At 41.0% G+C, this 57,671-nt stretch carries 52 protein-coding genes and 3 pseudogenes (1 of these 55 running past the window's edge); 27 read left to right on the top strand and 28 right to left on the bottom strand.

Going from position 1 to position 57,671, the window contains the following annotated elements:
* Positions 1-33, bottom strand: partial view of a hypothetical protein gene (locus tag V7K49_RS34085; protein ID WP_335209641.1) — the 5' portion only. Its footprint begins 633 nt before the window's first position; 33 of the gene's 666 nt are visible here — the first part of the coding sequence; its start codon is at positions 31-33; its stop codon lies off the left edge, out of view.
* 7 nt (positions 34-40) lie between these two features.
* Positions 41-1,429, bottom strand: coding sequence for an MBOAT family O-acyltransferase (locus tag V7K49_RS34080; protein ID WP_335209640.1), 1,389 nt, complete (start codon positions 1,427-1,429; stop codon positions 41-43).
* A 449-nt stretch (positions 1,430-1,878) separates the two neighbouring features.
* Here V7K49_RS34080 and V7K49_RS34075 point away from each other — a divergent pair.
* Positions 1,879-2,118 (top strand): annotated as a pseudogene (locus V7K49_RS34075) (winged helix-turn-helix domain-containing protein); the annotation flags it as partial.
* A gap of 215 nt (positions 2,119-2,333) precedes the next feature.
* On the opposite strand, the gene V7K49_RS34070 reads toward V7K49_RS34075, so the two are convergent.
* Positions 2,334-3,815 (bottom strand): glycosyltransferase family 87 protein, encoded by a 1,482-nt coding sequence (locus V7K49_RS34070; protein WP_335209638.1) that lies wholly within the window; start codon positions 3,813-3,815, stop codon positions 2,334-2,336.
* Between the two features lie 276 nt (positions 3,816-4,091).
* Positions 4,092-5,135, bottom strand: coding sequence for a polysaccharide pyruvyl transferase CsaB (csaB, locus tag V7K49_RS34065; RefSeq protein ID WP_335209637.1), 1,044 nt, complete (start codon positions 5,133-5,135; stop codon positions 4,092-4,094).
* Positions 5,136-5,372: 237 nt separating this feature from the next.
* On the opposite strand from csaB, the gene V7K49_RS34060 reads away from it, so the two are divergent.
* The 4 genes from V7K49_RS34060 to V7K49_RS34045 all read left to right on the top strand — a co-directional run bounded on the left by V7K49_RS34060 (position 5,373) and on the right by V7K49_RS34045 (position 7,340).
* A complete protein-coding gene (locus V7K49_RS34060; protein ID WP_334864206.1) occupies positions 5,373-5,708 on the top strand; it encodes a DUF2499 domain-containing protein in 336 nt (111 codons plus the stop codon).
* The gene (locus V7K49_RS34055; RefSeq protein ID WP_273768584.1) at positions 5,705-6,004 is read left to right on the top strand and encodes a DUF3593 domain-containing protein; all 300 of its coding nucleotides are present in this window, start codon (positions 5,705-5,707) and stop codon (positions 6,002-6,004) included. The genes V7K49_RS34060 and V7K49_RS34055 overlap by 4 nt, the downstream gene beginning before the upstream one ends.
* 54 nt (positions 6,005-6,058) lie before the next feature.
* Entirely contained in the window at positions 6,059-6,832 is a 774-nt protein-coding gene (gene hisA, locus V7K49_RS34050; RefSeq protein ID WP_335209636.1) for a 1-(5-phosphoribosyl)-5-[(5-phosphoribosylamino)methylideneamino]imidazole-4-carboxamide isomerase, read from the top strand.
* A 373-nt stretch (positions 6,833-7,205) separates the two neighbouring features.
* On the top strand, positions 7,206-7,340 hold the full coding sequence (locus V7K49_RS34045; protein ID WP_335209634.1) for a hypothetical protein: 135 nt from the start codon (positions 7,206-7,208) through the stop codon (positions 7,338-7,340).
* Positions 7,341-7,793: 453 nt separating this feature from the next.
* Here the strand turns inward: V7K49_RS34045 and V7K49_RS34040 are convergent, their stop codons facing one another.
* A complete protein-coding gene (locus tag V7K49_RS34040; protein ID WP_334864202.1) occupies positions 7,794-8,873 on the bottom strand; it encodes a hypothetical protein in 1,080 nt (359 codons plus the stop codon).
* A gap of 58 nt (positions 8,874-8,931) precedes the next feature.
* Positions 8,932-9,915, bottom strand: a complete 984-nt coding sequence (locus V7K49_RS34035; protein ID WP_335209632.1) for a hypothetical protein — start codon at positions 9,913-9,915, stop codon at positions 8,932-8,934.
* Between the two features lie 1,121 nt (positions 9,916-11,036).
* Between V7K49_RS34035 and V7K49_RS34030 the strand changes: the two genes are divergently transcribed.
* The 5 genes and pseudogenes from V7K49_RS34030 to V7K49_RS34010 all read left to right on the top strand — a co-directional run bounded on the left by V7K49_RS34030 (position 11,037) and on the right by V7K49_RS34010 (position 16,199).
* Positions 11,037-11,789 (top strand): winged helix-turn-helix domain-containing protein, encoded by a 753-nt coding sequence (locus V7K49_RS34030; RefSeq protein ID WP_273768578.1) that lies wholly within the window; start codon positions 11,037-11,039, stop codon positions 11,787-11,789.
* Positions 11,790-11,842: 53 nt separating this feature from the next.
* Positions 11,843-13,168: a sensor histidine kinase gene (locus V7K49_RS34025; RefSeq protein WP_335209631.1), complete on the top strand. Its 1,326-nt coding sequence runs from the start codon at positions 11,843-11,845 to the stop codon at positions 13,166-13,168.
* Between the two features lie 28 nt (positions 13,169-13,196).
* Positions 13,197-13,865, top strand: coding sequence for a phosphate signaling complex protein PhoU (gene phoU, locus V7K49_RS34020; protein WP_334865635.1), 669 nt, complete (start codon positions 13,197-13,199; stop codon positions 13,863-13,865).
* A 392-nt stretch (positions 13,866-14,257) separates the two neighbouring features.
* Positions 14,258-14,431 (top strand): annotated as a pseudogene (locus tag V7K49_RS34015) (helix-turn-helix domain-containing protein); the annotation flags it as partial.
* 127 nt (positions 14,432-14,558) lie between these two features.
* Positions 14,559-16,199, top strand: coding sequence for an iron uptake porin (locus V7K49_RS34010; RefSeq protein WP_335209627.1), 1,641 nt, complete (start codon positions 14,559-14,561; stop codon positions 16,197-16,199).
* Between the two features lie 157 nt (positions 16,200-16,356).
* Here V7K49_RS34010 and V7K49_RS34005 read toward each other — a convergent pair whose 3' ends face one another.
* Positions 16,357-16,617 (bottom strand): hypothetical protein, encoded by a 261-nt coding sequence (locus V7K49_RS34005; RefSeq protein WP_334794421.1) that lies wholly within the window; start codon positions 16,615-16,617, stop codon positions 16,357-16,359.
* A gap of 271 nt (positions 16,618-16,888) precedes the next feature.
* Between V7K49_RS34005 and V7K49_RS34000 the strand changes: the two genes are divergently transcribed.
* From V7K49_RS34000 to V7K49_RS33990, 3 genes are all read left to right on the top strand, one after another.
* Positions 16,889-17,491 carry a DUF3318 domain-containing protein gene (locus tag V7K49_RS34000; protein ID WP_335209625.1) on the top strand — a complete coding sequence of 201 codons (603 nt, stop codon included), beginning with the start codon at positions 16,889-16,891 and terminating at the stop codon, positions 17,489-17,491.
* Positions 17,492-17,820: 329 nt separating this feature from the next.
* A complete protein-coding gene (locus V7K49_RS33995; RefSeq protein WP_335209623.1) occupies positions 17,821-19,365 on the top strand; it encodes a hypothetical protein in 1,545 nt (514 codons plus the stop codon).
* 402 nt (positions 19,366-19,767) lie between these two features.
* Positions 19,768-19,965: a hypothetical protein gene (locus V7K49_RS33990; RefSeq protein WP_442939725.1), complete on the top strand. Its 198-nt coding sequence runs from the start codon at positions 19,768-19,770 to the stop codon at positions 19,963-19,965.
* A gap of 188 nt (positions 19,966-20,153) precedes the next feature.
* Here V7K49_RS33990 and V7K49_RS33985 read toward each other — a convergent pair whose 3' ends face one another.
* The 8 genes and pseudogenes from V7K49_RS33985 to acpP form a co-directional block, all read right to left on the bottom strand.
* Positions 20,154-20,564: a hypothetical protein gene (locus tag V7K49_RS33985; RefSeq protein ID WP_334794416.1), complete on the bottom strand. Its 411-nt coding sequence runs from the start codon at positions 20,562-20,564 to the stop codon at positions 20,154-20,156.
* Positions 20,565-20,924: 360 nt separating this feature from the next.
* On the bottom strand, positions 20,925-21,056 hold the full coding sequence (locus tag V7K49_RS33980; protein WP_442948718.1) for a hypothetical protein: 132 nt from the start codon (positions 21,054-21,056) through the stop codon (positions 20,925-20,927).
* Positions 21,057-21,097: 41 nt separating this feature from the next.
* Positions 21,098-23,260: pseudogene (locus V7K49_RS33975) on the bottom strand (S8 family peptidase).
* Between the two features lie 485 nt (positions 23,261-23,745).
* Positions 23,746-24,747: an ATP-binding protein gene (locus V7K49_RS33970; RefSeq protein WP_335209621.1), complete on the bottom strand. Its 1,002-nt coding sequence runs from the start codon at positions 24,745-24,747 to the stop codon at positions 23,746-23,748.
* Between the two features lie 158 nt (positions 24,748-24,905).
* Entirely contained in the window at positions 24,906-25,181 is a 276-nt protein-coding gene (locus V7K49_RS33965; RefSeq protein WP_335209619.1) for a hypothetical protein, read from the bottom strand.
* A 122-nt stretch (positions 25,182-25,303) separates the two neighbouring features.
* On the bottom strand, positions 25,304-27,331 hold the full coding sequence (tkt, locus tag V7K49_RS33960) for a transketolase (protein ID WP_335209617.1): 2,028 nt from the start codon (positions 27,329-27,331) through the stop codon (positions 25,304-25,306).
* 252 nt (positions 27,332-27,583) lie between these two features.
* Positions 27,584-28,834 (bottom strand): beta-ketoacyl-ACP synthase II, encoded by a 1,251-nt coding sequence (gene fabF, locus V7K49_RS33955; RefSeq protein WP_334865614.1) that lies wholly within the window; start codon positions 28,832-28,834, stop codon positions 27,584-27,586.
* 387 nt (positions 28,835-29,221) lie between these two features.
* Complete coding sequence (acpP, locus tag V7K49_RS33950; protein WP_273768562.1) at positions 29,222-29,476, bottom strand: acyl carrier protein; 255 nt, start codon at positions 29,474-29,476, stop codon at positions 29,222-29,224.
* Between the two features lie 823 nt (positions 29,477-30,299).
* Between acpP and V7K49_RS33945 the strand changes: the two genes are divergently transcribed.
* From V7K49_RS33945 to V7K49_RS33935, 3 genes are all read left to right on the top strand, one after another.
* The gene (locus tag V7K49_RS33945; protein WP_335209615.1) at positions 30,300-31,205 is read left to right on the top strand and encodes a CoB--CoM heterodisulfide reductase iron-sulfur subunit B family protein; all 906 of its coding nucleotides are present in this window, start codon (positions 30,300-30,302) and stop codon (positions 31,203-31,205) included.
* Positions 31,206-31,947: 742 nt separating this feature from the next.
* On the top strand, positions 31,948-32,700 hold the full coding sequence (locus tag V7K49_RS33940) for a serine/threonine protein kinase (RefSeq protein ID WP_335209614.1): 753 nt from the start codon (positions 31,948-31,950) through the stop codon (positions 32,698-32,700).
* Positions 32,701-32,708: 8 nt separating this feature from the next.
* On the top strand, positions 32,709-37,352 hold the full coding sequence (locus V7K49_RS33935; RefSeq protein WP_335209613.1) for a trifunctional serine/threonine-protein kinase/ATP-binding protein/sensor histidine kinase: 4,644 nt from the start codon (positions 32,709-32,711) through the stop codon (positions 37,350-37,352).
* Between the two features lie 437 nt (positions 37,353-37,789).
* On the opposite strand, the gene lpxD is transcribed toward V7K49_RS33935, so the two are convergent.
* From lpxD to V7K49_RS33915, 4 genes are all read right to left on the bottom strand, one after another.
* Positions 37,790-38,842, bottom strand: coding sequence for a UDP-3-O-(3-hydroxymyristoyl)glucosamine N-acyltransferase (gene lpxD / locus V7K49_RS33930; protein ID WP_335209612.1), 1,053 nt, complete (start codon positions 38,840-38,842; stop codon positions 37,790-37,792).
* A 60-nt stretch (positions 38,843-38,902) separates the two neighbouring features.
* A complete protein-coding gene (locus V7K49_RS33925) occupies positions 38,903-40,135 on the bottom strand; it encodes an NAD(P)/FAD-dependent oxidoreductase (RefSeq protein ID WP_335209611.1) in 1,233 nt (410 codons plus the stop codon).
* Between the two features lie 49 nt (positions 40,136-40,184).
* Positions 40,185-40,349, bottom strand: a complete 165-nt coding sequence (gene rd / locus V7K49_RS33920) for a rubredoxin (protein ID WP_335209609.1) — start codon at positions 40,347-40,349, stop codon at positions 40,185-40,187.
* Positions 40,350-40,726: 377 nt separating this feature from the next.
* The gene (locus V7K49_RS33915; RefSeq protein ID WP_334865603.1) at positions 40,727-40,921 is read right to left on the bottom strand and encodes a hypothetical protein; all 195 of its coding nucleotides are present in this window, start codon (positions 40,919-40,921) and stop codon (positions 40,727-40,729) included.
* Between the two features lie 420 nt (positions 40,922-41,341).
* On the opposite strand from V7K49_RS33915, the gene V7K49_RS33910 reads away from it, so the two are divergent.
* Positions 41,342-41,902, top strand: coding sequence for an SRPBCC family protein (locus tag V7K49_RS33910; protein ID WP_273768555.1), 561 nt, complete (start codon positions 41,342-41,344; stop codon positions 41,900-41,902).
* Between the two features lie 75 nt (positions 41,903-41,977).
* Here the strand turns inward: V7K49_RS33910 and clpB are convergent, their stop codons facing one another.
* The 7 genes from clpB to V7K49_RS33875 all read right to left on the bottom strand — a co-directional run bounded on the left by clpB (position 41,978) and on the right by V7K49_RS33875 (position 48,171).
* Positions 41,978-44,596 carry an ATP-dependent chaperone ClpB gene (gene clpB / locus V7K49_RS33905; protein ID WP_335209607.1) on the bottom strand — a complete coding sequence of 873 codons (2,619 nt, stop codon included), beginning with the start codon at positions 44,594-44,596 and terminating at the stop codon, positions 41,978-41,980.
* Between the two features lie 255 nt (positions 44,597-44,851).
* Positions 44,852-45,784 (bottom strand): AAA family ATPase, encoded by a 933-nt coding sequence (locus tag V7K49_RS33900; RefSeq protein ID WP_335209605.1) that lies wholly within the window; start codon positions 45,782-45,784, stop codon positions 44,852-44,854.
* A 2-nt stretch (positions 45,785-45,786) separates the two neighbouring features.
* Positions 45,787-46,752: a DUF262 domain-containing protein gene (locus V7K49_RS33895; RefSeq protein ID WP_335209603.1), complete on the bottom strand. Its 966-nt coding sequence runs from the start codon at positions 46,750-46,752 to the stop codon at positions 45,787-45,789.
* A gap of 3 nt (positions 46,753-46,755) precedes the next feature.
* Entirely contained in the window at positions 46,756-46,902 is a 147-nt protein-coding gene (locus V7K49_RS33890) for a hypothetical protein (protein WP_335209601.1), read from the bottom strand.
* 137 nt (positions 46,903-47,039) lie between these two features.
* Complete coding sequence (locus V7K49_RS33885) at positions 47,040-47,207, bottom strand: hypothetical protein (RefSeq protein ID WP_334865592.1); 168 nt, start codon at positions 47,205-47,207, stop codon at positions 47,040-47,042.
* A gap of 209 nt (positions 47,208-47,416) precedes the next feature.
* The gene (locus tag V7K49_RS33880) at positions 47,417-47,779 is read right to left on the bottom strand and encodes a hypothetical protein (protein WP_335209599.1); all 363 of its coding nucleotides are present in this window, start codon (positions 47,777-47,779) and stop codon (positions 47,417-47,419) included.
* A gap of 185 nt (positions 47,780-47,964) precedes the next feature.
* Positions 47,965-48,171 carry a hypothetical protein gene (locus V7K49_RS33875; protein WP_335209597.1) on the bottom strand — a complete coding sequence of 69 codons (207 nt, stop codon included), beginning with the start codon at positions 48,169-48,171 and terminating at the stop codon, positions 47,965-47,967.
* A gap of 42 nt (positions 48,172-48,213) precedes the next feature.
* Between V7K49_RS33875 and V7K49_RS33870 the strand changes: the two genes are divergently transcribed.
* The 6 genes from V7K49_RS33870 to V7K49_RS33845 all read left to right on the top strand — a co-directional run bounded on the left by V7K49_RS33870 (position 48,214) and on the right by V7K49_RS33845 (position 53,093).
* Positions 48,214-48,588: a hypothetical protein gene (locus V7K49_RS33870; protein WP_335209595.1), complete on the top strand. Its 375-nt coding sequence runs from the start codon at positions 48,214-48,216 to the stop codon at positions 48,586-48,588.
* Between the two features lie 76 nt (positions 48,589-48,664).
* Positions 48,665-48,919, top strand: a complete 255-nt coding sequence (locus V7K49_RS33865) for a TIGR02450 family Trp-rich protein (RefSeq protein ID WP_273769533.1) — start codon at positions 48,665-48,667, stop codon at positions 48,917-48,919.
* 679 nt (positions 48,920-49,598) lie between these two features.
* Positions 49,599-50,465, top strand: a complete 867-nt coding sequence (bchL, locus tag V7K49_RS33860; protein ID WP_223278117.1) for a ferredoxin:protochlorophyllide reductase (ATP-dependent) iron-sulfur ATP-binding protein — start codon at positions 49,599-49,601, stop codon at positions 50,463-50,465.
* 32 nt (positions 50,466-50,497) lie between these two features.
* A complete protein-coding gene (locus V7K49_RS33855) occupies positions 50,498-51,286 on the top strand; it encodes a DUF5331 domain-containing protein (RefSeq protein WP_334865583.1) in 789 nt (262 codons plus the stop codon).
* Between the two features lie 224 nt (positions 51,287-51,510).
* Complete coding sequence (locus tag V7K49_RS33850) at positions 51,511-52,914, top strand: ferredoxin:protochlorophyllide reductase (ATP-dependent) subunit N (protein ID WP_334865581.1); 1,404 nt, start codon at positions 51,511-51,513, stop codon at positions 52,912-52,914.
* A 35-nt stretch (positions 52,915-52,949) separates the two neighbouring features.
* Positions 52,950-53,093: a hypothetical protein gene (locus tag V7K49_RS33845; RefSeq protein WP_335209593.1), complete on the top strand. Its 144-nt coding sequence runs from the start codon at positions 52,950-52,952 to the stop codon at positions 53,091-53,093.
* On the opposite strand, the gene V7K49_RS33840 is transcribed toward V7K49_RS33845, so the two are convergent.
* Positions 53,076-54,362 carry a hypothetical protein gene (locus V7K49_RS33840; protein ID WP_335209591.1) on the bottom strand — a complete coding sequence of 429 codons (1,287 nt, stop codon included), beginning with the start codon at positions 54,360-54,362 and terminating at the stop codon, positions 53,076-53,078. The genes V7K49_RS33845 and V7K49_RS33840 overlap by 18 nt on opposite strands.
* A gap of 239 nt (positions 54,363-54,601) precedes the next feature.
* Between V7K49_RS33840 and V7K49_RS33835 the strand changes: the two genes are divergently transcribed.
* The gene (locus V7K49_RS33835) at positions 54,602-55,228 is read left to right on the top strand and encodes a retropepsin-like domain-containing protein (protein WP_335209589.1); all 627 of its coding nucleotides are present in this window, start codon (positions 54,602-54,604) and stop codon (positions 55,226-55,228) included.
* A 4-nt stretch (positions 55,229-55,232) separates the two neighbouring features.
* On the opposite strand, the gene V7K49_RS33830 is transcribed toward V7K49_RS33835, so the two are convergent.
* Positions 55,233-56,117, bottom strand: coding sequence for a LysR family transcriptional regulator (locus tag V7K49_RS33830; RefSeq protein WP_335209588.1), 885 nt, complete (start codon positions 56,115-56,117; stop codon positions 55,233-55,235).
* A 103-nt stretch (positions 56,118-56,220) separates the two neighbouring features.
* On the opposite strand from V7K49_RS33830, the gene V7K49_RS33825 reads away from it, so the two are divergent.
* From V7K49_RS33825 to V7K49_RS33815, 3 genes are read left to right on the top strand one after another with little or no spacing between them, the layout of a single operon-like run.
* On the top strand, positions 56,221-57,039 hold the full coding sequence (locus tag V7K49_RS33825) for a methyltransferase domain-containing protein (RefSeq protein ID WP_335209587.1): 819 nt from the start codon (positions 56,221-56,223) through the stop codon (positions 57,037-57,039).
* A gap of 15 nt (positions 57,040-57,054) precedes the next feature.
* A complete protein-coding gene (locus V7K49_RS33820) occupies positions 57,055-57,372 on the top strand; it encodes a hypothetical protein (RefSeq protein WP_335209585.1) in 318 nt (105 codons plus the stop codon).
* The gene (locus V7K49_RS33815; RefSeq protein WP_335209583.1) at positions 57,373-57,555 is read left to right on the top strand and encodes a hypothetical protein; all 183 of its coding nucleotides are present in this window, start codon (positions 57,373-57,375) and stop codon (positions 57,553-57,555) included.
* The last annotated feature ends 116 nt before the right edge of the window (positions 57,556-57,671 follow it).

The raw sequence follows: 57,671 nt of genomic DNA, 5'->3' as shown, positions 1-57,671 counted from the left end.
CGAGTTGAATCGCTTATAAGCTTTGATAGTCATACCTGATCTAAAATTGGAAGTAAAGGAACTCAGAGACTTGATTGAGTGATAGTAGACAGTAAAATGCGATCGCAGCCACACCTACCGCCCACCACCACTTAGGTTGAAACCACTGCATAACTTGCTGTGTATTTGGTAGCAAAATAACCCATAGCATTAGTCCCACAAGGATAATCAGCTTGTCTTTACTTGGTATATAAGGGTAACTATGCTGAAACTTCACCCCGAAAGCCGTCAGCCATTGCAGGCTAGTCTGGTATCCTTGTGTTAATGCCAGTCCCTTCATTCCCGCCATTGTCCCTAGCAATTCCACAGCATCATGAATACTTTGAGAGCGAAATAACACCCAGCTAATCATCACAGCAATAAATGTAATTGCCCAAGCCAGGAATTTTGGCAATGGCTTACCGAGTTTGCGCCACCCATGATTGATACAGAGATACAGTCCATGCAGCCCACCCCAGACTAAATATGTCCAGCCTGCACCATGCCATAGTCCACCTAGTAGCATCGTGATCAAAAGATTGATGTAGCGCTGCACTGCCCCCCGACGATTACCGCCAAGAGGGATGTAGAGATAATCACGCAGAAAATTAGAGAGCGTAATGTGCCAGCGACGCCAAAAATCAATAATGGAACTGGCTTTGTAAGGGGAATTAAAGTTAATGGGTAGCTGAATGTTGAGCATCAACCCCAAGCCAATCGCCATATCCGAGTAACCAGAAAAATCGAAGTATAGTTGCAGAGTATAACTAACCGCCCCCACCCAAGCTTCTAAAAAACTGACTGCACTCGCATTGCTAAAAACAGCGTCAACCCAAGGCGCCACAGTGTCAGCAATAATTACTTTCTTAAATAGCCCTAGAGTAAACCACGTCATACCTACAGCTATAGCCTTGTGGGAGAAGACCAGATTTCGCAAGCGATAGAATTGGGGAATTATATCGCTATGATGCAAAATCGGCCCAGCAATTAAGTGCGGAAAAAAACTAACAAATAAGCTATAAGTTAAAAAATCATAATTTTTAGTCTCACCACGGTAAGCATCTACCAAGTAAGCTGTCTGAGTGAAGGTGTAAAACGAAATACCCAGCGGCAGAATGATTTGGGGGATACTCCAGCTCGTGTTGAGTACCTGTTCAACGGAATTCATGAAAAAGTTAGCGTACTTGTAATACACCAGTAGCGCTAGGTTAAAGCAAACACCTGCCCAAAGTAAGTTTTTAGCTTGCTTACTACCGAGAACAGATTTACTGATACGTTTAGCAACTTGATAGTTGATCACAATCGAAATCAACAACAGCGGTAAATAAGCAATACTCCAGTAACTATAGAAGGCTAAAGAAGCAACTACCAACCAGGCTAGAGCGACCTGAGTCAGACGCCATCTAGTCAAGCTGAAAAAGCCGATGAGAGTAATTGGTAAAAAACAAAAAATAAAGGCGTAGGAGTTAAATAGCACTTAAGTGTTAATACGTAACTTTATCAGACTTTGCTTATCTTAAGTTACAGTATACTTCACTATATTGGCACAACATCAGTTGATTCGTTAGGCGCCAGCTTACTCCACCCTCCTCCTGGTAAACTTAATCACCTGTTTTTGGTAACTTACAAAGTTAGATTTCATAACAAAGATGGCGGTCAAAAATTGTGTGCACTGTTAACCCCTCAGCAATCAATACTTCTCGAATAAGGTTTGGTCGTCCTAGATTCAGATCCCTCTGCCTACGGCGACCCGCTTAAAAAGTGGGTAAATGAGGAAATAGCTCAGGAAATAGCTCCCCAATTTATCGAGGGGTTGGGGGTATCTGCAACGACTAATTGCGCTAACCGAGAAGTATTGCAAGTGATTTAGGATATGAATTTGGCATATGGACAGGAGAAAGATTAGCTACATATTTATCAGAGAAAACGGGAATTAAATTAACAGCCTCTCAGGTGAGGAAGATATTATAGCGAAAAAAGTATGTCTATCTCTCTTGCAAGTACGGTCTAGAGGACAGACAAAATCTAGTCAAGAGAAAGGAATTTCAAGAGAAAATTAAGAATTATATATCAATAGCTAAAATGAACCCAAATCATTTTTAGGTATGGTTTTGGGACGAAAGATAAAAAACAAGGGAAATTCTATTTGTGCAATTTAAAAGCGCGACAGCTTATCAAGTCCGATTAATCACTTATGATTACCGGATCTGTGCAAAAATCGGAAAAGCCTCTTTCCTTCTGCTCCCTGCCCCCTGCCCCCTGCGGTCTAAATGATAAGTTTTTGACCGGACATGATATGACCCGTCGAACTCATGTTAAATTGACACGCGATTCAAAGGTTCAAATTTCAGAACATGTTTTTGACGAAGAGAACTAATTGCTAATAGTAAAATACTTAGGGTGATTCCTAAAATTGCATAACTCGGTAGGGCGAAGATAGTTACTTTCATAATATATGGCAATTCCCCTGCTTTCACATTCCAGCGGTAGCGGTTTACTAAAGAGCCGATGAGCCAGCCATGAATGACCGCTGTTTGCACTGCAAGAGCGCAAACTCCTGCTAACCAAACAGACATTCTTTTCCAAGAGAATGTACAATACCTGATCTGATATAGCAAATCATTTAGCAAAAAAACAACAGCAGGTATTAACATCACAGTACTAGTGTACTGTGAATAGTTGATGGCAATACTCAAGCAAGAAACTAGTACCATTTCTGGTAGGTATATTTCTTTTGACCAAGCTGTAAGAGATTGTTGTAGATACCAATACCAACCCACCAAACCAACAAGTATCAAAACAATTAAGTCTGAGAAAAGCTTGGCAATGAATGGGTTCTGGGGAAATAATCTCGGGCCCACGACCATCAAATCGATGCGAGAGATCGAAAGATAGGGACTATTTGATGGAGCATTTAGCCAGAGCGGAAATCCCCGAGACGCATCTGCTAGGAATTGTGTCAAAGAATTGTCCGTCAAGGCTAGACCTAAAAATACTAGAGAAGTTCCTGTGACAACAGATACAAAAACTATAGAAAACCGTCTTTTAAGTAGAAAATACAGAATGAATAATGCAGCTAATGTTGGTTTACAAACGGCAATACCCAAGCAAATTCCGGCTGGAATATCCTGATGTTTTCTAGCCAAGATAAACATCCATAAGATTAGAACTGCAACGAAAATTGCAATATTACCAACTTGAAGATCGCGAACTAAGCCATAAATTAAGGCAACCGAGATTGTGCAAATAGTTTTCAAAGCTCGCGACTTCGACTCTAGCAGGATATTTGCTCCCCATAAGGCCAAACCGATTGCTAATATATGCATCACAATCGAGATTTTAAATGCAGAATTGATCGAAAAATAACCGAGAAACCAGATGAGAGGAATAATATTAGGTGGATAGACAAAGGGTGGAATAAATCCACACCCCTTTGTTTGGTTACAGAAACCTTGGTTAAAAATCTCGGCATTAAAGGGACTCAAATGCTGATGAGCCAATTTACTCGCCACATAAAACCACTTAAAATCCCAGAAGCGTGGATCTGGTTGATTTAGTAAATAAACTAACCAACCTGTATAACAGAGGAATCTTGTAACGACTAATACAATACCTGCTTGGACAATAAAGCTAACAATTGGTTGACGAAAAAATTGCATCAACCGTTGGATTACAGGGGATTTTAAGAATAAAGAATTTTTCCAGACTGCCTTCTCATCATCTAATCGCCAATTATTTTTGAGAACTAAAGCAACTACAATTACTATAAGTAGGTTCCAAAAGCCAAAGCTTATCATCAGAATGATCTCAAGAATTATTTCTATATATTCTACATAATATCGCTGAATTTTCTCGTAAGAAAAGATACTTTAAGATTTTCTTAATCAAGTTAAAAAATTTGAGAATTACTCTTTTCCCGCAACAAGAAGCTGTTTGAAAAGTCGTAGAGTATACCAAAAACCCCACTTCCATTCCTCTCTCCGTTGCCGTTAGGCAAGCAAAGAGAGGCTTTGAAACCCCATTATCTTGTAAAGAAGGCTTGCTCAGAGGGTTAGATTTCTCAGGTTTTGGTCTTAATTATTACAAAAAGCTTGACTCAATAACTCGCGGTGCATTAATGCCCTATCTACTAATGATTGTATTTGCTCAGATGATAGCGGTGAACCGTTAGCGTAATGCTCCATCCAAGTCAGACTAATCAAATTTGGATCATCAGGTAAATTCGCTAAATCCCACCCAGGCATTTTCAAGTCTTCCATGAGGAGATTCACCTTAGGGTCATAACTGAGAGCAAAACAGCGACAACCAACAGCCGCAGCCATAATCAAGCTGTGTAGGCGCATCCCAATTGCCATCTCGACACCGCGAAACACACCTTTCAAAAGTTGCGGATCTTCCAGACACAAAATCTTGCTGACATCTTGAAGTTGGGGTTGAATAGCTTCGGCAATACTTAAATCTTCACTTTTTTGAAACGGCAGTAGTAAAATGAAAGCCTGCGTGGCTTTTTGAAAATCCACCAGAGCACGAGTCAAGTTTGCCAGACGTGCTTGAGTCAGTTGGGGATGCGATCGCAACGTTAGAGCAACTCTCGGCGCAGGTAAATCCCAAAGTCCTGGAACTGGTTTAGATTCCAACGCCCAAACTGGGTCAGGAGCTATAATACAAGGAATTTGCCAATCAGATAATAAAGCAGCACTGGCGCGATCGCGGACACTAACTTTGGTACAATTAGCAAAGGTTTGCCGTGCTAACCAGTTAGTTTGCGGACGCACTAACGGGCCAATACCCTGCGCCCAAGCAACAGTTTTCAAACCCATTTTCTGCGCCAATGCCATCAGTCCCCCATAATAAAATGGGCTGATGGTACTGGTAACATCTTGAATGAGACTGCCGCCGCCCCAAATCAAGGCATCACAAGAGCGTAAAGCTTGCAGTACAGGTAAGGGAGCCATGCGATTGTAGGTTTCTACATTGTAGCGATCGCGCGTTTCCTCTGGATTCCCCGAAAGTACCACAGGCGTAACATCAGGTGGTAACATTTGCAAAAGCGTTGCCAACAAAGCTTCGTCACCACCATTACCTTTACCGTAATATCCAGACAATAACGCCCGCATCTTGACCATTTTGGATTTTAGATTTTGGATTTTAGATTATCAGCTTTTTTCTAAAGAGTTAATGGCATGTCTACCATCCTGCCAACGAAAGATGAATTTTCTTGTGGGAAGATCAAGTTATGGAAAAACAAGAAAATTCCTGACTCCTGTACAGACGAGATTAATCGCGTCTTCTAACTCCTGAATCCTGTACAGACGCGATTAATCGCGTCTCTACTCCCAACTCCTAACTTTCTTATGCACGCTCTATCGATTCCCACCTGGATTATTCATGTTTCTAGCGTTATTGAGTGGATTGTCGCCATTTGGTTAATTTGGACTTATGGCGAACTTACTGGTAATCGCAATTGGTGGGGATTATCCCTTGCCATGTTACCAGCTTTAGTCAGCGCCATGTGTGCCTGTACCTGGCATTATTTTGACAACGCCGAATCTCTAGAATGGCTGGTAACGCTGCAAGCTACCATGACATTAGTTGGTAATTTTACGCTTTGGGCAGCGGCGTTTTTGATTTGGCGTTCTACCAAATCTCCTGACACTGTTGAACCAAAAACTATCAAATCAGAGCAATGATTTCTAAAGAAACCCTATTTGCGCTTTCACTGTTTCCCTACTTGGGTTTCTTGTGGTTTATCAGCCGCAGTCCGCAAATGCCGCGTTTAGCACTGTATGGATTTTACGGCACTCTCGTGTTTGTTGGCGTCACCATCCCGGTGGGGATTTATGCTGTATTGCATTATGGCAAGTCTTTGGCCAATGTAGATTGGTTGCACGGCGGTGCAGAAGTATTTTTGACCCTTTCTAACATCTTGCTTGTAGTGGGTTTTGGGCAAGCTGTAAGGCAATTAAAAATGAAAAATGAAAAATAGTAACTTCAGCTATAGCTAGCGGTTTGATTGCATTGAGTTATGAGGAACAAGTAAATGGATGTAATTCCAGCGATTGATTTACTAGAAGGTCGGTGTGTGCGACTGTATCAGGGAGACTACGATCGCTCGCAAGTTTTTAGCGAAAATCCTGCTGATGTTGCCAAACAGTGGGTAGATCAGGGTGCTACTAGATTACACATAGTTGATTTAGATGGTGCTAAGGCAGGTAAAATAGTAAACCTGGGGGCAATTGAAGCGATCGCTCATGCGGTGTCAGTACCCATTGAAATTGGTGGAGGATTGCGCGATCGCACCAGCGTGCAACAATTATTCAATCTAGGCGTAGAGTGGGCAATTCTCGGAACCATCGCCGTAGAACAACCTCAGCTAGTGCAACAACTGTGTGAAGAGTTTCCTGGACAGATTATTATTGGCATTGATGCGCGTAACGGGCGAGTAGCAACTCGCGGTTGGTTAGAAACCTCAGAAGTTTTAGCAACCCAACTGGCAGTACAAATGCAAGAATTGGGCGCAGCCGCGATCATTTACACAGATATCCACCGAGATGGTACACTCACAGGCCCCAATTTTGAAGCTTTGCAAGAACTTGCAGCGGTAATTTCCATCCCGATAATTGCTTCTGGCGGGGTAAGTTCTGTCACCAATTTGTTGAGTTTATTGGCGTTAGAACCTCAAGGTGTAACTGGTGTGATTGTCGGACGTGCCTTATATACTGGGGATATTTTACTCAAAGAAGCATTACGAGCGATCGGCCCTGGGCGGATTCAGGATATTCCACCCAATCTAGGTTTTTCTACTTTTGCTTGACATTTTCTGTGTATTTGGTAACAAACTCCACACACTGACTCGGAGTATCGAGTCCAGTAGTGGTTTCTTAACCAGTCCGGCTATTTGTTTTAGCTAAACACTGAAGGGTACGGAGGATGAAATGGTTGTGACACTGCAACTGCGCCAGATCGACGTTCAACCAGGGCAGAGTTTGAAGCAATTTTAGAGGAACTTAGCGCAGTAATATTAAGTTTAGTTAAATACTGATAAATGTAGGTTGGGTAGAACGAAATTTTTGGTAATGATCCTCAAGAACGTATTTGTGATTGATAGCATCCTCACCACATAGACGAGTTTTTATTGTCTTTCCTAGTGGAAAATCTAAATACTTAGGTGTTAAGGATTAAGCCGTATGGTCAGTATTCCCGGATATCATCTTACATTACCTATTTTATCCAGCCACCAAGCGATCGCTGACTTATATATTAAGATTTGTATTTATCCTGTTAAAACTGAAGGTTCCTACAGGGGTAACATTATCTACTAACTTTTTTTGGTTAAACTAAAATTTTCTGTGATATATTTCTGTAATCTCCAATACCCGTGGTGTAGATAATATTGTCGTAGATTTAAAAATTTAGTCTTATGTCTACTCAAGAACCAAATTCCAACCAAGCATTTAAGCTAACACAGGCTACCGGAATAAAGAAAAAGAAACCACAACCTCCTCCAGACATCAAAAAACCAAGTAAAACCGAATAAAAAGCGTTATATAGCAATCCTATTTGAGTTGTCAAAACAATCGAACCGCCAAGAGCAGGAGACTTCTGTGCGGGGGTTTTCCCCGTTGAGCAAAGTGTCCGTCGCCAACGCGTAGCGTCTCGTAGAGAAGAGAAGAAAATAAACAGAGAATTTCATAAATCATTTAGAACTGCTATAGTTCCTTGTAGAGACTTAAATTAAATTAAGTCTCTACAATTCTCATCAAAAAGAAATCAGCTTATTTGTTTTTCGCTTGAGTCTTCGCTTGTTCTAAAGCTATTTCTTTGATTGCCTGATATGAATTAACATTTGAAGTACCTTCAATAGCTTTAACTGCCAAATCTTGAACTTGTTTGAGAGCAGATTCAAGTTGTTTAGAAAGATTTTGAATCCGAGTCTCTTGATTAGTAATAGTTTGTTCTAGAGATTGCAGTCTTTGTTCATAGAAACGCTTTTGCCCTTCCACTTCCTTAGAATATAAATCTGATTTTACTTTAGCTTGGTAGTGGGCGATGCCTTTGCCTTCTTCTGTAGCTTTTTTTATAGCTGCTTCTTTGTCTTTCGGAAAAGCCTCTACCTTGGCTTTTAATTCTTCAAATTGTTTCTCTCTCTCAGAAATTGCTTTCTCCCGTTCAGCCCACTGTTTTTCTGTTACTTGTAGTAATTCTTCCAGTTGCTTATATAGTGCTTTCTGCTCTTGTTCATATTCGTCACTTCCCAGTTGGCGCTGGAGTTCTAAATTATATTTATACTCTGATGCATCGCGTTGTCGAGTTTTATTCGAGTTTTCATTCTGTTCTTTTATCGCCCGTTGCTGTTCCTCTTGTTCTTTTCCCCAAGTATTTCTTTGCTCTAGTAGTTCTTGAAATAACACTTCAGAACGCTGGCTATATTCTTCCTGATAAGCTTTAGTATTATTTTCATAAGCTTGGATGAGAGTATCCAAGATATCATCAGAAATTTCCAAATTGTGTAACTGTGCTAATTGTTGAATTTCTTCTTCTAAAGTTCGCCTAATTTCTTCTAATTTAGAAGCTTTTATGGTTAGCTGTTCGGATAATTCATTAGCAGCACTGCCAAAACCTAATTGAATCTTCGCCAAACTTTCAATTGTATTGTTCATCTTTTGTTGGATACTAGAAAGCTGATTCATAGCTGTTTTTTGTTCTAATTGAGGCTGTTCTTTAGTTCCAGACTGGTTTTCTTTGGCAACTTGATCAAGCTCAGATTTTAGCGCTGCTTTTTCTTTATTTAACTCCTCATACGCCTGAAGAATTTCTACTTTAGTATTCTTATCAGTCGGTTTTTTTACCACCACAATAAACCTCCTCTTCAGGAATTAAAAATGATTAAGATACTACACTACAGACTTCTAACTATTTAGGATTAGAATTACCAAAAGCCCTCATAGCTAAGTCTTGTGCTTGTTTTAATGCAGTTTGCAATTGAGCAGAAATGCCTTCTATTTGCTCAGACTGTTTCTTAATTGTTTCTTCCAGAGATAGAATTTTTTGTTCATAACTCTGTTTGTTAGATTCCCATTCTCTTTCAAATAAATCAGCTTCGATTTTAGCTTTTTGGCTTGTTTCTTTAATTGCCTCTTCCCTAGCTTTCTTAACGCTTTCTTCCAGTTCGTTAGGAAATATAGCTACTTTTTGTTGATAGTCTCCAAAGAGTGGTTGGTGTTCAGCGAATAGCTTTTCTCGTTCTGCCCAATCTTTCTCTTTCTTTTGAGAATTTTCTTGTATTTCCCTTTGCTGTTGGCGTTTTCTCGCTTCGTAGCTGTCTGTATTGAGTTTACGAGTAGTTTCTAACTTATACTGAGATTCTTCTTGTTCTTGTTGACGATCTTTGGTTAATAAATCATTATATACTTGAACTTTTTCTTCATACTCTGCTTGTTCTTTTTGCCATTCTTTCCGCCTGATTGTAATTTCTTTTTCTAATGCTTCCCTTTTGCTGATAGTATCTTGTTCTAGGGTTTTTAATTTTTCTTGGTGTTCTTGACTTAAAATGTCTAGAGTATCCGCTATAACTCTAATTTGTTGAAGCTCTTCTAGGCGTTGAGTTTCAATTTCTATAGCTCGGTTTAATTCATCTAACTTAGAGTTTTCCTGAGCTAGTTTTTCAGATAATGCATTTAGAATACTACCAAACTCCAATTGTAAATCAGCTAAACCTTTGACAATACTATCAACTGTATATGCAGAAGCTGCTTGCAGAAGTTCTTGACTTTTTGCCTTATCTGCTTCCTCTTGTTTGGTTGCTATTTTAGATTCCAGCTTTTTTCTTTGAATAATAATTTGTTGAAATGCTTGCAGTAGTTGTTGTTTGCTGTCCTTGACTCCAACTGTAGTCATCTTCCAACTCCCTTCAATAGCAATGATTTATGGGGTAGCAAGCCATACCAAGGACTACCCTATGCAGATATCAGGGTAGCCTTTGAATAAACATTTTTAACGCAGTGGAAATACTGAAATAATCAACATCCGATACTTAGGTAGGGTACGAATTTTCCACGCCTATGTCTTTCTGTTTTTCAGGTATATAACGTTTGATAAATCGATATCTAACCCCCAGCCCCTTCGCTATAAGGCAAGGGGAGTAAGATTCAAAGCCTTTCTCCTAAAAGAAGAGAGCTTGGAGTGTATTCCATACAAACGAGAAGCGCTATAGCTTTCACTAAGCAATATAGTATTTTCGTACTACAAAGAATATACCTAACCTAACCTGCTCTTGTCAAGACAACCCTTCATGCAATTCCGTCACACAACAAAATATGAAAATGTCTTTTTCTATAGCGGTTCCCGCATGGGTAAGGTACAGAAAAAATAATTAACCACAGATGAACACAGATACAAGGTAGGGACACGGCAATGCCTATTGGTGTCAACTTAAGCCAAAACCCTTTTACAAACCTCGTTTCCAGCCAGAGGCTGGAAATGCTGTTCATTGCGGCTCTGCCGCGAGTAAGGAAGGCGGAGCCTAAGAGTAGGCATTCCTAGCCGGAGACTTCTTTTCGAGACAGTCTCTAAAAGCTAGTTCTAGACTGGTTTTAACGTTAAGTTGACACCAATGGGCAATGCCGTGTCCCGACTCGTGTACATCATTCCAATGAAAATCGTTATATCACCTATCACCTGCTCCCTATTGTTACAGCTATTTTCAGGTAAAAAGACCACGCGGTAGGGGCGCAAGGCCTTGCGCCCCTACGACAGATGTGGTTCAAATAGATGAAAACTGCTGTAAGACAGAATGAAGCTATTTAGGAATTTGAATATGCAAAGTCCCTAATTAAAAGACTATTAGAAGCTTGCAGCCACAGTGATTATGATTTAGGAGGGTGCTGTGGTATATATTACTTTTTGTAAAGAAAATCTAAAAGAATAAACCCTAGTAGAAGCACGGTTGCACTAAGGCGACATAATAGATTAAATCATTCTAATTGATACAAGCACAGTCCTAGACTTTTGTGATATCAATGTATACCAGTGAATCGACTAAATATTCTGCCACAACGGACATTGGACAAACCAGCCGTATTCTAGTAGTAGAAGATGAAGAATTAATCCAGGAAATGCTAGCTGTAGCCCTGGAAGAGGAAGGTTACCGGGTGATAACTGCCCCCGATGGGCGGTCTGCTATAGAGTATCTCAAAAGTTTTGAAACCAACTCAGGGGAACTTCCCTTTGATCTGATCATTCTTGATTTGATGCTGCCTCAAATCAATGGGCTAGATATTTGCCGTTTGCTACGTCATCAAGGAAACCCAGTACCTATTTTAATGCTCAGTGCTAAGGGTAGTGAAACTGACCGTGTTCTGGGGTTAGAGGTGGGAGCAGATGACTACCTGACCAAACCCTTTAGTATGCGCGAGTTAGTGGCTCGTTGTCGCGCTTTACTCCGCCGCCAACGTCTAAGTAATTTACCACAACTACCAGTATTAAAATTCAAGGATGTCACCTTGAATCCCCAAGAATGTCGCGTGCTGGTTCGTGGTCAAGAGGTGAATCTTTCTCCCAAAGAGTTCCGCCTGCTGGAACTGTTTATGAGTTATGCCCGTAGGGTATGGTCACGAGAACAATTGCTCGACCAGGTTTGGGGGCCAGATTTCGTCGGCGATAGTAAAACCGTAGACGTTCACATTCGGTGGTTGCGCGAAAAATTAGAGCAAGACCCCAGTCATCCCGAATATATTGTGACTGTCCGAGGTTTTGGCTATAGGTTTGGATAATTAGTTTGGATAGTTGTTAGTTTTTAGTAGTCACGAAGAAACTAACAACTCAAATGCTTTTATTGGGATTTTTTCTGGGTTTAGCGGTAGGCATTGGGTTTTGGGTTTGGCAACAGGTTCAACTTAATCGCTACCTGGGGCGCTTACGCTTACTCCGACCGTTAACCTCGCATTCTGACAAGATGGGACTGCTGCTATTTCCTGCGTTACGGCAGGAAATAGCGATGGTGAAACAGCAGCGGCAAGATTTGCAGCAGTCGTTGCAAACTTACCAAGACCTACTAGATTTTGCACCAGTGGGATATTTGCAACTGGATGAAGAAAATCAACTACTGTGGTGCAATCAGCAGGCGCAGGAAATTTTGTATCTGCAAAGGTGGCAACCAGAACAAGTACGCTTGTTACTAGAGTTGGTAAGGTCTTACGAACTTGACCATTTAATTGAGCAAACTCGTGACCGGCAAAAACCACAGACGCGAGAATGGATATTTCATCCATCTTGTGATGATGCGGCAGAAATGGCAACAATAAAATCTTTGGCTTTGCGGGCGTCTAGCTTGCCTTTACCCAATGGACAAGTGGGAGTCTTTTTAGAAAATCGTCAACCCCTATTAGATATAAATCAAATACGCGATCGCTCTTTTTCTGATCTAGCACACGAACTCAGAACGCCGCTAACATCGATTCGCTTGGTTGTAGAAACGCTACAAATCCGCTTGGAACCACCTTTAGATCGCTGGGTTAACCGCCTAATGCAAGAAGTTGATCGGCTGATTAACTTGGTGCAAAGCTGGTTAGAACTTACCCAAATGGAAGCAAACCCAAATATGCAATTGCAAGCCAAAGCTGTAGAATTGCGATCGCTAATTGCATCTGTTTGGGAAACACTAGAACCCTTGGCACAGCGTCAACATTTATCTCTTGCTTATTCTGGCTTAGAAAATCTTTGGATTAAGGCAGATGAAGCCCGTATTTACCAGGTTTTTCTCAACTTGCTAGACAATAGCATTAAGTACAGTCCTCCTGGTACAAGTATTCACGTTGAAACAAAAATCTTATCAACAAAGGATAATGATCGGGCTTCCCCAATCCTGGAAATAAATCTGATCGATTCTGGAGTCGGGTTTTCTGAGGCAGATTTACCCCACGTTTTTGAGCGATTTTATCGAGGAGATAAAGCGCGAACCCATTTACCCCAAGATAGTAACTCCATAGGGGCGATCGTTGGCAATGGTTTAGGTTTAGCGATCGTTGAGCAAATTCTTCTCGCCCACGGTGGTTCAATCAAAGCTATGAACCATCCAGAAACTGGCGGTGCGTGGATGCAACTCCAATTTCATGAAGTTATGGCAAACTCCTTAAGCCAAGACTATAGTTAATAATATCTTCACGTTTGAGACAACAAGTGTGAAAGCTGTCGATTATACTCCGAATCCTCAAAGACCCCAACTCGCACGCGCCATTAGGCGCTTAGAACGGGATGTATTACGCATGGGTGCTTTGGTAGAACAATCATTTCGCCTCAGCCACCAAGCGTTATTTGCTCGTAACTTAACAGTAGCTGAGGAACTTCCCCGATTAGATAAAAAGATTGATCGCTTTTATAGACAAATAGAATCAGACTGTACGGCGATTATGACGCTGCAAGCGCCTACAGCACAAGATTTGCGTTGCTTGAGTGCCTTTATGCAGTTGGTGCGAGACTTAGAGCGCATTGGCGATTATGCTGAGGATTTAGCTGAGATTGCGATTAAAATTTTTCCTTATGCGCCTCATACGTGTTTGCCAGAGATTGAAGCTATGTCCCTTCACGCGCAGGCGATGCTAGCAACTAGCTTGAAGGCTTTGGGAGATTTCGATGAGGCTGGTGGACGCCGTTTAAAGCACCTAGATGATACTGTAGACGATGCCTACGATCGCGTTTATCAGACTTTAGCTCAACAACGCGATGTGCCAGGGGTAGTCGAGCCAATTGTGCTGCTGGCACTGGCAATTCGTTGTCTGGAACGCATGGCAGATCATGCCACTAATATTGGTCAGAGGGTAGCATATATTGTCACCGGTCAACGCTCTTAATTGACGTGCTGCCCAGATCCCTGACTTCTTGAAGAAGTCGGGGATCTAAATCCAGCTTAAGTAAGTGCCATTTCACCCTATATCTTCATAATTATTTGCGCCTACATACTTACTCAGTCTTCAAAAAATACCAAATTATTAAAAATAAGTTAACTAAATATTTTACTAAAAGCTTACCTTTTCTTAAACTTGCACAATTAAAGTAACAGATAAATAACTGAAAAGTTTCGGTCTATCTCACTGATAGATACCTTAAACCAGAAGTTATTGCCATGAAAAGATTTGGAGTTAGTCCCTAGCTCTGATTTAGAAGAATACACCTTCAGATATACAGGTAAATTTTGATTCAAATCATTAGAGTTTCTTAATCATTGTAAATAGCGAGATTCCCTGATAATAATGTTACCCATCAAGATATTGCTGAAGTGTTAAATACCACACGAGTAACAGTTACCCGACTCCTACAACAGTTGGAGGAAGAAGGAACAGTTTTACGTCACAAACGCCGCATTATTTTGCGCTTACCAAATAAATTAATTGAAAATTATAGTTCAGCACTATATTAAATGACTTGTATTTATCACAGCATAAAGGTATAATCCGGACTGTGATTGTGTGTAAAATTCCTGAAAGTAAAGTGTTATAAGCATTTTACGATGATTGGATTAGTAGGTGTGAGTGAGACTAAAAAACATGACAAAACGATTCTGGAATCTTTTTAAGGTTAGTCCGGTTCTTCTAGCTGCTACATTTTTCGTTGCGAATAGTACTTTAGCCGCTGAAGTCAACGAACAGGTAACAAATGTTGCCCAGTTATCTGAAGCTCAAGACTCTAACAGCATGAGTCAGGTAACATCAGTTTCGCAATTTTCGGATGTGCAGCCCACAGATTGGGCATTCCAAGCTTTACAATCCCTAGTTGAGCGCTACGGCTGTATTGCAGGTTATCCCAACAGTACGTATCGTGGGAACCGGGCTATGACCCGTTATGAATTTGCCGCAGGTTTGAATGCCTGTTTAGATCGGGTTAACGAACTGATTGCTACAGCTACTGCCGATTTGGTCAGCAAACAAGACCTAGCTACTTTACAGCGCTTACAAGAAGAATTTTCTGCTGAACTAGCAACCCTGCGCGGTCGTGTCGATGGACTAGAAGCTCGCACTTCTGAGTTGGAAGCCAATCAGTTCTCCACTACTACCAAGTTGGTTGGAGAAGCAGTTTTCGCCGTGTCTGATGTTTTTGGTAACAATAGAGCAGTTCCTGGTGGTAATCCGACTCAAGACTTGGATTCTAACACCACTTTTTCTGACCGCGTTCGTTTGAACTTGTTGAGCAGTTTCACTGGTAAAGACCAGTTGCAAATTCGTCTGAATGCTAACAATACCATCTCTAATGCTGGTGTGAGCGGTACTAACATGACCCGCTTGGCCTTTGACGGTAATAACAACAACTCTGTTGTAATCGATAAAATCAATTATGCTTTCAACTTTAATAATGCAGTGCGTGTCAAAGTTGATGCTAGTGGTGCTGAGTTATACGAAAACGTTAATACCTTCAACCCTGACTTTGCTAGCTCTGCTAGAGGTGCTCTCTCCCGCTATGGACGTTTCAGCCCCATATATCGTCAAGGTCAAGGTGGCGCTGGTTTGACTGTTACCTTCAATCCTAATGGCCCTATCAGCTTGACTGGTGCTTATATAGCTAGGACTGCTAATGACCCTACCCTTAATAATGGGCTGTTGGATGGTGATAACGCTATATTTGGTCAGTTATCTTTCCAACCCACCAAAGCCTTTAACATTGGTCTAACCTACGCCCGCACTTATCAAACTAATCTTGTTAACAATAATGTTAACAACAACCTTTTCCAAGGTACAGGTAGTACTTTTGCCAACAATCCCTTTGGGAATAACACTCGTACCGAATCCAATAACTACGGTGTAGAAGCTACCTTCCAATTTAGCAAGTTGGCTATTAGTGGTTGGGGAGGTTATACAACTGCTGATGCTATTACTGGTGCTAATGCAGGTACAGACGCAGATTTTTGGTACTGGGCCGGATCGCTTGCTTTGAGAGACTTTGGTGGAAAAGGCAACGTCTTAGGTGTTATTTTTGGTCAACCACCCAGAGTTACTGGTGGTAGCATAAAAAATGTCGCCGGCAATACTAACTTAGATGACGATACATCTTATCACTTAGAGGGTCTTTATAAGTTCAAGGTTTCCGATAATATTCAAGTCACTCCTGGCTTGTTGGTAATCTTCAATCCAGAGCATAACGATGCTAACGACACTGAATACGTAGGCACTCTACGTACCACCTTTACTTTCTAAAATCGGTGATGTAAACAAAGCTCAGAATTAGGTCAGCAAAAGCCCACTTTAAAGTGGGCTTTTGTTTGTTACTCACGCTGATTAATAACAGTCTAAAATGCAGTTAGATTTTGTTCCTCAAACAAGTAGAGTTTTATAAGTTATTTAATCCACTTTCCTATGTGGGATTATAATCTGGCTGATTAGATATATCTATTGGGGGGCGATCGCTACTCCAAGCCCACCATACAGAACCACAGTGACAATAGTAGAACTCTTGCCATTTGCGACGACGATCTTCTGTAAGTACAGGCGATCGCCGATTTAGCCAAACTTTTTCAGCTTCTCGGCTACTTGAGTGGCAGCTAGGACAGCAAAACTTATAGGCATGTATTGCCTTATTCGTCCATTCAGGCGGGAGGGTAGCAAAAACGTCCATGTATTTACAAGTATAGTCTCAATGGTTATCCAAAACTTTGAGGTTTTTAACTTGGGGGCAAACCGACACCATAAAATCCCGTCACACTATCAAACTGCTTAATCAATATTTTTATGGCTTTGTCTGGTCTATTCACAAATCGGAATTTGTAGAGGTTTTCAACAATAGAACAGTTATTTTTCAAGACTGCTAAAGTATGTCATAAATCAAAGGTTAACACGAATGGTAACTAAAATAGTTACCATGCACATTATGGCTAATAATTAAATTTATGGAGCCAAATGTTGAAATTCGCCGTTTGTTAGATGTGATGCCTGCTTCTGGTCGAATGACGACAAAAGTCGTTAGTAAGCCAGAGCAGGCAAAAGTGATTGACGCCTCCTTTCCCCAACCCTGGAATCAGGCGCGACCGATATATATTAATTTTGATTTGTGGCGTCGCTTGACAAAGCCGCAACGAGACTTGCTGCTGTTGCAGATGGTTAGCTGGTTGACGGGGGTGAAGTGGTTTAAAGCCGACATTTATCAAGGTGTGCTGTTAGCGGGGCTGTTAGGCGGATTTTTGGAAGTAGCACAGTCAGATGTGGTGGGTGTAGCCGTAGCTGGGGGATTAAGTGCGATCGCTGCTTTTCGGATTTGGCGTACTAACAAATCTCAAGAGTCAGAGTTAAATGCTGATGCAGCAGCAATTCAGATAGCACAGCGGCGCGGTTATTCAGAAGTTGAAGCAGCACAGCATCTGTTATCTGCAATTGAAGCAGTAGCCAAAATTGAAGGGCGTTCTGGTTTAAATTTTACTGAGTTGATTCGTTGCCAAAACTTACGAGCGATCGCAGGTTTGTCACCAGTGGGTATGCCAGAAAGTTATAAGTAGAAGTTAAGAGGTAGGAGGTAAAAGCCGCTCCCTGAGGTGATTTCACTGGTCGAGATTTTACGTTTAATTATGTCTACCTACTTAACAAGTAGAAATAAACGTCTTTCCGAACCAAGGTCAACCGATTGTATATAGCAGTCCTAAATGATTTACGAAATTCTCTGTTTCTTTTCTTCTCTTCTCTACGAGACGCTTTGCGTTCACGTATTGTCTGGTAGAGAAGCCACCTTCTCTACCAGACCAGAGGCGTTGGCGGTTCGATAGTTTTCACAACTCATTTAGGATTGCTATATAACTTTGATCCAAATAAATTTCATTTTTAACTAACAATGTTAAACGAAAAAATTATCAAATATACTTCAAAAGTATCTTTTCATTCTCCTTGGTTTATTATCATTGTTTTTTCAACTTTTGGTTTAATAGGTATTCTCAACCATTCGATGTGGAGAGATGAACTAAATCCCTGGCTTATTGTCAGAGATAGTAAATCTTTAGGGGATTTAGTTGCAAATATCCATTATGAAGGTCATCCTGTTCTATGGTATTTTTCTCTGGCACTTATGAGAAAAATAGTGGATAACCCTATTATTATGCAAATTTTTCATTTGGCAATTACTGTTGTTTCAGTTACTGTTTTTTGCCTATATAGCCCTTTTAACTATCAACAAAAGTTTCTGTTTTCCTTTGGTTTCTTTCCTTTTTATGAATATCTTTTAATTTCTCGAAACTATGCCTTTAGTATGTTGTTTATTTTTTCTTTTTGTACAATTTTCTCATCGAGAAAAATAACTTATGCTTATTTGGCCATTTTATTGGGTTTACTAGCAAATAGTAGTGCTTATGGTTTGCTCGTATCATTTTCTTTATTATTGACTTTGCTAGCTGAATTCAGTTTTGATAGTGAACATCGCCAGCAGTATTTTAGTCAAAGCCAAAAATACGACTTATTTTTAAGTATTTTAATTATCATATTTTCTTTTATTTTATCCATTTATATTATTACTCCTCCGACAGATAGTTATCTTTATGGTGGGTTAAATAATGGTTGGGTAATACAATTAGATATCCGTCATTTATTGAAAAGCATCGGTAGAATATTTGGTAGTTATTTATTAATTATTCCTCAACACAAAAGATGGCTAGATTTAATTGTTTGTACGATAATTGCTCTCTTTCTTGTAATCTTAACCCTGATTAAATTATCTAAAAAGCCAATTCCTTTCTTTTTCTACATTATAGGAAATTGTATAATATTTGCCTTTACATACTTTAGATTTATAGGTATGCCTCGGCATTTTGGACATTTCTATTTAGTTCTAATAGCGGCTTTATGGCTGGGAAGTTATTATCAAGACTCTAGAGTTTTACTCAATAAGTTTTCTGTTCGTCCAAATTCAATTACATTTGTTCAGAAATGGCATCATATCGCTTTGATGCTAATTCTTTATGTCCAGTTTTTAGGAGGTATTTATAGTTTTTCAAGAGATTTAGTTGTACCATTTTCTGCCAGTCGCGAAACATCTCAATATCTTCAAAAAGCTAGGTTAGATAATGAGTTTATTGTTGCTAGTCGAGATGCAAATATGGCTCCTTTATCGGGTTATCTCAATCGAAAGTTTTACTATCCTGAGCTGCAAAAAATGGGAAGTTTTACCCTATTTAAAAAAGGTCGTCAAGATGTTGAAGAAACTGAAATATTAAGCCAAATTAATTCTCTACTCAAAAATAAAGATGACCAAAAGAAAATTTTGCTGATTTTAAATAAAAAACTAAATGTTAACCGCAATGACTTGAAGATTGTTCCGATCAAACATTTTAAGAGAGGCTGGGTGGATAGTGAACGATATTATCTTTATTGGGTAGATGAAGCATAAAGATAATGCGCTACAGAATTTTTATATTCTTAGGCAGATTGCAGCAATCTTATAGCAAAAGATATTTCATTAAAGCTACAGCAAGGAACTAATCCTGCTCTGTTGGGCATTTTACAGTCCTGTTCTGTCTTAGAAACTAAAGGCTTGATTGTTATACAAGCAACATGTATCGCCAAAACACCCCAGAAATAAAGCTTTTACGTCCTTTGACCTAGCTTGCCACCACTGATAACTAGCTGCAACGCGTGAGGCTAATCTACACTGGAATAAGAGAATGTATGTTTAACTGACTTAGGTGTCAGAGAGTGAGGAGTTTTGTCATACCTTCTCGGTGTTGGTTATGAAGTGCTTACCTCGTGTGGTAAAACTTAACTTAAATTCTGTCAGTTACTAACGGAGTTGATGGGAATGGGTAACTTTATTTTTTTTGTCTTGATAGTAGTTTACGGAGGCGGCGTTTGGAAGTTTTGGAATGGGTTTGGGCGGACTAATTTTAATCCAACTTTGACCAATCGCATTGGTTTAGCTTTGCTATGGCCAGCTTTGTTTATTACAAATCAATCCTATCGTCGAAACTTTAGAAAGGCGTTGAAGGGCTAGAGTTTACTATTAAGTCTAACGTCATCTGTTATTGACGGTGGCATATATCTCAATATAAATCTAACCCCCCAACCTCCCTTCCCTACTAGGGAAGAGAGGTTGGGTTTGCTCCTTTTAGGAAGCAGAGGAATTAGGGAGGGATAAGTTCGTTAACGGTTGGAAAGTATTTCGGCTGATTAATTTAGGAATTATTTGTGATTGGTTAATAGATGGATTGCTCCACCTACAGCTGCACCATCAATAGCATTGCCAACGGTATGTCTACCATCACCAGTAACTGCGCCAGTCAATGCGCCAGCCCCTGCACCGACTCCAACATCTTGAACAGCGCTCCGGCGATTGTGATTGCGATACCGATGCTTTCTCAGACCATTTGCACCATTGACAGCTGCACCAGTGACACCACCTTTTGCAGCATTGCCTAATACACTACCATGTCCCCTAACAGCTCCTGTTACTACATTGGTAACAGCCCCGATACCTACATCTCTTAGTACTTGGTCATCAGCAGCAGCTGGTTTTGCTGGAACTAGGGTTACACCAGCTAAACTGGCAGCCATGAGGCTGGGTAGAAGTGTGCGCTTGAGGATATTATTCATTGTGTTACCTTCTCAAAACATCAAACAATTGGCTAAAAACCAAAGTTACTAGAGTCGGATAAAATCTTAATTTTTTTATCTGAACAACAGCAACTATTTATTGTTCGAGTACATATGTATAATAATCGCATTTGCAAAGTCATAACTGCATCCACTGAAAGCATGAATATAGATTCAGTCTAGAGAAGGCCTTGCTGATTTCTTCAGCAATGCCGGGGATTACATATTGACAAAAACACTCAAAGATGCAGAAAATATTTTTCGGTATGAAAGTTGCATTTTTTCATTACTAGCAAGGGATTTCTGATGATCTACCGCATAGTGTTTACCCTATCTATCTAAAGATAGTTGCCAAAATAATTAAACTAACTCATCAGGGTTAATGTTTAATTCTCTTAGTTTAGCAGCCAAGCGTTCTGCTCGTGCTTCTGCTTGCTGCGATCGCTCCCATCCTGTTTGTAGCAAATTACCCTGATTATCCCACCAGCGCAACCAGGGTAATTCTAGATTTTGATAACGGGAATGCGATCGCCTCAGCTAACTACAATAGATTGAATTTCTATCGGGGGTTGAATCTCTGTTTCAACTTGAGCCTCGACAATTGACGTATAAATTGGAACATCAACTTGTATGGCTTCAAAGCTTATAACTAAAGAGTATGGAACGCTAGCTTCTGGATCGTTATTCCAACCTTCATGTCCAACTACCGCAATAGAAAATGCTTCCGTGAGTTCAAATGAATTTACAACAGCCCAATCTTTTTGAAGGGTTCCGGCACTTCTAGATACACCTTTAATTATTCCGTGATGATTTTGTTTGCCAAGCATCCATTTAAAAAGACCTTCTCCCTTTTCCGCATCCTCTGGAGCAACAAACTCTTCCAAAACTCTAGCCTTAAAAAGTTCTGGATCTTCTCCTTTTTTACTACATTCCCAATCAAGCCAAGTTGAAAGATATTTTCGGCGATTTCTACGGGTTCGACGTGGTTGGGCTTTGTATGATAAAGTAACCTCCAGAAGAATCTTAAATGCCTCTCCTTGAGAACGTAATTTTTCTGGCAGTTTTACTTGGTAAATATGAGCTTGTTTAGCTACAATACGGCGCTCTCCTGTTGTCATCAAAGTGATTCTATTGGGAGCATTACCCAAAGCACGATCAACATCGGGAAGACCATAACCAATTTGACGTAGGATGTGCAGTTTATCGCCACCATATCCCACTATCCATTCTGGCCATCTTGCTGATTGTACTATTAATGCACGGTAAAGAAGGCAACTTTCATTAGGTAACTCGGCAGCAAGACGTGCAGCAATATGGCTTACTTTGGGTACTGCAAAAGAAGTACCAACTTTATCAGCCCCAATCGCTGGGCCACCGTTCAAAGTTGACCGTACTAATTCGGGACAAACGTCTTTAGGGAAAGTAATGTTTGGTGGTGTACCTTCATCTGTTACTAAATCTCCACCATACTCAACTACTTCCGGTTTAATCGTTTCCCAAATTCATAATCCACAGCACGAAAAAGCGGAGGGTTTATCTTTCTGTGCAATCGAATAGTAGGGTGGTGCATGATAAGAATTTAAAGCAATGGAGCCAACCGTTAAAGCTTGAAAACTTTGTGCAGGGTTAGCAATTCTGCATGAATCTTCTAATAGATAGTCTGGATATTGTCGATTTGCTGCTATATGTTCTCTCACAGATAATCTTGTAAAGCCAATTCTACTGTTGAGAGGTAAATTTCCTGCTGCAACAATAAAGAGAATATCCTTTTTTTGCCATGTCAAATTATCAATAGACGATGCCCAAGCACTCATATATCGGGTTAGGCAGGGAACAGAACCAGTAATAGAATGGTTAAAAATTCTAGTTCCTGTTTGTTCGTGATAAAATTCTACAATTTCACCCAGGAGATTCGCTGGAAACAGTTGTTTAGGTAGTTTGCGGTTAGCCTGAAGAACTCTGGCATTTTGAATCCAGCAAACAGCCTTTTCATTACCACTACGAGGTATAGTTCTTGGATAAAGGACTGCACCAGCGACACTTGTTCCATGTCCACCATTGCTAACATAGTCTGGAGTTTTATCAGTTTCTCCTGGAACCCAAGACCTTGAGTTTGTTGAATCAATTGCTGCTCTTAGCAGAGAATGTCTTTCTTGAATACCACTATCTATAACGCATACTTTAGGAGCATTTAATTCTGGCGATTCTAGTTGAAATGATGGAGAATCAGTATCAGATAGATCCTCTCGCTGAATAATTTCAGCAAACTCATCTGGCTCACTAACATCAAAAATATAGGGGAAATTCTCAACTAAATCTTTTAGACCTTTACCTGAAATTTGAATTCGACATGAAAAACTATCAGGCAAAGTAGCTGTACCAATTTCACCCCCATCATCTTGAAAACCTTTGCTAATCTTGCCTTTATAAAATTGAATAAACTCTTCAAATTCGTCTTGCCTTTTCCAGGATATCTCTTCCCATTCTTGCTCAGTTAACTGACGTTTGTGAATCCAATTATTAACTCGCGTTGTAAATTTATCATTAGTTTCATTAGCTTGGGCTTTGGGATAATTAGGCAGCTTAATTTTGGTTCCTACACAAGCAACACCTACATCAACAGTGTATATCTGCTCTTCTTTTATAGCAAGCCATTTCTCATATAATTCAGCAAATAAGTTTGGAGAAAGAATCAATTCTGGCTTTTTTTTACCATCTATTACTTCCCCAATTTCAGCAACCTTATTACCACCATACTGCTCATTAATAAATTTTTCTATCTTTTTTTGTAATTCACTAAGTTCTAAATCTGCTGATGCACCGATAATATATCCATCTTCTGTATCAGCAATCAATTCAATGCCATATGCTTTCAACCCATCTGGATTAAAAGAATCAGGATCAATTTCTAAGATAATACGTCGAGATTTAAGTGGCGGCTTCTCTTCTTGCTCTCGTTCTTCTTGAGTTTCTTGCCATTCAAAGATCAAGGAGTCAACCGAACTTTTGAGTTTACCTCCATGTCCCTGGCGATTACCCAGATTAACGACTGTTATAGGATTATTTTTTCCTCCTCCTGATGGCGATGCAGCACGTCCTTCTGTTGTTAGCCTAAGCCGGATATGCGGAAAACCCTGATAACTTTCAACCATTTATTTATCCAAACACCCAAAAATTAATACTAGGAAACTTTGATTTCTGCGATCGCTTCTTCTAAGTGTTCCTGAATCACTAGCTCCTCTCGCTCAAGGATTGCTCTTTTCGCTGCATCTTGTGCAACCCTCACAGCTTGAGCGGCAGAAAAATCTCTCATCTGCTCAATGATCCTTGGCCAGTTGATAGATCCCACTTCAATTGCAGATAGTGTTTCCTTTAGTATAAATTCTAGCTCTTGTTCTCCGGGTTTGGGTACTGCAATCAAATCATCAAATCTTCTCCAAAGAGCAGTATCTAGAGATTTATTTAGGTTCGTAGCTGCTACTAAAAGCCCAGAAGACGGTTGATACTCGTCCAAAATTTGAAGAAATGTATTGACTACTCGCTTAATTTCTCCTACTTCTTGAGAGTCTTCTGGTGTCTTAGCAATTGAGTCGCATTCATCAAGAAACAATAAGCAAGGATTTTTTGAAGCATCCTCAAATACAAGTCTCAAATTGCTCGCAGTTTCCCCTAAAAAAGACGACACCATTGCATCAAACCGAACTTTCAGCAGTGGTAATCCTGTATTCCAAGCTAAACGTTCTGCTCCTAGCGTCTTTCCACAGCCAGGAGGCCCATATAGAAGAATTTTTTGTCTGTAACGCAATCCATGATGAGCAAGCCTATCTCTTGCCGCATATTCACGTTCAATTCGGCAGAAACGTTTCTCAATTTTTTCTGGCAACACCATATGATGCCGCAAATGATCCCTTGGTATGATAGTTACTAAGGGAAGATTAAATCGCTTGCTAGTTGGTAATTCAGTTAATGTCTGTAAGTTTTCTGATATTGAAGAAGCAGGTTTGCTGATGTTAGTAGGCTTCTCTTTCTGGCTTTTTTTAGTGATATTCTCTAACTGGTCAGCTAAGAGAGTATGTCCCTTAGTGCGTTCTTCCTCAATCACTAGGTATGTAAGCTTATCAATCGCGTCTTGATCTGAACTAGCGATCGCTCTAAAAAATCTCTTGAGAAGCTCTGCTTTCATACTGCCTCTCAGTATAAATAGTAATTTATGATTAATATAGTACTATAGTACTATACTCTATAGTGCATTAAAAATTCTAACGCGATCACCTTGTCCCTAATCATTATATTAAGTTATGTAAACGAAAAATCATGCTGCTGCTTAGGAATTTAACATATCTAACCATAAGGGGTTGCTTTCAGGTCTATATCATCTTCCCCTTCAATCAATAACAAAGTCATCATATCTCCCTCAACAAACCCTGTTAATCTGAAATCAGACATAGCTTTTAGTTCCTCCATAGAAACTTTCTCAGAATAGTATTTAAATATCATTTCAATAGCTTTATTTTTATCTAGATAATACTGATAGCTACTATCCTTTTGCATTAAATGTTCTACTATTTTTGTAATCCGAGCTAGAAGTTCTTCTTTCTCCCTCGAAAGTTCCTGCATAATTTTCCCTCGTTCATCAACTAATTACGCAAATTATAAATAATCTCCCTCAGCGCTCCTCTGCGTAAAAAAAGGTGGACAAAATGCCCACCTCAAACAATTTCGAGAATATTCTGTTGCTATTAACCCAACAATTGTTTAGCCTTAGCGAACACATTATCAACACTAAAGCCAAACTTCTCTAGACAAACATTGCCTGGAGCCGAAGCACCAAAGCGATCAATACTAACGCAATCGCCTTCAGTGCCTACGTACTTGTGCCAACCGAAACTGCTAGCAGCTTCTACAGACAAACGCTTGGTGACAGCTTTCGGCAAAACGGACTCTCTATAAGCCGCATCCTGTGCTTCAAACAGTTCCCATGAAGGTAGCGAGACAACACGGGCTTTCTTACCTTCAGCCGTGAGTTTTTCGGCTGCGCTGACGGCGAGGCTCAATTCTGAACCAGTGCCAATCAAAATGATATCAGGTGTACCTTCGCTATCCACCACTGTGTATCCACCCTTCGCCACGCCCTCAACCGATGTACCTGCCAAGTTCGGGACATTTTGACGGGTAAATGCCAACAGGGTAGGAGCATTTTCCTTCGCCTTCTCGATCGCTATTTTATAAGCGCCAGAGGTTTCGTTACCGTCTGCGGGACGAAACACCGTTAAATTAGGAATGGCTCGCAAGGAAGCCACAGTTTCAATGGGTTGGTGCGTGGGGCCATCTTCACCTTGTCCAATGGAATCGTGAGTCATCACCCAAATTACGCCAGCTTGGGAAAGCGCGGATAAGCGGATGGCAGCACGCATATAATCTGTGAAGATCAAGAAGGTAGCACCGTAGGGAATTAATCCCGAAGAGTGCAGCGCTATCCCATTACAGATTGCGCCCATTGCATGTTCCCGTACACCAAAGTGGATGTTGGGGTTTTCGTAGTGCCCTTTTTGAAAGTCGCCTTTGCCTTTGACTTCGGTAAGGTTGGAGTGGGTTAAGTCAGCCGAACCACCAATCAATTCAGGTAAAACCGCCGCCAGTTTGTTGAGGCAATTTTCTGAGTGTTTGCGGGTGGGCAGTCCTTTGTCTTCTGGGGTGTAGGTGGGTAGTACTTTATCCCAACCGTCAGGTAGTTTGCTGCTTATGTAACGTTCAAAGTCAGCCGCTTCTTGGGCATACTTAGCTTTGTAGTCTGCAAAAGTCTTGTTCCATTCGTCTTCGTAACCTGCGCCACGTTCCACTGCTTTGCGGGTGTGGTTGAGGGCTTCTTCTGGGACTACGAAAGGCTCATATTCCCAACCCAAATTTTTCCGAGTCAATGCTATTTCGTCTCCACCAAGGGCAGCACCGTGAACACCAGCGGTGTTTGCTTTATTGGGGGAACCGTAACCAATAATGGTTGTTACCTTGATGAAAGAAGGCTTATCAGTAACAGCTTTGGCTGCTTCAATTGCTTTGGCAATCGCTTCTAGGTCAGTGTTGCCGTCCTCGACGTGTTGGACGTGCCAGCCGTAAGCTTCAAAGCGCTTAGAAACATCTTCGGTGAATGCCACATCAGTGGAACCGTCGATGGAGATGTGGTTGTCGTCGTACAGAGCGATGAGTTTGCCTAATCCCAAGTGTCCTGCAAAAGAACAAGCTTCACCAGAAATTCCTTCCATGTTGCAACCGTCACCCACAATTACGTAGGTGTAATGGTCAACAATCTTGGTATCGGGTTTGTTAAATTTAGCGGCTAGGTGTGCTTCGGCGATCGCTAAACCGACTCCATTGGCAATTCCTTGACCCAAGGGGCCGGTGGTGACTTCCACGCCTGGGGTCATGAAGTTTTCGGGGTGTCCGGGGGTTTTGGATTCCCACTGACGGAATTGCTTGATATCTTCAATGCTGACGCTGTCATAGCCTGTCAGATAGAGCAGGGCGTACTGCAACATCGAGCCATGACCGGCAGACAAGACAAAGCGATCGCGATTAAACCATTTAGGGTTCTTAGGATTAAACTTCAAAAAGCGATCCCAGAGGACAAAAGCCATTGGAGCCGCGCCCATCGGCAGTCCTGGATGTCCCGATTTTGCCTTTTCTACGGCGTCAACAGCCAAGAAGCGGATCGAGTTAATACAAAGTCCTTCGAGGGAAACTTCTTTGGGGGATTGGGTTGCAACAGTCATAATCTCTTGTTTTTAACGACGGGTTAGCACTCTTGGTAGCTTCTCTTGCTGGGGTTATTTTAGATTCCCCACAGTATCCTCATCATCCCACTCCCGCTTGTCGATGGACAAGCGGGATCTCCTGAGTTTGTGGTGATAAATCAAGCTGATAATTGGGTCATGCTGAACGCTTAAGTTATAGCGGAATGATATCTATCATACTTTTGGCACAGTCATCTCAGGAGAGCCGACTAGCAATAAAATGGGAAATTTTTAGACGTATTTCTTAAAGGCCAGTGTGACATTATGACCGCCAAACCCAAAAGAATTGGATATTGCCACCTCGACTTTTTGAGCGCGGCTAGAGTTAGGCACGTAATCTAAGTCACACTCTGGATCGGGATTTTCCAGATTGATTGTCGGTGGAATTTGGTCATTAGCGATCGCTAGTACTGTTGCCACTGCTTCAATACCTCCAGAACCGCCCAATAAATGACCTGTCATCGATTTGGTCGAGCTAATTGCCACCTTATAGGCATGTTCTCCCAAGGCTTTTTTGATTGCTGAGGTTTCAGTTGAATCATTAGCTGGGGTGCTAGTGCCGTGAGCATTAATATAGCTGATCTGTTCGGGAGTTATCCTGGCATCCTTGAGGGCCAGTTCTATCGCTCTAGCTGCTCCGAGTCCACCAGGGACGGGGGAGGTGATATGGTAGGCGTCACAGGTCATCCCATAGCCGATCATTTCGGCATAAATGTGAGCGCCGCGACTGATGGCGTGTTGCAGTTCTTCTAGAATTAAAATTCCTGAACCTTCACCCAAGACAAATCCGTTGCGATTGCGGTCAAAAGGACGGCAAGCTTTAGTCGGGTCATCATTGCTAAAAGAGAGTGCCTTGCAGGCGGCGAACCCAGCTATGGACAATGGTGTGACAGCTGACTCCGTTCCCCCGCAAATCATCGCCTGGGCGTATCCCCCTTGAATTAAGCGAAAAGCATCTCCTATGGCGTTGGAGCCAGCGGCGCAGGCAGTTACAGGACAGGAGTTTGGCCCTTTAGCACCCGTGTGAATTGCCGTTAATCCTGCCGCCATATTGGCGATCATCATCGGGATCATGAATGGACTACAGCGATCGGGACCACGGTTGAGGTAGATAGTTTGCTGGTCTTCTAATACCTTAATGCCACCAACGCCAGAACCGATCATCACACCTACCTGTTCTGCATTCAGTTCATTGATCACTAACTCCGCGTTAGATAGAGCCTGTTTTGCTGTCGCAACCCCAAATTGGGCAAATCGATCCATGCGCTTGGCCTCTTTGCGCTCCAAGTAATCATGTGGATCGAAGTTTTTCACCTCACCAGCAATGCGGCAATCATGGCGAGACGCATCAAAAAGTGTGATGTAGTCAATGCCATTGCGTCCACTCAATAATCCGTTCCAATATTCTGTTGCTGTGTTACCTATAGGTGTAATCGCGCCAACACCAGTTACAACAACGCGTTTACGTGTATAATCTGTCATGATTCAGTTAAAAATGGCGAAAAAGCAGCAGGCATTAAACAGTGCTGAGTTTCGTTAGGGTTAGCGGGGCGTTTAGCCCGTTCTGAGTTTTGGAAGCAACCGAAGATGGAGAAAACTCCGAACTTTTGCCTCCTAAAACTCTAACTTCTAAACTTTTAACTCCTCAGCACTCAGTCAAAAGTCAAAGCAGCGGTTTTTGCCGTAGATGCCCAGAGGGGCAAGACAAAGCCATCTGAACTTCTCCCTTGGCGCTAGCCTCTCCCAATGTGAGAAGGGGAGCCACTGCGGTCTTCTCCCAAGGGGAGACGCCAAGGGCGATGGGGTTTCCCCAAGTAGAGCAAGTGGCGTGAGTGAGACGCCAAGGGCCAACGGTGACTCAAAACTTTTTTAAGCTGATGCGGTAACTTTGTTATTGATGTAATCTACTGCGTCTTGAACCGATATAATCTGCTCGGCAGCTTCGTCGGGAATTTCGATATCAAATTCTTCTTCCAAGGCCATCACCAGTTCAACGGTATCTAAGGAATCTGCTCCTAGATCGTCCATAAACTTGGACTGGGGTGTGATTTTGGCAGGATCGTCAACACTCAATTGTTCGGTGACGATTTTCTTGACCTTTTCAAAAAGTTCCGTTTGGCTCATAAATAATAAAAGTCCTTAACCATTTGCTAGGATCTGCTCTTTAGAGGAAACATTGTTTTGAGCATATACATCTTATCGTCAAGCGCGATCGCCCGTATACTGCCAAGGGTTTTTCTGTTAGAAAACCTTTCTTCTAAAAAGAATAGGGTAAGTTTTCTTTTAACACTTGGGTAGGGAAGCGTGCCACACCATCGCCGATACCGTGTAAATGCTTTGCTTATCAATTATTGCTAAATTTTTTTACAATGTCTCGATCAGTATTTACAGCCCTGCTAGCAATAAGGACATGTCGAGCCTGCGGCTTTTAACCTAGACGCTTAAAGGGTCGCTGAACGTCAAACATCAGAACTTCGGTGCTAACAAGGGATGATAAAACAGTTACAGTTATTGTTTAGAGCGATCGCTCTAACCCAAATATACCTGCTATACAAAACTTGACTAGACTTGTTCAAGGCTAGTTATTCAACTAAAGAAAACTTTACAGGGTCTGCTTCTTGCTTCAACCAAGCCCGGCGGGTATTGTCACAAACAGAAATTAGGGTGTAGCCCACCCGATTTTTTGGCTTTGAGCAATTTTTTTTGAAGCTTTTAGCTATTGTTTTCAGAAAATTTAACCAACCCTGGACTCCCGGAAAGACCTTTTTACAGGCTTGCTAGTTTTGAATCAGCTGTGGTTTACAAACCAGATTTTCAAAGCCCTTGGTTTTCGGCATTAATTTGATCATACAGATACAACTTACAGAATACAAGTTATAGAATTGTTACTTAAACTGCTGAGATTTGAGCAAGTTTGAGCAAATATTTGGCTATTTAGTTTTACTCTATGCAATCTCACACCCTGAAATACGCTTACTTCCCCGGTTGTGTTGCCCAAGGGGCCTGTCGGGAACTTTACCAGTCAACTCAAGCGCTTACCCAAGCCCTGGGAATTGAACTGGTTGAACTTAAAAAAGCTGCTTGCTGCGGTTCTGGGACATTTAAAGAAGATTCCCAACTGCTAGAAGATACAGTCAACGCCAGAAATATTGCCCTAGCAGAAGAATTAAATCTGCCCTTACTTACCCATTGCAGTACTTGTCAAGGTGTTATTGGTCACGTCAACGAACACCTAAAAGAATGCCATACTTCTGACCCTGCCTACATTGAACAGGTTAATGGCTTGCTGCACAAAGAAGGCTGTTCACCTTATCGCGGTAGTACCGACGTTAAACATCTCCTCTACGCCTTGGTAACAGATTACGGTTTAGAGGAAATTACCAAACGTGTCACCCGGAAGTTAACTGGATTAAAATGTGCGGCTTTTTATGGCTGTTATCTCCTCCGCGCCCAAAAATCTATGCCCTATGATGACCCCTTCCAACCGGAAGCGATGGAAAATATGTTTCGGGCGGTGGGTGCAACACCAATTTATTACCGAGGCCGGACGCAATGTTGTGGTTGGCCCCTTGCTAGTTATGCCACTACCCAATCTTTCAAGATGGCAGGGATGCATATTCAGGATGCCTTGACTTCTGGTGCTGACTGTATAGTTACACCTTGCCCCCTGTGCCACTTAAATTTAGATTCGCGTCAGCCTGAGGTAGAAAAGGTGATTGAACAGAAGCTAGGTTTACCAGTGTTGCATTTACCCCAGTTGATTGCTTTAGCACTTGGGGTTAGTCCAAAAGAACTGGGTTTAGAACGCCACATTGTTTCCACAAAGCCAGTGTTGGAAAAATTAGGATTTTAGTTTATGGAATACAAGGTAGGGGCACAACAATGGATCAATTTAAGTGAAAACCTGCTTAGTTTCAACATTTTCAATAAGTAATATCATTTCTTTGTGAGGCTGCACCAAATTTTTTGACGTTATTGCTGTGGCTGAGGATGTCAGTTTGAGTGCGATAACTTCTAGGATCACATTTACTGAATCGTCGTAATGCTCCAACCTCAGCGAAGCAGGTTGGAGTACTTCACTATTTAACGCTTTCAGTAATCAGAGATTGTACACGACGTTGCGACGCCGAATAGCCCGCACTTGTCTACGAGACGCTCTTGCTAGCAAGATCCCCGTAGAGGTAAGCTACTTCGACTCCTTTCGGCTTCACTACGAGACGCTCTTGCGTTCGCTCAAGGCAGGTTCGCTCAGTACAAGTCAGTGACCGTCGTAGACATCGCCAATTCTCCCACTTATGGTATCCATGCCTTTGGAAATGCATTTGCCACACCGAAATCAAATTTAGATTTTATTTCGGTGTCGGGCGATTGGATTCATAACTGCTGAGTATCAAAAGGTTTGGTAAAAAATCTTTCCCTACTCCCCACACTCACCTAGTAATTTTGGGTTGGTCGAGTATGGGAAAGCTAATTACATGCTTATGAACCTACTGGCAAATGCCTTTGATGTAGTAGCTGTTATCTAATACCCAAGCAAAGGGCATACTAAATGTATAAATTTTTGCCATGAAATTCGTGCAGTGAGGTAGGTACAAATGGATGCGATCGCCATAATTCCCGAATATCAACTAATAGAAAAACTCTATGCTGGCTCTAGAACAGTAGTCTATCGAGGCATAAGAGAAGCAGACAAGCTTGGCATTGTGGTCAAATTGCTACAGCGCGAGTACCCTACCTTCAGTGAACTGTTGCAGTTTCGTAACCAGTATACTATTGCCAAAAATCTCGATAGTCCGGGGATTGTTCGTCCATACAGTTTAGAAACCTACCGCAATAGCTATGCGTTAGTGATGGAAGATTTTGGTGGTATTTCACTACGAGACTATGTTCAAAATCAACCATTAGCATCGACGGAGTTTTTGGAAATTGCCATCCAACTGGCAAATATCCTCAACTACCTGCATCATCATCAGATTATTCACAAAGACATCAAACCTGCAAATATCTTAATTCACCCAGAGACAAAGCAAATTAAAATCATCGATTTTAGTATTGCCTCATTATTACCCAAAGAAACCCAAGAAATTAAAAATCCCAATGTTCTAGAAGGGACATTAGCCTATCTTGCACCAGAACAAACTGGACGGATGAATCGAGGTATTGATTATCGAGCAGATTTCTATGCACTGGGAGTCACCTTTTTTGAATTGCTAACAGGAGAACTCCCATTTGTGACTGATGATCCAATGGAGTTGCTACATTGTCATATTGCCAAACAACCGGATAAATTCAAAATTCAAAATTCAAAAATGAAGAAGCAGTTTCCAAAGTTTTCTGTAACATTGTGATCAAGCTGATGGCAAAAAATGCTGAAGACCGCTATCAGAGTGCATTAGGATTGAAATATGATTTGGAAACTTGCCTAAAAAAACTCAATTTCACAGACAAGATTGAGACTTTTAAAATTGCAACGAGAGATGTGTGCGATCGCTTCCTGATCAGAGAAAAATTATACGGTCGAGAAAACGAAGTTCAGCAACTACTAGCAGCCTTTGAACCGGTTTCCCAAGGAAGCAGCGAACTGATGTTAGTAGCAGGTTTTTCCGGTATTGGTAAAACTGCTGTAGTTAATGAGGTTCATAAACCCATTGTTAAACAACGGGGTTATTTCATTAAAGGTAAATTTGACCAATTTAATCGCAATATTCCCTTTTCTGCTTTTGTGCAAGCTTTTCGGAATTTAATAATGCAGTTGTTAACAGAAAGTGACCAACAGCTACATGACTGGAAAACCAGGATTCTAGAAGCTGTTGGTGAAAATGGACAAGTAATTCTTGAAGTTATTCCAGAATTAGAAATAATTATTGGTCAACAACTACCCGCACCAAAGTTATCAGGAAATGCGGTGCAAAATCGCTTTAATTTACTATTTCAGAAGTTTCTAGAGGTATTCACGACTAAAGAACATCCATTAGTGATGTTCTTAGATGATTTGCAGTGGGCGGATTCAGCCTCTCTGAAGTTGATGCAGTTGCTGATGAGTGAATCAGCAAGGGGATATTTATTATTAATTGGTGCTTATCGGGATAACGAAGTTTCTATAACTCATCCTTTAATGTTTACTTTAGAAGAAATTAATAAAGCGAAGGCTACTATTAATACAATTACATTAGCTCCCCTGAGTCCATCAAGTTTAAATGAGTTGGTGGCTGATACCCTGACTTGTTCGCTAGAAGTTGCCCAACCATTAACTCAACTTGTTTACCAAAAGAGTAAAGGTAACCCGTTTTTTAGTACACAATTTTTCAAGGCTCTCTATGAAGATAATTTGATTGTCTTTGATAGAGAATTAGGTTACTGGCAATCTGATATTGTAGCAGTAAAAGCCTTAAGTCTTACTGATGATGTCGTCGAATTTATGGCGTTGCAGTTACAGAAGTTGCCGACAGCGACGCAGAATATTTTGAAACTTGCAGCTTGTATTGGCAATCAATTTGATTTAGCAACTTTAGCAATTGTTTCTGAACAATCACAACTTGAAACCTCATCAGATTTGTGGAGAGCATTACAAGAGGGCTTCATCCTACCTCAAAGTGAAATATACAAGTTCTATGTAGGACAAGAAATAGAAGATGGGTTAAAAAGTTCTCAGACTATCAGTTATAAGTTTTTGCACGATCGCATTCAGCAAGCGGCTTATTCCCTAATTCCAAACGCTCAGAATCAAGCAATTCATCTGCAAATTGGTGAACTGTTATTAAATAATACACCTATTGAAAAGCAGGAAGAGAGAATTTTTGAAATTGTTAATCAATTAAATATTGGTGTAAAGCTAATTATTAAGCAGTCAGATAGAGAACAATTAGCACAGTTAAATCTGCTGGCTGGGCAAAAAGCGAAACTATCTACTGCATATACTGCGGCAATAGAATATATTAGTTTTGGGATTCAGCTATTGACAACAGATAGTTGGGAACGAAAGTATGCCCTCGCCTTAGCCTTGCATGAAGAAGCAGCTTCGGCTGCTTATCTCATTGGTGAATTTGACAAGGTAGAAGAGTTTGTCCTACAAGTACAACACCATGCTAAAGTTTTACTAGATCAGGTTAAATCTATTGAGATTCAAATCCAGTCTTATTTAGCTCAGAGTCGTTTTGATAACTCGATTCAGACTGCGATCGCACTCCTGAATCTCTTAGGTGTTAAACTCTCTCCCCAAGCCAGTCAAACGCAAACATTACTCGGTTTAGGCAAAATAACATTACGATTGCTAGGTAAATCTCCTTTAACTTTAATTGACTTACCTAATATGACCGGGGGCGAACAACTAGCAGCGATCCGAATTCTGGCTAGTACGAATTCAACAGCTTATATTGCTCGTCCAGATTTACTACCACCAATTATTTTGAGCGAAGTCAATTTATCAATGCAGTATGGTAATGCGGCTGAATCTGCATTTGGCTATGCCTGGTATGGATTGATTCAGTGTGGCGTTATCGGAAATATTCAGGCAGGTTATGAATTTGGTCAACTAGCATTACAAGTTCTAGAAAAATTTAATGCTCATGAATTAAAAGCTAAAACCTTTTTCATTGTTCAAACATTTGTCAATCACTGGCATCAACATCTTCAAGAGACAATTGCACCGTTAACCGAAGCCTATCAAGTAGGTTTAGAAACAGGAGATATTGAATATGCAGCATGGGCTAGTTATAGCGGTAGTTTTCATGGGTATTTTATCGGTCATGAGTTGTCTGAGTTAGAAAAACAGATGGGCGATTATGCTGAAGTCTACAGGCAATTTAGACAGGAAAAACCTTATACATACATAAATACATTTCGTCAAGCCATCAAAAATCTGTTAGGACAGTCCACTAATCCTAGTTACTTATCAGGTTCTGTTTATGATGTCCAAACCATTCGCACATTACAAGAAAAAGCAGGCGATCGCACTGGATTAAGCTTCAGCTATACCAATCAATTAATCCTTTGCTACCTGTTTGAAAATTATGCTGAAGCCTCAGAGGCAGCGATTAATGCCATAACTTATTTAGATGGGGTAACATCGGCTGCAGTAGTTCCAATAGTTTATTTTTATGACGCATTAGCACAACTGAGCCTTTATCCAACAGCAACCGCTATTGAACAAAAACAAATTATAAAAAAAGTAACTTCCCATCAAAAAAAGCTGAAAAAATGGGCGCATTATGCCCCAATGAATCATCAACATAAATTTTACTTAATTGAGGCAGAACGGCATCGAGTTTTGCAGCAAAAAAACAAAGCAATGGAATTGTACGATCGCTCTATCTCTCTGGCTAAAGAAAACGGCTATATCCAAGAAGAAGCCCTCGCTAACGAACTTGTAGCCAAATTATACCTAGAATTAGGAAAAGAAAAAGTAGCTCAGGTATATATGCAAGAAGCTTACTACTGCTACGCCAAATGGGGTGCTAAAGCAAAAACTGATGACTTAGAAAAATGCTATCCTCAGCTACTCAAACCTATTCTGCAACAACAAAAACTCAGCTTCAACTCTCTAGAAACTATAGCTGCGATCGCCAGCACTTCAACTCAATTAACACTTACTTCTAGTTCTGCCAGCACTAATATTTCTGATGTCTTAGATTTTGCATCTCTCCTGAAAGTGGCTCAAGTCATTTCCCAAAGCATCCAATTAGATGAATTAATTACTAACCTCACTAAAATTATCTTGGAAAATGCTGGAGCAAAAAAATGTGTACTAATTCTGCCAGATGAAGATGAATGGCAAATTCAAGCGATCACCTCTATTAATCCCAGCGTTCAGCAACTTACAACAGTTCTTAGTTCACAACTATTAAATGATTGTCAAGAGGTTCCGGTAAAACTTATTCAATACGTTAAACACACATTAGAGCCTCTTGTAATTGACAATTGCCAAACTGAAATTAGTGGTGTGATTGACGATTATATGTTGCAATATCAACCAAAAAGTGCTTTATGTATACCGATTCTCAATCAAGGGCATTTGGTTGGGATTATTTATCTAGAAAACAGCTTAACTCAAGGTATATTTACGATCGCTCGCCTAGTAGTTATTAACTTTCTTTGTACCCAAGGCGCAATTTCTCTAGAAAATGCTCGACTTTATCAACAGGCGCAACAAGCATTGCAAGACTTACAAAAAGCTCAATTGCAACTTGTACAAAGTGAGAAAATGTCAGCATTGGGTAATTTAGTTGCAGGTGTCGCTCATGAAATCAACAATCCTGTAGGCTTTATTGCCGGAAATATTCCTCCAGCATTAGATTATCTCAAAGACATATTTGGTTTACTCGATTTGTATCAGCAAGAATATCCGCAAAGTAATGCAGTCATTGCTGATAAAATCAATGCAATTGATTTGGAATATGTACAGGAAGATTTGCCAAAGCTGATTGCATCTATGGAATTGGGAATTAATCGTATCCATGACATTAGCACCAGTTTACGAACATTTTCTAGGGCAGATCAATACTACAAAGTTGCTTGCGATCTTCACGAAGGCATTAACAGTACAATTTTGATTCTCAAGCATCGCCTGAAAGCAAACGAAACCCGTCCGGCGATTGAAGTGATTACAGACTATGGCAATTTTCCTGAAGTTCAATGCTTTCCTGGACAGATGAATCAGGTATTTATGAATTTACTAGCAAACGCCATTGATGCCTTAGAAGAATCAAATCAGGGACGTACTTATCGGGAGATTCAGGCTAACCCTAATCGCATCACAATTCGGACATTTTTACAAGATAATCATGTCAATATTTTGATTGCTGACAATGGAAATGGGATGGTGGCAGAGGTAAAACAGAGAATTTTTGACCATTTATTTACAACCAAAGCAGTTGGTCAAGGTACAGGATTAGGATTAGTGATCGCCCGTCAAATTGTGGTGGAAAAACACGGTGGTCAAATCATTGTGGAGTCTGAAGTTGGTAAAGGCACACAATTTGTGCTCGTCATACCTGTTAAATAATTTATCAAAAAGAGGGGAAAGTGAGTCCCATATTAAAAACTTTGTCGTTACCCACATATAACAATCCCCACTTCGTTGCTATAGAGCCTCGAAATAAAATTCTAATAACCTATCCCACTAATAATATTTGTGCTAAAAAGCTTAAGCTTATTGAGAACAAAAAACGAAAAATCAAGGTTTTCAAGCACATTTTACGAAAAGAAGTAGGGATTTTTAGAATTGTAGTATAGGATCGAGGTTAATAGCTTGCATTCCTCTCAAGAGGACTAAACAAGAATTTTAGTCCACTTGAGTGGACAGTAGCTCTAAGCCACTGAAGTTAAGTTCTGGGCAGAACGTGGGTCAGTGCAATACTTTAATCACCGATTTGGTGGCTTGGAATTAAATGGGGTTGAGAGCAACAGATAAATTCCAACCTCCAGCAATAATCGCCTTCTTCACTCATTGCTATTTTTTAATTTACGTTGCAATTGTTTTAGCGATTGATACATATCTGGCAGGCGACCATAAACAGCAGATACCTTGAGATATAGTTTGTAAGGAAGGGCTGGAGTTCCGCAGACAATTTCTCCTGGTGCAACATCGTTGTGAATTCCAGTTTGAGCAGATGTCATTGCCCCATCTCCCATCTTCACTTGATTAACTATTCCTGTTTGTCCAGCTAAAATAACGCGATTTCCCAGTTGAACACCTCCCGCCATGCCAACCTGACCTGCGATCGCACAGCCAGAACCAATTTTGCAACCGTGACCTATTTGCACTAAACTATCAATTATTGTATTGCGACCTACCCGTGTTTCTCCTACGGCTGGGCGGTCAATGCCACTGTTGCAGCCAACTTCCACGCCATCTTCTAAAACTGTATAGCCGGATTGTTCCATTTTGAACCAACCAGTCCGGGTAGGAACAAAACCAAAGCCTTCTGCACCGATGACAGCACCACTGTGAATGACGCAATCTGCACCGATGTGGGTGCGTTCGTGGATGGTGCAATTGGCGTGTAAGGTGGTGCGATCGCCTATTTTAACATCTGGATAAATCACCACATTGGGATGAATGATTGCCCCATTGCCAATTTCTACCCCTTGTTGAATCACAGCATGGGGGCCAATGTAAACATCGCTACCAACTTTTGCGGTGGAGTGAATCACAGAGGTGGGATGAATTTCTGGAACGGGGCGATATGGTTGGTAAAAAAGTGCGATCACTTTGGCAAAGAACAGTCGCGGATCTGGGGTTGCTAACCAGACAATACCGTTCTCCTGGGCAAGCGTTTGTAATTTTTCGTCCTGGGGCAAAATTAAAGCACTAGCATTAGTCTTGCTGATAAAAGACCCAAATTTTGCTCCCTCGACGTAGCTGAGAGTACCGTTGCTAGCTTGATCAATGGCTGCTACACCTGTAATTTCTGGGTCCTGGTCTGGATTGCTAGTTAGGCTATGAGCGTTGGCGGCATCACCAAATTGGTGGAGGATTTCGCTGAATTTCATTGTTAGGTGTGTTCAAAATTGATCTACAAAGGATGGTAGCTTTATTTTCGCTGCTTTGTACTAGTCGCTAGTCGCCATTGCTACCCCTGCTAAATACCCGGTTGTCCAAGCACTTTGGAAGTTAAACCCACCGGTGACGCCATCAATATCTAAGATTTCTCCGGCAAAATAAAGACCAGGAACTAACCTACTTTCCATCGTCTTGAAGTTAACTTCTTTGAGGTGGACACCGCCACAGGTAACAAATTCTTCTTTGAAGGCTCCTTTGCCGTTAGTTAAGTATTGTCCCTGAGTAAGTTCTTGCACTAGTTGATTTAAGGTTTTACTAGATATTTCTGCCCAACGATCTTCTGTGGTAATGCCTGCACGGGCGATGATATATTGCCAGAGACGATGGGGTAGATCAACGCCGCGATGCAATGCGATCGCTTTCTTTCCCCATTCATCCTTAACTGCTAAAACTTTTTCTCGCACTTGTTCTTGGCGCAAATGGGGCAGCCAATTAATCAATAATTTGGCTTGATAGCGGCTTTCGTGCAGAACTCTCGCACCCCAAGCAGAAAGCTTCAGAATTGCGGGACCACTCAAACCCCAGTGGGTAATTAGCAATGGCCCAGTTTGTTCCAATTGGGATTTTCCGCCCACAGATAACCGCAATTGGGCAGGGTTAACGCTAACTCCAGCTAACTCCCTCAACTTTTGATCGAGAATGTTGAAGGTAAATAACGAGGGGACTGGCGGTTCAATTTGATGACCTAACTCCTGGACTATTTTATAACCCGCAAGGCTGCTGCCGGTCGCAAGAAGTAGGCGATCGCATTTAATCGGATCTCCCGACTTCAGAAAAATCTCAAACCCTTCATCTGCTGCGGTCACCGAAGTTACAGGTGTACCGATACGGAGTTTTACCCCAGATGTTGCCATCGCTTTAATCAGACATTCCACAATAGTTTCTGAACTATTGGTGACAGGAAACATCCGGCCATCAGCTTCAGTTTTTAGATAGACTCCACCAGCAGCAAACCAAGCTACTGTATCTTGAGGGCCAAAACGAGTCAAAGCACCTCGCAAAGCTTTTGCCCCTCTGGGGTAATTTTGGACTAACTCCTCAGGGTCAAAGCACGCGTGAGTAACGTTGCAGCGGCCGCCACCAGAAATTAGCACTTTCGCTAAAGGTTGGCGACTGGCTTCGAGTAAAGTAACTTGGGCATCAGGATTGGCTTTAGCACAAGCGATCGCGCCAAAAAATCCCGCTGCCCCACCCCCAATAACTATAATTCGTAACGGTAGCAAGTTCTAAAATTTCTCAATTGTACGTACCTTACTAGGCTAGCCGTTATCTTCACTCTTCAACTAGTTCAAATTGGTCTTTTGTGGCACCACAAACTGGACATGACCAATCATCTGGTATATTTTCAAAAGCTGTTCCCGGTGCTATGTCGCTATCTGGATCGCCTTGTTCTGGGTCATATTCATAGCCGCAAACAGTACATATATACTTTGCCATGTTCGTTTCCCCTAGTAAATTGTTGGCCTTGCTTCCCTATTAAATCCTTTTGGCAGTATGTCAAAATAGGCACGCCACAATTCTTAAGAGGAGACTAGTACAGCACGGCGTAAATAGAGCAACCATTTAAAAACCCTAAAAAGCTTATTCCGTAATCCTTTTGACTTTTACTTCGGCTCCTTTCGGCAACTCTTAGAGACGCTGCGCGTAGCTTGCTTCCCCGTAGGGGTACGCTCAAGGCAAGCCGCTCAGTACAAGTGACTTTTGACTTTTGACTTCCGCCTTGCGGTACTAGGGCATGAAAATCATCAAATAAAGGCGTCTACCCTTGGGGGAAATTTCCGAGATTATCCCAGCTATCCTCAAAAGAAATCAGATTAAATACGCCACCATCTCCTTTGGGCGTAACTGATAATCGCGATCGCGATCGCCCCTAGTAATAGTAGCCAAATAATTCCACCTGGAATAAAAGTGAGAATACCAAAGCCTCTTAGTACCCAGACAGCTACACTAATGCCAAGAAGAATACCAAAAATCTGGATTAATCTACGATTTAAAGAAGATTGATTCACCTAATTTTCCTCTCAACTCAACAGAGATTACACTTGATATTGACAATAAGAGATGAAGTTACGATGAATTTGCAGTTTCATCAGAAATAACACGTAAAAATAGAGAAATACTATCTAAACGCTGGGGTAAGCTGCTTGATATTAGGTTGTGTTTGTGCCATTCTAGCTGTTAACAATGGAGTTTTTCATCTCCAAATATTGCTCTGAGAAAATTAACTTAAGTATTAATTGTGTTAATTGTGATAAGAACTACAGTTTTTACAGTAAAGTGACTGAAATAATTACTGAAAATTCACTGTTTATGGAAAACATAGGCATTAGACTGGAACTAAAATTTAGTGGGTTGGAGCTAAATCAAGTTTTATAGCTTGTAGTTTCAATTCCGTTAGGTGGATGAGTTGAGGAGTAACTAAAATCATTATGTCTGCATCTTCTTATATATCAGACTCAATTATTGCAGGTTCAGATATGGCTTGGAGTCAAGACAAGCAAAGGTTGCTGGTACAGGGTGAAATTTTGGTAGAAACGCGATCGCACAAGATGTGGGGTGGCGCTGTGACAGCCTGGATGTATTTGCCGATGGTGCGATCGCAAGTTTGGCAACAATTAACAGATTATCCCCGGTGGGTGCAATATTTTCCCGACATCACTAAAAGCGAAGTCATGTACAGAGGTGAAGTGAAGCATCTGTATCAAGCAGCACAAAAAGCCTTTTTCTTTTTCACCGCTCAAGTTGAAATTTACCTCAATGTCATGGAAGTGCTGGGGCAGCAAATTCAATTTCGCATGGAAAAAGGGACTTTTGAGGACTTTAACGCCAATTTAGAACTAAAAGATTGTGGTAATGGCACAATACTTGCTTATACTGTGCAAGCTACACCTCTTATACCGATTCCATCAATTTTTATTCAACAAGCAATGAACTTAGAGTTGCCTGCAAATATGCGTAAAATGCGACAAGTGCTTTGTAAGAATCAGTAAAAGCAATGTCACAAAAAAACGCAAAGACGCATTTGTTTAACTTTGCGTCTTTGCAGGAGGTTATTACTTACTGAATTAGCTAGTAAATACCTCAACAGGTAGGCGACTAAAAGAAAGACGCTCATTTTGCACATCTACAAAAATAGTGTTTCCATCGTTGAATTCGCCGCGCAAGATGGATTTAGCAATTTGAGTTTCTAACTCCCGCTGAATCGCCCGCTTTAGTGGACGCGCCCCATATACGGGGTCGTATCCTACTTCTGCTAAAAAGTCAAGTGCTGCATCCGAGAGCTTGAGGGATATTTTGCGATCGCTCAGTCTTTGCCGCAATCTTTCCACTTGCAACAGCACAATTTGCCGCAATTCTTTCTTATCTAAACCGTGGAAGATGATGATTTCGTCAATCCGGTTCAGGAACTCTGGACGGAAGCTATTCCGCATCGCCTCCATGACTCGACGGCGCATTTCGTCGTAGTGGGCGTTATCCCCGGCGACATCAAGAATGTACTGCGAACCAATGTTGCTGGTCATGATGATAATAGCGTTCTTGAAGTCCACTTTATGACCTTGGGCATCAGTGACGCGACCATCATCGAGAATTTGCAGAAAGATATTGAAGACATCGGGGTGTGCTTTCTCGATTTCGTCGAAGAGAATCACTGAGTAAGGCCGCCGCCGAATCGCTTCTGTAAGTTGTCCGCCTTCTTCGTAACCTACATATCCTGGAGGTGCACCAATTAAGCGAGAAACTGCGTGTTTCTCCATATACTCAGACATATCGATTCGCACCAGCGCATCTTCGCTATCGAACATATACGCCGCCAGTGCTTTCGCCAACTCCGTTTTACCCACACCCGTAGGCCCAAGGAAAATAAAGCTAGCGATAGGACGATTCGGATCAGCCAGTCCAGCGCGCGATCGCTGAATTGCATCTGCTACGGCTGTGACTGCTTCTTCTTGTCCAATCACGCGGCGATGTAGTTCATCTTCTAAATGCAGCAGTTTCTCTTTCTCTGATTCCACCAACTTGCTGATCGGAATTCCTGTCCATTTAGAAATAATTTCGGCAATATCAGCTTCTGTTACTTCTTCCCGTAATAGTGATTTACCACTTCTTTGAGCGTTTGCCAATTCAGCTTCTACTGCTTCCAATTGACGATGCAGACTGGTTAAATTGCCGTATTTCAACTCCGCAGCACGGTTAAGGTCGTAATCGCGTTCTGCTTGCTGAATCTCTAAATTGACCCGTTCAATCTCTTTTTTAACAGACTGAATTTTGTCAATGATATCTTTTTCTGATTGCCATTGACTATTCAGGGTTCTTTGTTCTTCTTTGAGATCGGCAATTTCTTTTTCCAGTCTTACTAGGCGTTCACGAGAAGCTGCATCGCTTTCTTTTTGCAGCGAAAGCTTCTCCATTTCCAATTGCAGAATCTTGCGGTCAATTTCGTCGAGTTCTTCTGGTTTGGAGGTAATCTCCATTTTAAGTCTAGCGGCGGCTTCGTCTACCAAGTCAATGGCTTTATCTGGTAAGAAGCGATCGCTAATATATCGACTCGACAATACGGCTGCTGCAACTAAAGCACTATCAGAAATCTTCACCCCGTGGTGGTTTTCATAACGTTCTCTCAACCCGCGCAAAATCGAAATACTATCTTCTACACTAGGCTGATCGACATAAACTTGTTGGAAGCGTCTTTCCAGTGCGGCATCTTTTTCGATATGTTTGCGGTATTCATCCAGAGTTGTTGCCCCAATACAGCGCAATTCGCCCCGCGCCAACATTGGTTTTAACAAGTTACTAGCATCCATCGCCCCTTGGGTTGCACCAGCGCCGACAACGGTGTGAATTTCATCAATAAATAAAACAATCTTGCCGCTAGATTCAGTAACTTCTTTTAATACTGCTTTCAAGCGTTCTTCAAATTCACCGCGGAATTTTGCCCCCGCAATCAAAGCACCCATATCTAAAGCGATTAGCTTGCAGTCTTTGAGGGATTGAGGTACATCACCTGCGATAATGCGCTGTGCTAATCCTTCGGCGATCGCAGTTTTACCAACACCCGGTTCACCAATTAGTACAGGGTTATTTTTGGTGCGGCGAGAGAGAATTTGCACAGTGCGGCGAATCTCATCATCTCGCCCAATCACTGGATCGAGTTGACCTTTACGCGCGGCTTCTGTAAGGTCACGCCCGTATTTTTCCAGTGCTTCGTATTTGCCTTCTGGATTTTGGTCGGTCACTTTTTGACTCCCACGAATTTGTTTAATAATATTTTTTAGCTTGGCTTCGTCTAAACCAAATTCTTGGAATAAACCTTTGCCAAAGCGGTCATCTTTAGCATAAGCCAGCAATAAGTGTTCAATTGAAATATATTCGTCTTGAAACTCTTTGCGATATCCGTCTGCCCGATCTAACAGTGTATCCAAGCTGCGTCCCAAGTAGACAGAACTACTGGTACCGGATACTTTCGGCTGACGTTGGAAAAATTGTTCAGTGCGATCGCGCAGTTTTTGGAGGTTAACACCTGCTTTGGTGAGAATCCCAGTTGCTAGACCATCTTGTTCTAGCAGCGCTTTCATCAGGTGTTCACTTTCTATCTGCTGTTGTTGATATTGTTTAACAATATCCGGGGTATGGGTGATCGCTTCCCAGGCTTTTTCTGTAAATTGGTTAGGATTAGTAGGTTGCATAGGCTTTTTCAGGAAAGAACCATATTAGACATCGTAAAAGCGCTTTACGCGGCTGACTTCAGTCCACGGCGGCTTTCCGTAGGTTAGACCCCAAGGAAAGGAAAATTTTTGTTCTCATAATGGATATTGTAAGAAGAAGGGGGCGATCGCCTAGATCGGTGTTCACATCTTGTGAAAGTGGTATTTTCCCCTAGCTCCGATTTTCCTATGTGCGATTCTCAAGGTTTTGGCCATGTACTGAGATGCTTCGCTGTGCTAACTATTACTGTCAGAACTAGGAATTTCGACCTTTGCCCCATTAAAAATCTCGTTCAGCCATTCCTCTGTCTGAGTATATAGAGTCTTTGCATCTTGACCTAAGCATAACTTTTCATTGACTAAATAATCTCTCTTTTTATAAAGCAAGTTAACTGTAAATTCGCCTCTTGATCCTACATTTGGGAATTTGTTCAGTGTGGACTTCAAATAAAATTCCTGTGGGCCCAACCTGTCTGCGGATATATAGTGAATATGACCAAAGTTTAAAGATAGATGTAATAAAGTTGAATCTAGTTCAATTTCTGAATTATTAAATTTTAAAAAAGATCCACTAGGTATTAAGTTATTTATAGTAGATATTCCTTGTAATTGGGCTTCACTATTTTCGTCATTTGAAGTAAAAATAGTGTAGTTAAACATAATTTTTCGCAATAAAGAATTATAGTTAGAGCTATAAATAGAATGTATTTTATAAGATAAACTTTCATATTTGTCTTCATCAGAAAGGGATAATTCTAATAAATCATAAAATTCAATTGCTTCAATTTTAATTACCATATCATCTTCTATATTTTCAGTTAAAAAATACTCAGCACTTCCATTGACATTTAAAAAATTTTTAGATTGGGATTCTTTTAAATCATAAGAAATTACTGTTTGATTATAATGATATATGAATCTTATTGGTTCATTTCTTGAATTATGTGTATTTCTAATATCATTGAACTTATTTAAATTTATGCATTTACCATTCAACAAAATATGATCAGTAGCGTCATTATGCTCAATGGATTGTCTCATTAATAACAAAGATTGAAGAATAGTTGATTTACCCCCTCCATTAGTTCCTGTCAGTAAAGTTAATTTACTTAAAGGAAAAGCCGTTCTTTCTTTAAAACATTTAAAATTTTCTAATTCTATTTTTGTCAACACTATACATCTCCTAAAACTTCTTGTACCAGTTTAAATCTAGTAATTACCTTAGCTTTACTACTCGTAGCATATCTTATAGCATCAATATATTCTAGGTTTTGTAGTAACCGATCAAAGTTATCTTGGATATTTTTTTTATTTTCTTGTAAAAAGTCATTACTATTAATTGAGAAAAAATAAGAAACTGATTCAAAAATTGCTATATTTATTCTTCCTCTCCTTTCTGGTGCAGGTAAACGAAAGTTTCTTCTACCAAAAAATTCAAAAGTTAAATTCATAACTCTCATAAAATCATTTTTTAAAACCTCTATTTGTTCTTCTGTCATTAGATTAATTTTTTTCATTGCATTTTCCAAAAAATCGCTTAATTTACCCTGATATTCTGTTTCATAATCAAAACTTTTAAATGCTAAGTAGCGCAAAATAGCTTCCCTATCTTTCATTCTTTTAGGAGATATTCCATAATCAATAGCTCTTTTAAAATAATCTTTTTCTGATAGCTCTTTAAGGAGTATAGTAGATTTTCCTGAAAAAATACCGTTTCGGACTTCTTGACGCTCAAGATATGTCCCACCCGTATTAATTCTATTAAAAATATCGTAAACAACTTTGGCTGGTACAGAAGGTTTAATAATGTATATATAAAGTTTTTTATCTTCTATTCTCGTTTGATAGTCACCCGGTAAATCTTTGAGTTTTGAAAAATTATAATCATTCAAATATGTTAAAGCTTCTAAGCCTGTTAAGTTGAATTCATCATTAATAAATTCGTGTAATGTGGATATTCTTTGTAACCCATCTACAATAATATACTTACCTTCTACAGTTTGATTAACATACAAAGGAGGTAAAGGAAAGTTAAGTATTACTGTTTCAATAAATTTACTTTTCTTTTCTGGTGTCCAAACTAAATTACGTTGAAAATCAGGATCAATAATCAGTTTTTTATTATCATATTGCCTCATTAACTAGAAAACTGTTTGAAGGTCTCCTCTGATGTCAATATCTGCTTGAGTTGGGTCATAAGGATACAACCCCCCATTATCAGTTCTATCTTCTTCAGCAGTATCTTCATCTTTTTCAATTACATCACTATCTTGTACTTCAATATCCATTTATCTTTACTCCTTTTGTTAGCTGATATACGCGATATAGTTGGGACTCGCAGCGGATTTTAAAGCACCTGATAATTTGATTATGACATCTCCTAGCCGCCCAGAATGCCCTCTTGTTATATCCACTACAGCCTAAGCTAAACTTTTGCCAAATCTCCAACTTGCTCCAAAGAATCTTCGTCGCCTATATCAGCAAACGCAGTCAGTTTGTGTGGCTCATTTTTCCCTGGATATCTGATATTCTCATTATCGACAACATTAGCAAAACTTCCTATACGTAGAATTTGAGAATTACGGCATCGCACTTGCCCACACCGCTATAATCATTGATTAATTGAGGCACAATAGAACCAAAGGCACTGTGAACAATAACTACTCAATTGATGGTTCAACCCTCATCCTTCAAACTATTTTTGTCGCCGAACTCATTAATTATCGTTAAAGATTAGTTCAGAAGCTTGACAGTAGTCACAATGATGGTTAGCTAGTTGTGCGATCGCAGCGTAATACCGATTCACAAACTCTCTTGCTGTATCAATGCAGCTGTTCGGGCTGCTGCTGCTCTTAATTCAGCCTCAACCAAAGTATCTAACTCTGCTTGTTGCTCTGGTGGCAATGCTTCCTCCTGATCTCGTGCTGACCGCCATAAACTCATCAATTCCGATAAGCGTTTTTGTTGTTTAGCGCTAAAAAACGGGTCAGGACTAAAGTTTTGAATTAAAAGCAGTGCGCTGAACTCCGTTTCACCCAACTGAGTAGTTAACGCATCTAGGGCTTGCCCCGCAGTTTTGCCAACAGAGTGCTTATCCCCTGCAATGGCGCGATAAGTTTTCTTACCATCAGCATCAAATATTGGCAATATTGCTACTGTAGTCATGCTTCCAGTTTGGAATTCTTTGCCTCAAATTATAGCTCTACGCGACCCAACGTTTGAACTCACCGAATGGCGATCGCATTTGAACCACTGCAAATACCCTTCACTTAGAAAAGATCGATAATAGTTAAGTAATCAAATCTTATTCAGTAGCGCGTGTCCCTCAAGATTATGATCAACGGGAAAAATCATGTCTGGGGTTCAAGTTTGGCTCTAAGTCTGGCTTTCTGCGCCTGAAGTTTTTCCCAAGCCGCTTCTCGTTCGGGTGGTAGCAGTATTTTGGCAATTTTCTCAGCCAACTCACGATTCTGTTCTTCGTAGTGCTGCCGCAGTTCCTCCGCTTCCTTGAGAACGAGTTGATACTCTGCTTCAACCAATTCTCCTCCTACTTCCACACAGAGTTACCATAATTCCAGGTCGCCTAGTGGATGCTGAAAATGATTGACCCCTACGACTTTGAAAATGATGACTTTGATTTTGAGGATGAAGATTTCTTGAAAATGAAACCCATCAGCCAAATGACTGAAGGCGAAAAGCTACAGAGGTTTAAGCGGTTCTTCGACAGCAGCAGCCGTGCTATGTTGCAAGACTGTCTATTTCGCATCGTCAATTATGAAGATGGTATGGGCACGTTAGAAATTCTTTGCCCTAATGAAGTCGTAAGACAACGCCTTTCAAAAAAAAAGCGCAAAATTACCAACAACATCAACACCTGCTGGAGCCATATCAGATGGTTTTCGCTATGCGTCCAGCAAGATAGTGAGTTGCATTGTCAGAAGTTTACCCGTAACGGCGATTTGGTTACATCTTAGCTGTAGGAGTGAGGGAGCAGGGGGCAGAAGAAGAATAACAATGCCCAATGCCCAATAACAAATGACTAAAAAACAAATGACTAAAAAACCGAAATTTCCTTACCTAGTTGGTTCTAAGTGGACAGCACAGCAAAAAGTAGACGGTTGGCGGCACTTCCAAGTTGTCAACCGGAAAAATCAGGCTAAGTGGGTTTACGCCGAAATGGTTGCTGCTTGTGATCCTAAAGTCCGTTTCTGGATAAATGCCAAATTATTACAAGATAACTCTCAGTGGCAAGCCGGCTGGCAAACATTACAGGAAATCCAGGAACTTGAAACTGAGGTGTCCTAATTTGCCTCGTTCCCAGTCAGAGAGCGGGAATGTCCATTAGTAGGCTGCCACCTCTTTCACTGGCGGCAGCAGAACAATAACATGCATTTCTAAGTATAAATTGGAGATAAAGTTTTAATTAGCACATTAGAAAAAATTTAATAATCTTAGACAATATTTGATAATTTAATAATTTTTTACAAAATCAGACTAACTTACTCTCAAGCAGCAATTAAAAGGTTTTGGCTACCGACTGAAAACTGCCAAATTATCTGCGATCGCAAATTGCAGTAGTATTTCCAGCATCGCTCTGCATATACCTCTGTTTACCCTTGATGCTGCGCCCCAATGCCCTAAAAACACGTTGTAATACCATCAGCTAATTCTATGAAAAGCATTCAAAAAAGCCAATTTCATCTTTTTTTATTTTGTAACTATTTTTATAAAAATAAGTAATAAAAACTGTTTATTAAGGGTTTTTGGAGCTATTTTAGGCTTTGAAGTTCATAAAAATCCAAATAAGATTAATTAAGCTCTAAGACATTAAAAAAGACCGTTTTACAAATTAAGAGCCACTTTCTTTTCTATGTAATTTGCACAATAATGACATTCACAGACGTCACGCATCGCCATCTCAGGACAGGTGAAGGCAAATGTTTGAGCCACAAGTTTGACAAAAAGCTATAAGAGGCAAATAAAAGTGAAACTAGCAGTCTACGGAAAAGGTGGTATCGGTAAATCCACAACTAGCTGTAACATATCAGTCGCCCTAGCTAAACGTGGCAAGAAAGTGCTGCAAATTGGCTGCGACCCCAAACATGACAGTACCTTCACCCTGACTGGGTTTTTGATTCCCACAATTATCGACACCCTCCAAGAAAAGGACTATCACTATGAAGATGTCTGGCCGGAAGATGTGATTTATAAAGGCTACGGTGGTGTTGATTGCGTAGAAGCTGGTGGACCACCTGCGGGTGCTGGATGCGGTGGCTACGTAGTTGGTGAAACCGTAAAATTACTTAAGGAACTCAACGCCTTTGATGAGTACGATGTAATTCTCTTTGACGTTCTGGGTGACGTAGTTTGCGGTGGTTTTGCAGCACCACTCAACTATGCAGATTACTGCCTGATTGTTACAGACAACGGCTTTGATGCTTTGTTTGCTGCCAATCGGATTGCTGCTTCAGTCCGCGAAAAAGCACGAACTCACCCACTGCGTCTAGCTGGGTTGATTGGCAATCGCACCTCCAAGCGCGACTTGATTGAAAAATATATAGAAGCTGTGCCAATGCCAGTTCTAGAAGTTTTACCTTTGATTGAAGATATCCGTGTTTCCCGTGTGAAAGGTAAGACTTTGTTTGAGATGGCAGAGCAAGATCCTTCCCTGGACTACGTTTGCGACTACTATCTCAACATTGCTGACCAAATTCTGGCGCGTCCCGAAGGTGTTGTACCTAACGATACACCAGATCGTGAGTTGTTCTCTTTGTTGTCTGATTTTTATCTAAATCCGGGTAAACCCCAGGTTGCTAATTCAGAAGAAGAACTAGACTTGATGATTGTATAAATCACCAAGTTCTCAGGATGGGGGACAATAATATGGCTTTCTTTCACAGCTTTACAGATTCAATAAAGCAAAAGTGGTTGCAATTTTTCCAGAATAATCGGGACTGGATTACCCTGCACATGGAAGTGGAATCAGTGTACACCCCTGATGGCGGGAAGCGACCACCTTCTTACCTCATCCTGGGAGTTCTTAACGCCCTAGAGCCAAAGCTAGCGCAGTTAATGTTGCCCTTTGCCAAACTTAATCCTGACGCCGATACCCTGATTGAGGTGCTGGATTTGCATTTTGACCCAGATTTCGCTCTCGGTAATCGCTTCCTCATCAACCCAGAACCAGAAAAATACGTAGAAGAAGCAGCAGTTGTCATTGAGAAAAAGCCCGAAGATGAAACATTGACACATTCTCATACAAACGGCTTTGGATCGGTGGCGGTAGTTCAAGAGTTGGTAATCCTGGATTCCGATGAGCAAAGCCTGGGAATCAGCGAGTTGGAGGAAACCGAAAATGGCTTTGGCGATATTTCCTTATCCAATGGACACGACTCAAAAGCTGAGTCTCTCCAAACCTCTAGTTTAGAAGCAGATGAGTTTGGGGAAATTGGCTTCGATACAACACCTGCAATCGAACTAAAGCTGGATGACGACCAGGCGCTTGAAGATAGTCCACTAGATGAGAATGCGTTTAAAGACGTGTTGTCAGATGTCTGGAGTGATGAAACAGCCTTGCAAAAGACTGAAGAAAATAACGATTTTTTAGGGGAAGAACTGCCAGCAGGCGTTTTTGACGAATCAGAAATTGCCCGTCTCTTCCCCAATGCTTAATTATTGCCGTTCCTCACAATTTTAAGTTTTAGATTCGGGACTTCGGCTACGCTCAGTCGAACGGTTTTGGATTAGAAATTAGGGAAATTGTCGTCAGACAGAGGATACTTTTGTTGTCCCAATCTTCAATCCAAAATTGTCAATCGTTCGACTGAGCGAAGCCGAAGTCTAAAATCTAAAATTGGTTGACCTGCCATTAAATATCAAGGGGAGAAAAAACCAAAATGACTGTCGCTCAACAACCAGAAGCTTTAAACTTTGAATGTGAAACTGGGAATTACCATACCTTTTGCCCAATTAGCTGCGTGGCGTGGTTATATCAAAAAATTGAAGATAGCTTCTTTTTGGTGATTGGGACAAAAACTTGTGGCTACTTCCTGCAAAATGCGATGGGGGTGATGATTTTTGCTGAACCCCGCTATGCAATGGCAGAGTTGGAAGAGGGCGATATTTCGGCACAGCTGAATGATTATGAAGAGTTAAAGCGGTTGTGCTTGCAGATTAAACGCGATCGCAATCCTAGTGTAATTGTCTGGATTGGCACTTGTACCACCGAAATTATCAAAACAGATTTGGAAGGTTTGGCACCGAAGCTGGAATCTGAAATCGGTATTCCCATCGTTGTAGCGCGGGCAAATGGTCTAGATTACGCCTTCACTCAAGGGGAAGACACTGTGTTAGCAGCAATGGCTAATCGTTGTCCTGATAAGGCTCCGGTGGCGGAAACAGAGAAAAGTGAACGCAATGCGATCGCTAAATTACTCAACTTTGGTAAGAAGAAAGAAGATGTCGCCCAAGATGAGTCTGAGTACGTGGATCACCCACCACTGGTTCTCTTTGGCTCCCTTCCCGACCCCGTAGTTACTCAGTTAACCTTGGAACTGAAAAAACAAGGTATCAAAGTTTCCGGCTGGCTACCCGCGAAGCGCTTCACTGAACTGCCAGTATTAGAAGAAGGGTATTATGTCGCTGGTGTCAACCCCTTCCTCAGCCGCACAGCTACCACCTTAATGCGTCGCCGCAAGTGTAAACTCATTGGCGCACCCTTCCCCATTGGCCCCGATGGCACCCGCGCTTGGATTGAGAAAATCTGCTCGGTGTTTGGTATTACTCCCAAGGGTTTGGATGAACGGGAAGCCCAAATTTGGGCAGGCGTGGAAGATTATGTGAAACTGATTCGCGGTAAGTCTGTATTCTTCATGGGTGATAACTTGCTGGAAGTTTCCCAAGCAAGATTCTTAATCCGCTGTGGGATGACAGTTCACGAAATCGGCATTCCCTACATGGATAAGCGCTATCAAGCTGCTGAGTTGGCACTGTTGGAGAAAACTTGCCAGGAAATGAATTCACCCCTGCCAAGGATTGTGGAGAAGCCGGATAATTACAATCAACTTCAGCGGATTTATGCGTTGAAACCAGATTTGGTAATTACTGGTATGGCTCACGCTAATCCGTTGGAAGCACGCGGTATTAATACTAAGTGGTCTGTGGAGTTCACTTTTGCTCAAATTCACGGCTTTACGAATGCGCGTGACATGTTAGAGTTGGTGACTCGTCCGTTGCGTCGAAATAATAATTTGAAAGATTTGGGTTGGGATAAGTTGGTGAGAGAAGAAGCGAAGATTTAAATTTGGGTTTTAATCGAGCAAAACTTTAACACTATATGAGTAGGGCGAACACAAAAGGTTCGCCTTTTTTAACTAACCGCCTTTCCTTCGGAACGCTACGCGAACGCGTAGCGTCTCCTAGAGAAGACGCCAAGTACGCCAAGGAAGAAAGAGAACTTAATTCAGATGCAAGGCTGTAAATCTAAAGGTTTGGATGGAATGATATACATCAATTCTGCACTGTCTGGTTTAATTTCTGTGGATGGAGTTAATTTAAGCCAGTCATGAAAGCTGATTCCTAATTGGGATATTCCTTGTACTTCTGTTTGGTAAGATTGAAAACGAAGGTTGGTTTCAATCATAGATTCCATTACTTCAAATACTTGGGGAAGACGTTTGTAAGCCTCTTGTTTCAAATCATCCTGACTTGGTCCAAACCAACCAGCTTCAACCTCAACGTGAGTTAAAATTGCTGCTGGTATTGAGTCTAACCATTTTTGAGGATCTTTAGCTATCTTAAACAAATTTTTACGTTGAAGCTCAAATACAGCATTTTCATCCATAGCTGGATCGAGCCATTGGTAAATTCGGGTTAGTCTTCGCAAATCAATCTGACCTTTTAACTGAGGATCTAAGTATGCTGCGGGGTTAGAGGTTAGCAGAATATTAACATATTTCTGTATACGAGAATTGATAACTCTCGAACCTTCTTGGAAGCGGCGAAGTGCTGTATCGTGTTCTTCTAATTCTAAATAGCAACGTGCTTCAGCTAGGTAGGCTAAAGATAAAGTCAGCAGATATTCATCAGCAATTTGGCTTTTTTGATCAATTTCGATATCAGTGTATTCAGTATAAATATGCTCTGCTTCTAAAAAGCGGTTAATAGCTTGTAGTGCGCTGCTTCTACGATTTTCAGTTTTGGTCATTGTAAAGGCATTAGTTGCTAATTCGATTGCAGCACGAAAATTAGCATAAAAACTAAGGTCGATTTTACGGTTAATGTTATTTAACAGCTTTTGCGCTTGTTGTAAGCGTTGTTCTAATTCCTTAAGCCGTTGTGCTATTACAACAAAGCCTATAACTGAAACACCCAGGTTAAGTATACTGACTGCACTAGTTACCTGCAAAATTCCTTGAGTGAGTTGTACACTTTGCCCAAGCTTACCTAACTGATTTTCAATCCCACCCAAACGCTGGTTAACATCGGCTAATCCTTTTCCTGTTGCAGCCGCATTAGCCCCTGAAGCAACAAGATTTGCACTTGAGAAAAAAAGGTTGAATAAATTGTTAGGAGTATCAGTTGGCGTTGGCACTTGGGAATTATTTGATCCCTGCTCCCGTAACCAAGTAACGACTTGTTTTGTCCCTACATCTCTAATTACACCCCCAACTCGTTCAAAAGTTCCATCTGTTAGTCCTTTGGCAATCCAATCAGCAAGCATAAAGGTTACTGTAACTGGTAAACTCACAATTTTCTCCTAAAAAACTTCATCAGCGCGATGTCTGGTAGCCAGTCGCTTCGATTCTGCACAGCAAATATCCGCGCTTTACTCAGTATTCCCAAATTGAGTTGTAGTTTGTGTAATAGTGATGTCTACGACGGGCTACGCCTACGCTCTTTTTAACCAGAAAATGCAGAGCGATCGCAGATACAATCATAAGTAAAAGGCAAGCTGGTAGAAAATGCCTGAAATTCTCACCAAAATCTATGAATAAAACACCCTCTGGTGATGAAAGTCAGCAAATGCTGAAGTGGCTGAACCAGAATCGCCAAATGTTATTAGATTTATATAAAAATCAATATATTGCTTACAATGCTAATGGCTTAATCGCTCATAGTGAAAACTTGCGTGAAGTTCTAGAATTGGCAGAAGTGTCAAAGCAGATATTTTCAATTTACTTAGTTCCGCGTCGCACTGCTTCTATCCAAATTCTACCAATTCGCTTTCGTACAGTTTCTCGGCATGACTGGCAACAAAATTATTATGTAAAACTTAAGCATAGAGATATAGAAATGTCTACAACGATATTAGTAGACTCTGGTGCTGAATTAAGTTTAATTTCCTTCAAAGTCGGTCAAGATTTAGGCTATACTTTGGCTGATGCAGAATCTAAATTATTAGCAGAAACCATCGGCGGAAGAGTTGAGTATGTTTTACGTAATGTTGAAATGACAATTGATGAACACAGTTTTATTGCTGCTGTGGCATGGTTACAAACCAATACAGGTGGAGAGAAATTACTTCTAGGAAGAGAAGTTGTATTTGATAAGTTTAATATTGAGTTTAGGCAAGCTGATGAACAAATTATTTTTACATGGCGTGGAAATAACTAATCAGTTAACCACAGACACTTCTCACAACTTGCAGAAATTTGCGTAAAACAGGCGTCATATCTTCTTCTCGCCACACTATAGCCGTTTCTACTAATGGTGTTTTCTCCTCTACAGCGCGATAAACTACACCAGCCCTTTGAAGATTTTGCAATGAAGATGGGGCGATCGCAATCCCCATTCCCGCTGACACCAATCCAATAATTGTCTGCATCTGAATCGCTTCTTGAGTCACTTTGGGGCTGAAATTTCCTTGCTGGCAAAGGCTCACAATTTGATCGTAAAGTCCAAAGCCCAGGTGGCGAGGGAACATGATAAAGTTTTCGTTTATTAGCGATCGCACTGAAATCTTTTCTTGTTCAGCTAAAGGATGAGTTTCCAACATAGCCACAATTAAAGCTTCTTGCTGAATGCACTCTTGATTGAGTGTGTTGTCTTCTAAGGGTGGATGGGCAAAGCCTACATGAATGCGGCGTTCCTGTAGCGCTTGCTCTTGCTGAGTTGTGGTTAATTCCTGCAATACCAACTCTACTTCTGGAAACCGTTCTCGGAACCGCCGCAAAATCACAGGAAGCAAATCATAAGTTACCAAACTGGTAAATCCGATTCGTAGTTGTCCCTTCTCACCTCTTCCCGTCCGTTGAGTCAACTCAATTGCTTTTTCCAGTTGAGCCAAAAGTTGATAAGCTTCTTGCAAAAAAACTTGCCCTGCTTCTGTTAGTTGCACCTGTCGCTTGGTTTTGCGCTGAAACAGTTCTACCCCCAATTGCGCCTCTAGTTGCTGAATTTGCTGGCTTAAGGGCGGTTGAGCGATGTGCAATCGCTCGGCAGCTCTACTGAAGTGCAATTCCTCAGCTACAGCAATAAAGTAGCGCAGATGTCGCAATTCCATTTTTTTGATATTTTATAAGTTTCAATTTTATTTAAATATATATTGGACATCTGAAAACTACCTACGTATGATACTCATATAAATATCGCAGGAAGTTAGAGTGATGCAGGAAAAGTATACTCCAGGCTATTCGAGCAATGCGACGAATTTCATGGCAAAACGCAGCTTAGATACTCATGGTGCATTTTTCAAGCCTTATTTACGTCCAGGGATGAAATTGTTAGATTGTGGCTGTGGCCCTGGTGCGATCGCTTTAGGTTTAGCAAAAGCGATCGCCCCTGGTACGCTTACAGGTATTGACACAGAAGCGTCTCAAATTCGGATAGCTGCTGAGAGTGCTTTCACGCAAGGTGTCAGTAATGCTAATTTTCTGGAGGGGAATATTTATGCTTTACCCTTCCCAGATAACTCATTTGATACAATCTTCTCCCATGCGTTGTTTGAACACCTCCAAGAACCAGCGCAGGCGTTACGGGAACTGTGGCGAGTTTTGAAACCGGGGGGAATTGTTGGGCTTCGTAGTCCTGACTGGGGCGGGTTTTTGATTGCGCCGTCTACACCAGAACTGGAAAAAGCATTTTCTTATTACAAGTGGCTCCAGCAGCAAAATTCTGGTAATCCTTACGTAGGTAGAGAGTTACGCGCCCTGCTGCGCCAAAGTGGGTTTACTAATATCAAAGCTTCGGCTTCTTATCAATGTTATGAGCCGCTGAGTGAGGCTACAGAATATTTGGCGCTGCTAATTGAGGCTTCTGCAAAGGTCGATCAAGCTGTCGAGGAGGGGTGGACTGATGAGCGATGCCTGCGGCGGGCTACGCCTACGCTGACAGCGATGAGCTATGCTTTGCGAGAATGGAGTCAGCACCCAGATGGATTTTTTGCTCAATCTTGGTATGAAGTTGTGGGACAAAAGGTTTATTGATTACAAGGTGGTTTCATGAAGAAATTTGTAATTGGCAGTTTGTTAGCACTTTTGATTCCTGTGGGATACACACTAGCTCAAGCCGTACCATCCAGACAACTAGTTAAACCTGTAACTACTCCTAAACCAACTACTATTAAGCTGAGAGACAACAGTACGTTGACTGCTGACAAATTGATTCCACAAGCTAAAATTCTTGCCAGGGTCAACAAAAAAGCTGTGATTAAATCCATCAAACTTGTGCATTTTGGCGAACATTTAGCCACCTCTAAAAAAGTGGTTGGTGTAGAGTCCCAAAATCCAGAGATATCCAGCAATCGATTAGTGTACTAATTGATTACGGAATTAACAGATTTTACAATTCCCCGCGCCGGTCACTTTGATCGCGCTACCATTACAACGATTATCGACGCTGAGACGGGAGAGGCTTTGAGTAGTGATATTTATGCTCCTGCGGGCGCGTTTCAATCTAACCATGACGCCTTACCACCTCGTGAGCAATGGAAAAACGAGTAAGGGGTATTAGTAGCATTGGATGCAATACGGTTCAGTTAAGGCTAAAAAGCTGATTAGTGATGTGAAATTTTGGAGCTTCTACTCGTTTTCCAGTACCTCTGTGTTTTGGCTTTTTA

Origin of the sequence: Nostoc sp. (genome assembly GCF_036919675.1) — a bacterium.
GTDB lineage: Bacteria > Cyanobacteriota > Cyanobacteriia > Cyanobacteriales > Nostocaceae > Nostoc.
The sequence above is the reverse complement of the archived record's forward strand: the minus strand, read 5'-3'. Positions and strand labels throughout refer to the sequence as shown.

Bases quoted from the DNA above. Each gene is read 5' to 3' on its own strand.
- V7K49_RS33830 (WP_335209588.1), bottom strand. From the start codon at position 56,117: ATGGAATTGCGACATCTGCGCTACTTTATTGCTGTAGCTGAGGAATTG.
- V7K49_RS33870 (WP_335209595.1), top strand. From the start codon at position 48,214: ATGATTGACCCCTACGACTTTGAAAATGATGACTTTGATTTTGAGGAT.
- V7K49_RS33995 (WP_335209623.1), top strand. From the start codon at position 17,821: ATGTTAAACGAAAAAATTATCAAATATACTTCAAAAGTATCTTTTCAT.
- acpP (WP_273768562.1), bottom strand. From the start codon at position 29,476: ATGAGCCAAACGGAACTTTTTGAAAAGGTCAAGAAAATCGTCACCGAA.
- hisA (WP_335209636.1), top strand. From the start codon at position 6,059: ATGGATGTAATTCCAGCGATTGATTTACTAGAAGGTCGGTGTGTGCGA.
- V7K49_RS33965 (WP_335209619.1), bottom strand. From the start codon at position 25,181: ATGCAGGAACTTTCGAGGGAGAAAGAAGAACTTCTAGCTCGGATTACA.
- tkt (WP_335209617.1), bottom strand. From the start codon at position 27,331: ATGACTGTTGCAACCCAATCCCCCAAAGAAGTTTCCCTCGAAGGACTT.
- V7K49_RS33890 (WP_335209601.1), bottom strand. From the start codon at position 46,902: ATGGATATTGAAGTACAAGATAGTGATGTAATTGAAAAAGATGAAGAT.
- clpB (WP_335209607.1), bottom strand. From the start codon at position 44,596: ATGCAACCTACTAATCCTAACCAATTTACAGAAAAAGCCTGGGAAGCG.
- V7K49_RS34000 (WP_335209625.1), top strand. From the start codon at position 16,889: ATGGAGCCAAATGTTGAAATTCGCCGTTTGTTAGATGTGATGCCTGCT.
- V7K49_RS34070 (WP_335209638.1), bottom strand. From the start codon at position 3,815: ATGATAAGCTTTGGCTTTTGGAACCTACTTATAGTAATTGTAGTTGCT.
- rd (WP_335209609.1), bottom strand. From the start codon at position 40,349: ATGGCAAAGTATATATGTACTGTTTGCGGCTATGAATATGACCCAGAA.
- V7K49_RS33970 (WP_335209621.1), bottom strand. From the start codon at position 24,747: ATGAAAGCAGAGCTTCTCAAGAGATTTTTTAGAGCGATCGCTAGTTCA.
- csaB (WP_335209637.1), bottom strand. From the start codon at position 5,135: ATGCGGGCGTTATTGTCTGGATATTACGGTAAAGGTAATGGTGGTGAC.
- V7K49_RS33935 (WP_335209613.1), top strand. From the start codon at position 32,709: ATGGCAAAAAATGCTGAAGACCGCTATCAGAGTGCATTAGGATTGAAA.
- lpxD (WP_335209612.1), bottom strand. From the start codon at position 38,842: ATGAAATTCAGCGAAATCCTCCACCAATTTGGTGATGCCGCCAACGCT.
- V7K49_RS34045 (WP_335209634.1), top strand. From the start codon at position 7,206: ATGGTCAGTATTCCCGGATATCATCTTACATTACCTATTTTATCCAGC.
- V7K49_RS33945 (WP_335209615.1), top strand. From the start codon at position 30,300: ATGCAATCTCACACCCTGAAATACGCTTACTTCCCCGGTTGTGTTGCC.
- V7K49_RS34060 (WP_334864206.1), top strand. From the start codon at position 5,373: ATGCACGCTCTATCGATTCCCACCTGGATTATTCATGTTTCTAGCGTT.
- V7K49_RS33880 (WP_335209599.1), bottom strand. From the start codon at position 47,779: ATGACTACAGTAGCAATATTGCCAATATTTGATGCTGATGGTAAGAAA.
- V7K49_RS34010 (WP_335209627.1), top strand. From the start codon at position 14,559: ATGACAAAACGATTCTGGAATCTTTTTAAGGTTAGTCCGGTTCTTCTA.
- V7K49_RS33910 (WP_273768555.1), top strand. From the start codon at position 41,342: ATGTCTGCATCTTCTTATATATCAGACTCAATTATTGCAGGTTCAGAT.
- V7K49_RS33865 (WP_273769533.1), top strand. From the start codon at position 48,665: ATGACTAAAAAACCGAAATTTCCTTACCTAGTTGGTTCTAAGTGGACA.
- V7K49_RS33845 (WP_335209593.1), top strand. From the start codon at position 52,950: ATGAGTAGGGCGAACACAAAAGGTTCGCCTTTTTTAACTAACCGCCTT.
- V7K49_RS34055 (WP_273768584.1), top strand. From the start codon at position 5,705: ATGATTTCTAAAGAAACCCTATTTGCGCTTTCACTGTTTCCCTACTTG.
- V7K49_RS33985 (WP_334794416.1), bottom strand. From the start codon at position 20,564: ATGAATAATATCCTCAAGCGCACACTTCTACCCAGCCTCATGGCTGCC.
- V7K49_RS33940 (WP_335209614.1), top strand. From the start codon at position 31,948: ATGGATGCGATCGCCATAATTCCCGAATATCAACTAATAGAAAAACTC.
- V7K49_RS33895 (WP_335209603.1), bottom strand. From the start codon at position 46,752: ATGAGGCAATATGATAATAAAAAACTGATTATTGATCCTGATTTTCAA.
- V7K49_RS34030 (WP_273768578.1), top strand. From the start codon at position 11,037: ATGTATACCAGTGAATCGACTAAATATTCTGCCACAACGGACATTGGA.
- fabF (WP_334865614.1), bottom strand. From the start codon at position 28,834: ATGACAGATTATACACGTAAACGCGTTGTTGTAACTGGTGTTGGCGCG.
- V7K49_RS33825 (WP_335209587.1), top strand. From the start codon at position 56,221: ATGCAGGAAAAGTATACTCCAGGCTATTCGAGCAATGCGACGAATTTC.
- V7K49_RS33850 (WP_334865581.1), top strand. From the start codon at position 51,511: ATGACTGTCGCTCAACAACCAGAAGCTTTAAACTTTGAATGTGAAACT.
- V7K49_RS34005 (WP_334794421.1), bottom strand. From the start codon at position 16,617: ATGGACGTTTTTGCTACCCTCCCGCCTGAATGGACGAATAAGGCAATA.
- V7K49_RS33820 (WP_335209585.1), top strand. From the start codon at position 57,055: ATGAAGAAATTTGTAATTGGCAGTTTGTTAGCACTTTTGATTCCTGTG.
- V7K49_RS33990 (WP_442939725.1), top strand. From the start codon at position 19,768: ATGGGAATGGGTAACTTTATTTTTTTTGTCTTGATAGTAGTTTACGGA.
- V7K49_RS34025 (WP_335209631.1), top strand. From the start codon at position 11,843: ATGCTTTTATTGGGATTTTTTCTGGGTTTAGCGGTAGGCATTGGGTTT.
- V7K49_RS33855 (WP_334865583.1), top strand. From the start codon at position 50,498: ATGGCTTTCTTTCACAGCTTTACAGATTCAATAAAGCAAAAGTGGTTG.
- V7K49_RS33835 (WP_335209589.1), top strand. From the start codon at position 54,602: ATGAATAAAACACCCTCTGGTGATGAAAGTCAGCAAATGCTGAAGTGG.
- V7K49_RS34035 (WP_335209632.1), bottom strand. From the start codon at position 9,915: ATGACTACAGTTGGAGTCAAGGACAGCAAACAACAACTACTGCAAGCA.